Genomic DNA, 57,671 nt, shown 5'->3' with positions numbered 1-57,671 from the left:
CACCGCGAGTTCCGCGTCTACAAGGAGGCCGGCAGCGGCGACCTGTACCGGGCCGACGCCACCTTCTGCCCGACCCGCGGCGCGGGCGGCGGCGTACGGCTGTCCGCGTACAACTTCCCCGAGCAGTATCTGCGCCACTACGACGCCCAGTTGTGGCTCGCCACCCCCGGCGGCAACCACACCTGGGACAACCCCGCCCTGTTCACGGAGGACACCACCTGGACCGTGGAGGCCCCCTGGGCCCCGTGAGCCGAGCTGAGCCGGCCTGAACCTACCTGATCGGAGCTGATGCCGGACCGGTCCCGGCGGGTGCGCTCGACGCCACCCGCCGGGACCGCTCTCGTACCGGCTACGGCTTCTCGCGCGTGTGGAGCGCGCTCACCTCCTCGGCGGTGAGCGCCCGGTCGAAGGCGTGCACCTCGTCGACCGAGCCGTCCCAGAAGTCGGCGTGCGAGCCGTCCCACTGGGCCCGTCCCACCGCCAGCGCACCGGTGCTCGGATAGGCCGGCCCGGCCGTCGCCGTCGCCGCCGGCTCACCGTCGACGTACAACCGGATCTCACCCGTCGAGCCGTCCCGTACCCCGACGAGGTGGTACCAGCGGCCCGTCTCCGGGGTGATCTCCAGCCGGGCGCGTTTCTCACCGGGCGTGCTGAAGGCGAAGGCGCCCTGACCGTACTGGAGGTAGAACGGGCTTGCCTGGCGCCGGGTGTCCTGGCTGACCGCGGTGGCGTAGTTGCCGGGCAGTGAGTCGAGGGTCACCCAGGCGGAGACCGAGTAGCTGCCGGTCGTGTCGAGCACCGGGCCGTCGGTCACGGCGTACTGGCCCCGGCCGTCGAACTTCAGCGCGCTGCCGCTGACCCCCTGGGTCCAGGTGGTGCCGCCGGTCAGCGTCAGCGGCTCGGCGTTCGGACCGTCGTCCCGTGCGGTGGTACCGGTGCCCTCGTCGAGCTTCCAGTGACCGCCGCCCTTCAGCTCTCCCCGCTCGCCCGCCGCCGCACCGGCCGCGATCACCCTGCGGTTGACCTCCCGGACCCGGACCGGGTCCACCTTGATCTCCCGGCGGTCGTACGTGTAGAGGCCGTTGAGTTCGTTCTCCAGGTCGGTGATCTGGGTGTACACCGAACCGGACAGCTCGGCGCCGGCCTGGTCGAGGTAGTACTTCTCGGTGTTCTCGACGTACTTCCGCGTCAGCGCCTCCTTGTCGTCCACCCCGCTGTAGATCACCGTCGGGGCGCCCGGCCACATATGGCCCGGAGTGCGCAGGGTGAAGCCGCCGTGCTCGCCGTCCATGGCCGCCCGGTGGTCGGGGAACGGCGGGTCGTCGTTGCCGTAGTCGTGGTGATCGATGATGTCGCCCTTGCCGGAGTCACCCTTGGAGTTGCAGCAGTTGACCCCGCTGTGTGCGTTCACGACCCGGGACGGATCGGCGGCCTTGACCGATTCCGCGATACGGCCGCTCTCCTCACGGTTCCACTCGCCCCAGCCCTCGTTGAAGACGATCCAGCCGATCACCGAAGGGGAGTCGTGATGCTGCCGCACCATCTCCATGCCCTGGTCGACGAAGGCCTTGCGCCCCGTCTCGCCGCTGAGGTCGCCGGAGACGAAGTCCTGCCAGACCAGCAGGCCCAGCCGGTCCGCGTGGTAGAACCAGCGCGGTGACTCCACCTTGATGTGCTTGCGCACGGCGTTGAAGCCGAGTTCCTTGTGCGCCTTCAGGTCGAAGGCGAGCGCCTCGTCGCTCGGCGCGGTGTACAGACCGTCGGGCCAGAAGCCCTGGTCGAGGGTGGCGAGGGAGAAGACCGGCCTGCCGTTGAGCACCAGCTTCGGGAAGCCGCCGACCTTCTCGACGCCGATCTCCCGCATGCCGAAGTAGCTGCCGACCTTGTCGCGCGACCGGCCGTCGGTGAGCCTGACGTCGAGGTCGTAGAGGTAGGGGTCGTCCGGGCTCCACAGGTGCTGCTTCGCGACCGGCAGGCTCAGCCGCTCGTTGGCCGGTCCGCTGACCCGGCCGACGACCTTGCCCCGGGCGTCGCGTGCGACGGCCTCGACGCGGGCCTTCGCGGAGGCGTCATCGGACTCCACGGTCAGCGCCAGGCTGCCGCTGTCGATGTCGGGCGTGGTGACCAGGTCGTCGACGGAGGTGCCGGCGACCGGCTCCATCCACACCGTCTGCCAGATACCGGACGACTGGGTGTAGAAGATGCCGCTCGGGTTGGTGGACTGCTTGCCCTTCGGCTGGTCGGCGCCGCCGGTGTCGGTGACCGCGACCACGACCTCCTGCGGCCCGGTGCCCTTCAGCGCGTCGGTGATGTCGGCGCTGAAGGCGTTGTAGCCGCCGGTGTGCTCGGCGACCTGCTTCCCGTTGACCCAGACGCGGGCCCGGTAGTCGACGGCACCGAAGTTGAGCTTGAGCCGGTTGCCGTCACCGCCCTTGCCGACCTTCCAGCTCTTCGGCACGTCGACGAGCCTGCGGTAGAACATGTGGTTCTCGTGCCGTTCCAGGCCGGAGAGCTGTGACTCCACCGGGAAGGGCACGATGATCCTCTCGTCCAGGTCCTTGCCGAACACCGGCTGTTCGCCCGCCTCGGCGGCGCTGAACTGCCAGGGCCCGTTCAGGTTCTTCCACCTGGACCGCACCTGCTGCGGGCGCGGGTACTCCGGCAGCGGGTTCTTCTCGTCGAGCCGGTCGCCCCACCGGGTGGTGAGCCGGTGCGCGGAGTCGTTCTGCGCCCAGCGCACGATCCTCGGTACGGTCTCGCCGCCGGCCGTCAGGCCGCCCTCGCCGTCGTAGGCGAGTTTGACCTGCTGGTTCCTCTGGATCGGCGCCGCGAGCGTCACGAGCAGGGACTGCGGGTCGCCGGCGGCGACGGCGACCTTCTCGACCGGCATCGCGGTGGTGTCGGCCTCGATCTTCAGATGGCCGGCGACCGCCTCGGTGACACCGGTGACCGGGCCCTCGAACCGGGCCCGCACCTGCCGCCCGTTCTCGGAGACGGACGGTTCCACCGGATAGACCTCGAAGCCCTCCGGCGGAGTGAACGCCGACTGCGGTACGAGCTGCTTGGGCAGCGTCGGGGTCGACCAGCGCAGGAACATGTTGGCTCCGCCGAAGTCCTGGAACATCTCCAGGCGGAAGTCGTGCTTCTCACCGGCGGTCAGCCGGATCGGCGCACTGGTCTGCTCCTTGTCCCAGTCGGGCTCCCAGTGGTCGATGACCGGTTCGCCGTCGATGAAGAGCCGGAAGCCGTTGTCGCCGATGGCGTGGAACGTGTAGTCACCGGTGGCCGGCGCCTCGATCCGGCCCGTCCAACGGGCGGTGGTGTGCTCCGTTCTCCCGGTCAGCTCCTGGAACGTGCTGGTCAGACCCGAGAAGTTGATCTGCGGGTCGAGTGAGGTGCCGCCGAGGCGGTCGAAGTCGCGGGCGCCGGGCGCCGACATGCTGAAGTACTCGCCCTTGAGGCCGTGCACCTCGACGTCGGCCTGGTCGGAGGCGAACGCGGCGGCGGCGCCAGTGGGTTCGGCGGCGGTTGCGGTGGCCGTCAGACCGGTCGGGGGCAGTACCAGGGCTGCGGCGGTCAGCAGCGCCCACATTCTGGCGCGCGGACGGATGGGCTGTCTCGTCATCGAAGCCTTCCTCGGGCAGAGGACACGTGGCGGGTCCGCTCTTCCAACGTTGGAAATCTTGTGACAGCGGAATGACAGCACGCGCCCCGACGACTGTCCAGACCTCGCGCACGCCCCGGCTGAACCACCGTCACCGTGTGCTGAGCCGGACAGTGGTGGGGGGAAGTCCGAACAACTCTTGCCGTTGAGCAGCCTGTTGAGTTCCGCGCGAGGGCAAGACCGGCGTCACCGGGCGTGGTTCGCCGCCACTACTCCGGCCGGGAGGGGGCACCCGGACACCGACAGAGGAGGTAGCTGCCATGGGTGCTTTGAAACGTTGGCTCGACCGCAGTCTGCTCGCGCAGACCGTCCTGCTCTTTCCGCTGGCGGTGGGCATCGCCGCACTGTTCCGCCGGGATGCGAGCCCGGTGATCTGGGTGATCCAGGGCGCGCTGTACACCGCCATCGGCGTCACCGTCATGGCCGTGCAACGCCGCAAGGCAAGCCGTGAGGTCGGTGTCGACCCGCGCGAGATAGGTGAGCTCAACCGCAGGATCCGGCGTCGTGAGGTGCCGAAGGACCCCGAGGAGCGGGCGATCCTGCGCCGGCTGGTCGACCAGCAGCTGGGGCAGATGGAGCGGGGCGGCCGGTGGCTGCCGTACTGGCTCGGGTTCATGGGTCTGGTCGCCGTCGGCATGCTCGTGCTCGGCGCGCTGTCCGGTTCGCTGCTCTTTCCGGTGCTCTTCGCGATCGGCGTGATCGTGTTCTGTGTCTGGGTGCTCTGGATGCGTCGCCACGCCATGGACCGCGCCCGGTCCATGCGATCGGCGCTGAAGGACCAGGAGCAGCACGACGAGAACCACATGGGCCGCGAGGACCGCACGGGCCGCGCGAGCCACGAGGACTGCGCGAGCCACGAGAACCGCGCGTACCGCGACGAACGGGTGTAGCGCGTTCACCGTCCCCGGCCGGTCACGCCGTGCGTTCCACGCTCCACACCGGCAGGTACGAGAAGAAGGCGACCGCGTCCTCCCGCCACCGCGGTCGCCATGCGGCGGCCAGCGCGGAGGCCTCCTCCGCGTGGCGCCGCATCTCGGCGCGCAGCCCGGCTGCCACCCCGTGGCGTACACCGATCTCCCGTACCGCGGCCACGGTCCCCGCGGTGCAGTCGGCGTCACCGAGGGCCGATTCCACGACGGCGCGGTCCGCGCCGTCGACGCCGGCCAGGAGGGCTCGGACCGTGTAGGTGTGCCGGCCGTCGCGGAGGTCGGTGCCGACCGGCTTTCCGGTGACCTCCGGGTCGCCGAACAGGTCGAGGTAGTCGTCCCGCATCTGCCCGCAGATCCCCACCAGCCTTGCGTAGCGCCGCAGTTCGGGCGCGAAACGGTCCGGCTGCTCACCGGCGGCCAGCAGGCCCAGCTCCATGGGCGCCAGGAGCGAGTAGCGGGCGGACTTGTAGTCCGTCACGTCGTGCAGGACGTCCTCGTCCGGGAGCCCGGTGGTGAAGTCGCGTTCCAGATCGACGATCTGCCCGACGAACGTGTTCGCCGTGGCGCGGGTGTGCGCCTCGACCATGGCCTGACGCACCGCCAGAGGCACGTCCGCTTCGAGGAGCACCCGCAGGGACAGCGCCAGAGCGAGGTCACCCGCCAGTACGGCGAGCCCGAGCGCGGTCCGCGGCCGGTGCGGGAACCGCTCGCGGTAGGCGTAGTAGGTGCTGGGACCGCCGCGCCGGACGGGGCTGTCGTCGATGATGTCGTCGTGGATCAGCCCATGCGTCTGGAGCAGTTCGATGCTCAGCGCGGCGGCGTCCAGTCCGTCGACCGGTTCGCCGGTCACCAGACGAGCGGCCTCGTGCAGGAGCACCACCCGCATCCGCTTGCCGCCGCGCAGCGACAGTTCCCGCAGCAGCCGCAGGCAGTCCGGCGTGAAGCGGCTGAACGCCGGCGCGTCCATGGTGGCGGCCAGCGTGTCGAAGTACTCGGCGAACCGTGCGTTGAACCGGCTCTCGTACCCGGCGGCGCGAGCGCGGGTCCGCCGGATGAGATCGGCGGTGAGGTCGGGGCCGGCGGTGAGGTCGGGGTCGGTGACGGTGGCGGCGGCGGGGTCGGCCATGGCACGTTCCTGTCCGAGCGGTCGAGCGAAGGTCGAGCGGGGTCGAGCGGCGGTTGAGCGGTGGTCGAGCGGTCGTCGTCCGGCGCGGCGACGGCCGGACACACGTCGTAGGAACGTACACCGCGCTCGGACGAACCCATGGGCCGCGTGCGGAGCCAGGGGGCGGGGATGCGGAGTGCCGGACGGCGCGGGCGGGCCTGTAGCGTGGCGATCATGGCCAATTGGGTGATGCGGCCGGCCTCGGCGTCGGACGTCGAGGCGGTGGCCGAGCTGCGTGCGACCGTGCTGCGCGCGGATCTGGAACGGCTCGGACGGTACGACGAGCAGCGGGTGCGGCAACGGCTGCGCGACGGCTTCGCTCCAGCCCACACCTGGGTGATCGAGGTGGCCGGCGCGTTCGCCGGCTGCGTGGCGCTGCGCCCGGCGGAGGACGCCCACTGGCTGGAGCACTTCTATCTGGCCCCGGAGGTCCAGGGCGGCGGCGTGGGGTCGGACGTACTGCGCGAACTGCTGGAACGATGCGACCGCGCCGGGGTCCTCGTCCGCCTGAACGTGCTGCGGGGCAGTGCGGCCCGACGGCTGTACGAGCGGCACGGCTTCACCCTCGAGAGCGAGGACCCGGTGGACGTCTTCATGGTGCGCAAGCCGTCCCTCTGACCCGGCCACGCGGCCGGGGCGGGTACGGTCGGCGGGGCGATCGGAGGGGGAGCGGCGGTGGAGCGGACGAACGGCGGTGCCGGAGCGGCACAGCGGTGGGCGTGGAGGCGGCGGCGGGAGAGTGTCCTGGCCGCGCTCGCGGTGCTGACCGCGGTGCTGCTGGCGTTCCACCGGCTGGTGCCCAACCGGGTGGGACGGCTGGGAAGTCTGCTGGAGTCCTTCCTGCCGTGGCTCGGCCTGCTGGTCGTCGTCCTCCTCGCCCTGGCGGCGCTGTACCGGTCCGCCGTCGCCCTGGTGGCCCTGCTGCTGCCCGTGGCGGCGTGGACGCAGCTCTTCGGCGGCCTCCTCGTGCCCGGCGACGCGAAACCCGGCCCGCGCGACCTGGTCGTCGTACAGCACAACGTCAGCGACGAGAATCCCGAGCCGGTGGCGACGGCCCGCGCCCTGGCCGACGCCGGCCCCGACCTCATCGCACTCCAGGAACTGGTGCCCGAGGCACTGCCCCGCTACGAGAGCGCGCTCGCGCGGCGGTACCCGTACCACGCGGTCCGGGGCACGGTCGGGCTGTGGTCCCGGCATCCGCTCAGCGGTGTCCGGCCGGTCGACATCAAACCGGACGGGATCGTCGAACCCTGGAGCCGTGGGCTGCGGGTCGTGGTCCACACCCCGCACGGCACCCTCGCGGCCTACGTGGCGCACCTGCCCTCGGTCCGAGTCGGCGCGAGCGGCCTCGCGTCCTCCTGGCGCGACGCGAGCGCCCGGCTGCTGGGCCGGGCGGTCGCCGCCGAGGAGCAGGAGGCCGTCGTCCTCCTCGGTGACCTCAACGGCACGGTCGACGACCGCGGGCTGTCGCCGCTGACCTCACGGATGAACGTGCCGGAGCGAGGCTTCGCCTTGAGTTTCCCGGCCGTGTTCCCGGTGGCCCGCATCGACCAGGTGATGACCCGCTCGGCGACCGTCGCCGGCATCCGCACCCTGCCGGCCACCACCAGCGACCATCTCCCGGTGACCGCCCGGATCACCCTCGGCTGAGGCGCCGGACCGGACGGCCACGCGCCGCCGCCCTCGCACCGGTCAGTACGGCCCGCTCTCCGCGCCCGCAGTCTGCGGCAGGGCCAGTCCGAAGAGCGAGCCGGCCGCGGCGGCCAGCCCTGCCGCGCACCGGGCGGCCGTCTCGGCCGGTACGGCCGTACGCCGCAGCGCACCGGACACGGCGTCCTCCAGCAGGGCGAACCGGGCGATGAGCAGCCGTGGTCCCGCCGAGCCGGTCCGGCCGTGGTCGGCCACGGTGGCCAGGACCTCGTGGGCCCGCAGTTGCAGATCCGTCAGGGGCTGCCAGGCGTCGGCCTGTGGCCGCCCGGTCGAGCGCGGATCGGCCAGTGTCTCGCGCAGCCGGGGCCCGAGATCCGTGTGCCAGGCGGTCATCGTGCCGGTCATCTCCGCGTGCAGCCCGTCGAGACACATCCGCAGGACGACCGCGCCCGTCGCGACGCCCACCGGAGCCGGGCGCCGGGCACCGGACGCCCTCGGCGCGGACGGCCGCGCGGAAGCGCCCAGGTAGTTCCGCAGGACGACGGGCATCACCTCGGCCGGAGCCGGCTCCACGGGGTCGGCGGGCACCAGCGCCGAGCGCACGGGGGTGAGACAGTGCGCGGCCTGCTCGGCGGCCGTACGGCAAGCGTGGTCAGTGGGCACGGGACGCACCGCTCCTTTCGCCGGTCTCGCGGACCGGTCGTCGGGTGTTCAGGAACACGGCGGCGAGCGGCGCCCGGTTCACCGCCGGCGCGGGAGGCGCCGCCGACGGGCCGGGCCGGGGGGCGCCGTGCAGTCCCGCACGTTCTCTCGGCCCGACCGTTCTCTCGGTCCTGTCGGTCCTGTCGGTCCTGTCGGTCCTGTCGGTCCTGTCGGTCCTCTCGGTCCTTCGGTCCAGGAGGCTAGGGGCCGTTGCGCCGCGTGTCGGCCGTCCGGCCGGGAGACCGGTGAAAGTACCGATGCCCGGCCCCGGCGCTACGACGGACCGGACCTGTCGCCCCGCACCTCGGCACGTGACCGCGCGGGCACGGCGGTACGGCCCACCGCCGCCGCGAGTTTGCGCAGGCGACGCCAGTCCAGCCGGGGCGGCGGGTCGGGGGTGCCGGGCCGTTGGCGGGGGACGCGGACGCGCAGGACGCGGCGCTCGACGCGGCAGCGGACGGGGGCGGGCAGGGTGACGGCCTCGCCGTCGAGCCCGGCCTCCACCTCGGGTGCGTCGGCCTCGATGACCACGTCGTGAGAGGTGGTGGTGCTCAGTCCGCCCGGGGCCAGCAGCAGCTCCGCGGCGTCGACCGCGCTGTCCACCTTCACGGTGACCACGCCGAGCCGCCCGGAGTCCAGCCGCGCGCGCCGGCCGAAACCGAAGGGGTCGTCCAGGCGGTAGGGGTTGTTGCTGACCAGCACGGCCTGCGGATCGGCGATCGCGGTCCGGCCGAACCTGGCCGTCAGCCGCGGACCGCGCTCCCGGGCCAGCAGCTCGGGCAGCAGCTGCAACGCCGTACCCACCTTGTCGTCGCGGTAGCCGGGGCTCTGCACGACTGCTCCGTACACCCCGAACGAGGCGTTGTTGACGAAGGGACGGTCACCCGCGAAGCACAGGTCCACACGGACCTCGACGCCATCGGTGAGCGCGTCCAGACAGGCCGCGGGGTCGTCCCGGTCCAGCCCCAGGTCCATTGCGAAGTGGTTGCGGGTTCCGGCCGAGATCACCATGAACGGCAGACCGTGCTCCGCCGCCACGGCGGCGACCAGAGCCTGCGTGCCGTCACCGCCGCCGACGCCGAGAAGGTCGGCGCCGTCCGCGACTGCGGCCCGGGCCAGGGCCGTCACGTCGGGCCGCTCCTCCGGGTCGAGCAGCACGACCCGCGCACCGAGTCGCTCCGCCTTCTCCCGCAGGGCGAACCGCTCCACCTTTCCGCCGCCGGAGCGGGGATTGAGCAGCAGGAAGGGCCGCCGTGGGGCCGGGGTGCGGTACTCCTTGACCCGGGTGGACCGCACGCCGGTGCTCCGCAGCGCGTACCGGCCGGTCCACACCGCCGCCGACCACAGCAGGGCGGACAGGACGACGACCCAGAGCAGGTTCGCCCGCGCGAAGAGCGTGACGACCATGACGGGAGTGAGCAGGGCCAGCGTCGCCGCGGCCATCCGTACACCACCCCGGCGCGACAGCGTCCACCACACCGCCGCCACCGTGAGAGCGAGACCCGCGAGGCCCGCCACCAGCAACAGCAGGCCGCGGACACCCCCCTCGGCAAGGGGCAGCAGCAGGGCCGCCGCCGCGGCCAGCAGCGCCGCTCTGGCCGCCCAGGCCTGACGCCGATGCGCCCATTCCCTGACCACCGCTACCACTCGTCCCCTCCACCGCCGCCGGACGGTCCCGGCGGTCGTCGTCATGACCACCACTTCCCCGAAAACACCGGCAGCCACCGAAGCGGCCCTGCCGGTGTGCGGAAGGGGGAGGGGACACGGCCTGTCACCGCGCCGTGGTCGAGGCACTGGCCCGGAGGTGGCCCGGTGTGTGTCTCACGGGGTGCAGGCCTCGGCGATCGACAGGCTGTTCTCGTAGAGGTGGTGCCGGGTGATCCGGCCGTCCTCGACGGTGAGGCGCAGCGCGAACGGGCCCTCGAAGGACTTGCCGGTCGCGCGTACGGTTCCCGAGAGGTGACCCGTCAGGACCGCGTCGGTGCCGTCGACGAGGACGGCGTCGACGCGGGCGTGCGCCGCCTCGGGCACGGTGTGCTCCGCCAGCTCCGCGAACTGCGCGGCGCATTCGGCGGCGGTGGTTCGCGGGCGGATCCACGGGACGGCGGGATTCTCGGCGAGCAGCCAGTCCACCTCGTCGGCGAACAGCTCGACGAGCCGCGCGGTGTCCCCGGCCAGCCGGGCGGCCAGGAACTGCTCCACGACGGCGCGGGTGGCCTCGGCGGGGGACATGGGCGGGTGGACTTCGTGGGACATGGCGCTCTCCTCGCGGCTGTGGCCGGACCCCGGCGGGGTGTGCGGATGTGCTCGATCCTGCCGGGGGAGCGGAGCGCGGTCGATTACCCGCGAGGTCATGCGCCACCCGCTGTGGGAGCGGAAGTAGATGTAGGAGTGGTTGAGGGCGTCGGGGAGCGGTCGCCGGTCGGTGTCGTACGGCGTGCAGGAAGCGCATGCCTCTGGCGTCGGCGGTGTCGCGGCGTACGTCCAGCCCTGCCGCCCGGCACCGTGCGGCCAGCCATGACGACGCGATCCGCAGCTTCGGGTAGCTGCCGGCCCGTCGGTGCCAGGCACCGGCGACCCGGGTGTGGAGCAGGTCGTGGACGATCACCGTGTCCTGGTCTCGGTAGTCGAGCCGGCCGACCAGGCAGCTGTCCGAACGATTGACTGAAACTGCGGTGCGCGTCACGGCGGTTGACGCACGTGATGCGGCGAAGGACCGGCCGCCCCGACCAGATGCGCGGCGGAGGCGACCGGACGCCCGCCGCCGCTTGGCCGCCGCTCAGCCGCCGTTCCGCCGCCTCCCTTGCCGCACTCCGGGACGTCGACCCGCTGGAGACCCAGGCCGTACTCGATCGTGGTCCCGTCCAGGGCGCGGACCGGGAGTGTGCGCCGCATCTGCGTCAGTGACGTCTGGCTGACGATCCTGCCGTCGAGCAGGCCGGCGTAGAAGTGGTTGAGGTCGTCCATGGTCGACACCAGTGCGGCCGACGGGCCCACCCAGGACATGTCGTAGACGCTGTAGTCGCGCGGCGGATCGATCGTGCCCCACAGCGCCTCGTACATCCGCGAGTGCGGTCCCTCGATCCGCGGGCCGGCCGGGAACGCAGTGTGCCGGAGCCCGGCGCGCTCGATGACGTTCCGGGTGATGTACTCCTCGGCCGTGACGCCGGTGACCTTCTCCAGGAGTTGGCCGAGCAGCAGGTAGTTGGTGTTCGAGTACACCCCGGTCGGTCCTCCCGCTTCCCGCGGCGCCAGGCCTGGTCTGCGCGGCAGGTCCTAGCCGTCCGCCGACGGACCGGTGCGGACGACGGCCTGGTCGCCGTGCGGGCCGAACAGGTGCAGGATCTCCACCGCGTCCGGGCCGGCGGGGCCGAACCAGTGGGGCTCGTTGGTGTCGAACTCGGCCACCTCGCCCGGCCGGAGGGTGACCTCGCGTTCGCCCAGGATGAGCCGGAGCTCCCCGGCGAGCACGTACAGCCATTCGTAGCCGGAGTGGGTGACGAGCTTCGGCTCCCGGTGCGCGAGCACCTGCTTGAAGACCTGGACCCGGCCCGGATACTGCGTCAGCGGTACGAGGACACTCCCGCGCCCCCGGCTGCGCGGCTTGAGGTGGACGCGTGGATCGCCGGTGGCCGGAGCCGCCACCAGCTGGTCCAGTGCGACGCGGTGCGCCCGCGCGAGCGGGATGAGCAGGTCGAGGGTCGGGCGCCGCAGCCCCGACTCCAGCCGCGACAGTGTGCTCACCGAGATCCCGGTGTCGTCCGCGAGCGCCTCCAGGGTGAGTCCGCGGTCGTGGCGCAGTTCGCGCAGCCGTGGCCCGATGCCGTCGAGGATCTCCGAGAGTTCCGCATCCATGAGGGCCATTTTGCGGCCTTCGCAAATTCCCTGGGCCGCCGATCCCCTCCGAACCCAGCATGAGCGGGCAGAGCAACCCGGCAGAACCGGAGGAGAACTCGCGTGCGCACCACATCCCCGACCGCCCCGCCACCCGCGCTCGGCGCGCGCCGACGCTGGACCGTCCTCGCGGTCTGCGCGCTCAGCATGTTCCTGGTGGGCGTGGACACCACCATCGTCAACGTGGGCCTGCCCGAGATCGGACGCGGCCTGGACGTGGAGACCCGAGGGCTCGAATGGGTCGTCGACGCCTACACCGTGGTCCTCGCCAGCCTCCTCATCGTGTCCGGCGCGCTCGCGGACCGCTTCGGACGCCGCCGCGTCTTCCAGTCGGGGCTCGTGCTGTTCGGGCTCGCCTCACTGGCCTGCTCCCTGGCGCCGTCGCTCGGAGTGCTCGTCGCGGCGCGGGCCGTCCAGGGCGTCGGCGCCTCGATGCTGAGCCCGGTGGCCCTGGCGATCGTCGTGAACACCATGCCCGATCCACGGGAGCGGGCCCGCGCCATCGGCATCTGGGCGTCGGTCTTCGGGCTCAGCATGGCGGCGGGACCGGTCACCGGCGGGGCGCTGATCGCCGCGTTCGGCTGGCGCTCGGTGTTCTGGATCAACGTCCCGGTCGTCGTCGCCGCCCTCGTCCTGGTCGCCGTGTTCGTACCGGAGTCGCGCGGCGCGCGCGCCCGGCGGCTCGACCCGGCCGGCCAGGCGCTGCTCACCGCGGCCCTGTTCCTCTTCGTCGGCGTCCTCATCGAAGGACCCCGCATCGGCTGGACCTCGCCGACGGCGCTCACCGGCTGCGTCCTGATCGCCGTCACCGCCACCGCGTTCGTCCGGGTCGAACTCCGCCGTCCCGAACCCCTGATGGACCTCGGACTCTTCCGGCGGCCCCCGTTCGCGACCGCGGTCCTGGGCGCGGTGGCGGTGTTCGTCGCCCTCAACGTGAGCCTGCTGCTGACCACCCTCTACCTCCAGCACGGCCGCGGCTGGACCCCGCTCGCCGCCGGCACGGCCACCCTGCCCATGGCGCTCGGCGCCACACTGTGCGCACCCTGGTCCGGCTCCCTGGTGGGGCGCCTCGGACCACGTCGTCCGCTGCTCCTCGCGGGCGCCTTCATCGCCGCGGGCGGGCTGAGCCTGGTGAACCTCGGCCCGCACACCGATGTGCCGCTGCTCCTGTTCGCCTTCCTGCTCATCGGGATCGGGTTCGGCTTCGCCAACGCCCCGCTCACCAACACCGCGGTCGGCGGCCTTCCGCCGTCGCGGGCGGGTGTGGCGGGAGCGATCACCTCGACCGCGCGCCAGGTCGGCTCGGCGGTGGGCATCGCGCTCGCCGGAGCCCTGGTCACCGGCGTCGCCCCCGCGGACCTCGCCCGCGCCTCGCACACGGGCTGGCTGATCGTCACGGCCTGTGGCCTCTTCCTGTTCGCCGTGGCCCGCACGTCCCAGCCGACGACCGCGGCCAAGGCGTAGCGGACATCTCCCGCCCGGTCCGAGGGCACCGGTCGGCCCGTGCGGCGTGGCGGCCGTAGGATCGCCGGAGGCGTGCCGTCCTCGCGCCGGGGGACGGCTGCCCAGGGGGCACGACGGTCGACCCGCGGAGGACTTCGGCACCATGGACGAGCGACAGCCACTCACCGGCGACGCGCTGACCGAGGCCGCGGAGGTGTTCCAGCGGCTGCGGCCACGGCTCTTCGGCATCGCCTACCGCATGCTCGGCAGCGTGGTCGAGGCCGAGGACGTGGTGCAGGACGTGTGGGTGCGCTGGCAGGGCGCCGACCGGGACGCGGTCCAGGACCCGGGCGCCTTCCTGGCGCGGATCACCACCCGCCTGGCCATCAACGTGGCGCAGTCGGCGCGGGTCCGCCGGGAGGCGTACGTGGGCCCGTGGCTGCCGGAGCCCGTGGACACCAGTGTGGATCCGCAGGTGGGCGCGGAGCGCGGCGAGGCGCTGGAGATGGCCGTACTGCTGGTCCTGGAGAAGCTGAACCCCGTCGAGCGGGCGGCCTACGTGCTGCGGGAGGCGTTCGACTACCCGTACGACGAGATCGCGGGCATCCTCCAGCTGAGCCAGGCCAACACCCGGCAGATCGTCAGCCGGGCCCGCAAACGGCTGGCCGCCGAGCGCCGTGAAGCCGTCGGTGCGGCGGAGCACCGGCGGCTGCTGGAAGCCTTCGTCGCCGCCGCGCGCCACGGTGACGTCTCCGCGCTCGAAGACGTGCTGTCGGCGGACGTCGTCGCCTACGCGGACGGCAACGGGATGCGGGGCGTGGCACGGCTGGAGGTCGTCGGAGCCGAGCGCGTCGCCAGGATCAGCGCCTTCGCCCACAAGTTCTTCCCCGGAGCCGACTACCGCGTGGCCGAGGCGAACGGCCGCCCCGGCGTGCTGCTCGTCCAGGACGAGGTCCCGGTCGCCCTGGTGAGCCTCACCGCCGGCCCGGACGGCATCGACGGCCTGTACTGGATCCTGACCCCCGAGAAGCTGAGGGCGTACGAGCACTCGGCGGGGAGGGCCGGCGGGCGGCCGTAGCACCGGCCTCCCCAAGCACCCGCCGCCCCCAGCCCCACAAGCCCCCATGCTCCCCGCCCCGGCCGGAGCGCCCCCACCCCGGCCGGGAACTCCGAGAACCCACCACCTCAGCTCCGCTTGAGCCACTCCTCATAGCGGACGTCGGCGATGTGCGCGCCGGCGTCCCCGGTGAGGACGCCGTCGGGCATGCTGGCGAAAAGGCCCGCCGTCTCGTCGGTGACGACCGTGCGGCCGTCCGGCTTGATCGCGAGGGTGATCTCGCCGAGCCGGTCGAGGCCGTGGATCTCGGGGCCCGCGACGTTCCGCACGCCGTTCGACGGCTCGCCCTGCGCCGCGGCGGCGACGGCGGCGGCGACCTCGGCGGAGGCGATCGGGCGCAGCCGGGTGGACGGCAGCCGTACCTCCGTACCCTGCGTGGACATGGCCATCACCGGAGCGATGAACTCGAAGAACTGGGTGGCGCGCACGATGCTGTAGGGGACACCGCTCTCGCGCACCGCGTCCTCCTGGGCGACCTTCGCCCGGTAGTAGCCGTAGTCGGGTACCTGGTCGACGCCGACGATGGACAGCGTGACGTGGTGGCGGACGCCCGCCTCCCGCTCCGCCGCGAACAGACTCCGTGCCGAGCGGGTGAAGAAGTCCAGCGCCGCCTCCGTCTCGAAGGACGGGGAGTTCGACACGTCCACGACCACGTCCGCGCCCTCGAGCGCCGTCGCCAGGCCCTGGCCGGTGAGGGTGTCGACGCCGGTGGAGGGAGCCGCGGGCACGGCCTCGTGTCCGTTGTCGCGGACCAGGGCGACCACCTGTGAGCCGATGAGACCTGTACCGCCGACGACCACGATCTTCATCGCTGTCTCCGTTCGATCGTTTCCTGCCGACGGGTACCGGCGACGTCCGCCGGACCCGGTGCGCGGAAGGCGCACGTCTACAAGACAGGGCAGCCCGCGGGTCTGTGACAGCCGGTGCCGAGGATGCTTCCGGGCGCCACCGCCATCCAGGTCTAGACCTTGACGTGTCCATGGAGCGTCACTACGTTCCCGAACGTCAACGGGCATTCACATTGACGGCGAATGGTCATATATGTGAACCCAGGTTCGGCAGAGAGGTACTTCCCCCCATGCGCAGCAGAACCTTGAAGTCCGTCCTTCTCGCAGCCGTCGGCGCGCTGCTGGCGGGTGTGCTCGCGGCGCCGGCCACGGCCGGGCCGGACGCCCCCGCCGCGTTCACCCATCCCGGCGTCGGCGTCAGCCGCGCCCAACTGGACACCATGCGGGCCCGGGTCGACGCCGGCACCGCACCGCAGGCCGCCGCCTACAGCCAGATGATGAACTCGCGGTACGCGTCCCTCTCCTACACGCCGCACCCGCGCGCCGTCGTCGAATGCGGCTCGTACTCCAACCCCAACTACGGCTGCACCGACGAGCGTGAGGACGCCATCGCCGCGTACACCCACGCCCTGGCCTGGTACGTCACCCGCGACACCGCCCACGCCACCAAGGCGATCCAGATCATGGACGCCTGGTCGGCCACCGTCCAGGACCACACCAACAGCAACGCGCCGCTCCAGACCGCCTGGGCCGCCTCCACCTGGCCCAAGGCCGCCGAGATCATCAAGCACGTCTACGGCAACTGGCCCAACTCCGGCCGCTTCGCCGGCATGCTCCGCAACGTCTACTACCCGGAGATCCAGAACGGCTCCAATTCCAACGGCAACTGGGAGCTGAGCATGACCCAGGCCATCATCGGCATCGGGGTCTTCCTCGACGACAAGGCGATCTACGACCGTGCCGTCTCGCTCTACCGCAACCGCGTGCCCGCGTTCATCTACCTCACCTCCGACGGTGCCCTGCCGCGCACCAAGCCGGGCGACGGACGCGACACCCGCGACGAGATCATCAGCTACTGGCACGGCCAGACCACCTTCGTGAACGGGCTCGCTCAGGAGACCTGCCGGGACTTCGCCCACACCGGCTACGGCATCGCGGCCATCGCCCAGGTCGCCGAGACCGCCCGCATCCAGGGCCAGGACCTCTACACCGAGTTCGGCGAGCGGATCCGGCACGCCCTCGGCTTCCATGCCACGTACGAACTGAACAGCCCGCCGTCCTGGCTGTGCGGCGGAAGCGTCAACCGCGGACTCGGCCCGGTCACCGAGGTCGGCTACAACGCCATGCACAACCGGCTCGGGTACGCCATGTCCAACACCGAGGCGTACACGCTGGCCCGACGCCCGATGGGGACGAACAACCTCTTCGTCGCCTGGGAGACGCTGACCCAGGGGGACAACCCCGCCTGACCCGAACAGCGGGGCGGTGTCCGTGCCGCCCCGCTGTTCTCTCCGCTGTTCCCCGCACCGGTCCGTTCACCGATCCGTGCACGAGGAAGCCATTTTGACAGGCCATTGACAAATGCACCCGCGGGTCGCCACAGTGCAAGGGAACCGCACAGTCGTGCAATCTCCCGCGCGACCCACGCAATTACCACGCCTGACCGCACCAGAGCACCGCTGACGCACGCGGCAAGCGCGGCCGGCGCGCGCCTTGCCTGACATCCCCCACCGTCAGGAAGGAAAGCTCCGTCATGTCTCAGCGCCCTCACGCAGGGCTCAGATGGCTCACGTCCCTGGCCCTGCTGCTCTCCGGAACGGCTCTGGCCTTACCGTCGTCCGCGGCGGCCGCCCCCGCGGACATCCCGCCCGCCGACTACCAACAAGTACAACTGGCAGCCGGTGCCGCCGAGTTGGGCGAGCCGATGTCGTTGGCCGTGCTGCCCGACCGCTCGGTCCTGCACACCGCGCGGGACGGCACGGTCCGCCACACCGACGCCGCCGGAAACACCAAGGTGGCCGGCAAGCTCGACGTGTACACCCACGACGAGGAAGGCCTCCAGGGCGTCGCCGCCGACCCGGGCTTCACCACCAACCGGTACGTCTACCTGTACTACTCGCCCAGGCTCAGCACCCCCGCGGGCGACGCCCCGGTCACCGGCACCGCCGCCGACTTCGCGGCGTGGAAAGGACATCTGAACCTCTCGCGCTTCACCCTGAAGACCGACAACACCCTGGACCTCGCCAGCGAGAAGGTCGTCCTCGAAGTGCCCAACGACCGCGGCCAGTGCTGTCACGTCGGCGGCGACATCGACTTCGACGCGGCCGGGAACCTCTACCTGACCACCGGCGACGACACCAACCCCTTCGACTCCGCCGGTTACGCCCCGATCGACGAACGCGCCGACCGCAACCCGCAGTTCGACGCCCAGCGCAGCTCCGGCAACACCAATGACCTGCGCGGGAAGCTGCTGCGCGTCAAGCCCACCGCCGCCGGGGGCTACACCGTCCCGGCCGGCAACCTGTTCGCACCCGGTACCGCGAACACCCGGCCGGAGATCTACGCGATGGGCTTCCGCAACCCGTTCCGCATGTCCGTGGACCGCGCCACCGGAACCGTCTACCTCGGCGACTACGGCCCGGACGCCGGCGGCACGGACGCCGGACGCGGCCCCGGCGGCCAGGTCGAGTTCGACCGGATCACCGGCCCCGGCAACTACGGCTGGCCCTACTGCACCGGCACCAACACCACCGCCGAGACGTACAACGAGTACACCTTTCCCAGCGGCCCCTCCGGCGCCAAGTACGACTGCGCGGGCGGCCCGGTCAACAACTCCTTCCGCAACACCGGCCGGCCGCAGCTGCCCCCGGCCAGGGCCAGCTGGATCAAGTACGGCCTGGACGGCTCGCCACCGGAGTTCGGCGGCGGCTCCGAGTCCCCGATGGGCGGCGAGGTCTACCGCTACGACCCGGCCCTCGACTCGTCCGTCAAGTTCCCGCAGTCCCTGGACGGACGCTTCCTCGCGGCCGAGTACGGACGCCAGTGGATCAAGTCGGTCGAGGTGAGGAGCGACGGCTCGTACGGCACCATCGAGGACTTCCCCTGGAACGGCACCCAGGTGATGGACACCGACTTCGGCCCGGACGGCGCGCTGTACGTCCTGGACTACGGCACCGGCGGCAACAACCAGGCGCTGTACCGCGTCGAGTACATCGCCGGCAGCAACCGCAACCCGGTGGCCAAGGCCGCCGCCGACCGGACCTCCGGCGCGCTGCCGCTGACCGTGCAGTTCTCCTCCCAGGGCAGCACCGACCCCGAGGGGCGGCCGCTGACGTACTCCTGGGACTTCGGCGACGGTTCGACCTCCACGCAGGCCAACCCCAGCCACACGTACACCACGAAGGGCACCTACCGCCCCACCCTCACCGTGAAGGATCCCGAGGGCCTGACCGGCACGGCCAGCCTGGTGATCACCGCGGGCAACACCGCGCCGACCGTCACCCTCCAGACGCCCGCCGACGGCCAGTTGTTCTCCTTCGGCGACACCGTGCCCTTCCGCGTCCAGGTCACCGACCCCGAGGACGGCACCGTCGACTGCGCCAAGGTGAAGGTCACGTACCTCCTCGGCCATGACAGCCACACCCACGCCATCACCTCCGCGAACGGCTGCACCGGCACCATCACCGTCCCGCAGGACGGTGAGCACGACAGCGCGGCCAACCTGTACGGCGTCCTCGACGCCGAGTACACCGACGGCGGAGGCCTGACCGGCCACTCCCCGCGCACCCTCCAGCCCAGGCACCGGCAGGCCGAGCACTTCACCGGCCAGTCCGGCATCGAGACCGCCGCGCACGGCCCCGCCGAGGGCGGCAGAACGGTCGGCTTCACCGACAACGGCGACTGGATCTCCTTCAAGCCGTACGCGCTCGCGGGCGCGACCAGGTTCACCGCACGGGTGTCCTCCGCCGGGGCCGGCGGCACCCTCGAAGTCCGGACCGGCTCCCCGACGGGCACCCTTCTCGGCACCGTCACCGTGCCGGTGACCGGCGGCTGGGAGACCTTCACCGACGTCTCCACCGGCCTGTCCGCCGTCCCCTCGGGCACCACCGAGCTGTTCCTCGTCTTCCGGGGGCCCACCGGCCAGGGCAACCTCTACGACGTCGACGCGTTCACCTTCACCACCGGCACCCCGGGCGGGACCACCCGGGAGGCGGAGGCGTTCACCTCCGGCTCCGGTGTCCAGTCCGCCGCGCACGCCCCGGCAAGCGGCGGGCAGACCCTCGGCTACATAGAGAACGGCGACTGGGCCGGCTACACGACCGTCTCCACCGCGGGCGCGACCGCCTTCTCGGCAAAGGTGTCCTCGGCCGGCGCCGGCGGCACCCTCCAGATCCGCTCCGGCTCGGCGACCGGCCCGGTGCTCGGTTCCGTGACCGTGCCCGTGACCGGCGGCTGGGAGACGTTCGCCACCGTCAGCACCGCCCTCACCGGCACCGGTTCGGGACCGCTGTTCCTCACCTTCACCGGCGGCAGCGGATTCCTCTTCGACGTCGACACCTTCACCCTGACCACCGCGGCACGAAAGGGGCGATGACCATGAGCGACCCGAGAGGGCGGACCCGGCGCGGCCCGGCGGCCCTCGCCCTGGCGCTGGCCTGCGCGCTGGCCGCACCCGCCGGAACCGCCCGAGCTGCCCAGGACGACGCGCAGGCCGCCTACGACGTCCTGGTCTTCTCCCGCACGGCCGGATTCCGCCACGACGCCATCCCCGCCGGCATCGACGCCCTGCGCTCCCTCGGCACCCAGGCGGACTTCTCCGTCACGGCCACCGAGGACGCGGCGGCCTTCACCCCGGCGAACCTCGCCACGTACGAAACGGTCGTGTTCCTCAACACCACCGGTGACGTCCTGAACACCACCCAGCAGAGCGCCCTGGAGTCCTACGTCGACGGCGGCGGCGGTTTCCTCGGCGTGCACGCGGCGGCCGACACCGAGTACGACTGGCCCTACTACGGCAAGCTCGTCGGCGCCTGGTTCAAGAGCCACCCGGCCATCCAGCAGGCCACCGTCCGAAACGAGGACCGCACCCATCCGGCGACCGCGCACCTCGGCGCCACCTGGACCCGCACCGACGAGTGGTACAACTACCGCACCAACCCGCGACCCGGCGTGCATGTGCTCCAGACCCTCGACGAGAGCAGCTACGGCGGCGGCGAGATGGGCGCGGACCACCCCATCACCTGGTGCCACCCCCAGGGCAAGGGACGCTCCTTCTACACCGGCCTCGGTCACACGGCCGCGTCCTACGCCGACCCGGCCTTCCGGAACCTGCTGCTCGGCGCCGTGCGCTACACGGCGGGTCAGGCGCCGGCCGACTGCTCGGCCCCGGCCGGCACCGCGCCGGTGGAGGCGGAGTCGTACAGCTCGGGTTCCGGTGTCCAGGCCGCGGCGCACGCCCCGGCCAGCGGCGGGCAGACCCTCGGCCACATCGACAACGGCGACTGGGCCGCGTACTCCTCCGTCTCGACGGCCGGCGCCAGGACCTTCACCGCCAAGGTCTCCTCGGCCGGCGCGGGCGGCACCGTCGAGATCCGTTCCGGCTCGGCCACCGGCACCCTCCTCGGCTCGGTGCGCGTACCGGTGACCGGCGGCTGGGAGACGTTCACGACGGTGTCGACCACGCTCACCGCCACGGCCTCCGGGCCGCTGGTCCTGAGATTCACGGGCGGCGGCGGAGCCCTCTTCGACATCGACACCTTCACCCTGGCCACCCAGCCCGCGGCGACGGCTCCCAACCCGGACGTCCACCTCTTCTACTACCCGTGGTACGGCAGCCCGGCGGTCAACGGCGGCTGGCGGCACTGGCAGCAGGGCGGCCGCACCCCGCCGGACGACATCGGCGCCGACTTCTACCCGACGCTCGGCCCGTACGACTCGGGTGACTTCTCCGGTGTGGTGGCCCAGCACATGAAGTGGGTCGCCCGCTCCGGCGCCGGTGTCGTCGTCACCAGCTGGTGGGGCCGCGGCGGCTACGAGGACCGGCTCGCCCGGGGCATCCTCGACGCCGCGCAGCAGGAGGGCGTGAAGGTGGCCTGGCACCTGGAGCCGTACGCGGGCCGCACGGCGGCGTCCACCGTCGCCGACATCGAGTACGTCAACAGCACCTACGGCGGCCATCCGGCCTTTTACCGCTCCGCCGAGCACGGCGGACGAGGGGCGTTCTACGTCTTCCAGAGCCTGGACATCACCGACTGGTCGGCGCTGGACCAGGTCACGGACACCAGCATCGTGCTGGCGCAGACCACCGACACCACGAAGATCGCCCACTTCTCCGGCATGTACACCTACGACGGCATCGCCGGAGCCACCGCCCCCGGCTGGAAGCAGGCCGGTGATCACGCCCGCGCCCGTGGCCTGATCTGGGCCCCGTCCGTCGCCCCCGGCTACCTGGACGACCGAGCGGTGCCTGGCAACACCACACCCACCGTGGAGCGGGCGAACGGCACGGCCTACGACCGGCAGTGGTCCAACGCCCTCGACCCGGCCGTCGGAGGCGACCCGACCTGGGTGTCGGTGACCTCGTTCAACGAATGGCACGAGGGCAGTTCCATCGAACCGGCCGACTCGACCCCGCCCGCCGGGCACGGCTACCGCACCTACGACGGCGCCTACGGCCTGACCGGCACGGCCGCGGAGACGGCCTACCTGGACCGCACCGCGTACTGGGCGGCCCGCTTCGCCACCGCGACACGGCGCTGACGCGGCACGCGCTCAGGGACGTGCACCGGGACGTCCGGCCCGCACCTGCCGGGCGTCCCCGGATCAGAGTGAGGGTGAGGGTGCGGTGACCGGGCCGGGCGGCAGATGGACCGTCATGATCAGGTGGCAGGTTCCGGTGCCCGCGCTGCGGTAGGTGTGCGGGGCGTCGCCGTCGAACGTGGCGGTCTGTCCGGCGTCGAGGGAGTGCTCGGTGCCGTCGACGACGAGGGTCATCCGGCCGGAGACCACACTGACGGTCTCCACCACGCCGGCCTGGTGCGGGTGGCTGGGGTACTCCTCGTCGGGCTCCAGACGCCAGCGCCACACCTCGACCGGGGCCGGGCCCGAGGTGGTGAGCATCAGCCGGGCCTCTCCACCGTGCTCGCCCGTCCACAGCGGTGCCACCTCGTCGGCGGACACCACTCGGACACGGCCCTCCGCCGGCCCCTGCATCAGGGCGGACACCGAGATGCCGAGGGTGTCGGCGAGCCGGACCAGCGTGGCCAGATTGGGATTGCCCTGGGCCTTCTCCAGGCCCACCAGTGCGCCTTTGCTCACCTGGGCGCGCCGGCCGAGTTCCTCCAGCGACAGGCCCGCGCGGATACGGGCCGCCCGGACGTTGTGCGCGACCGTCCGCAGGGCTGCGGCTGTCTCGGCCACCTGATCTCCATCCTCGCAGCGGGGTCATTGGGCAGGATTATCGGCAGGGTCGGTCGGTTGCACCGCACGGTCGTTTCATTGACAAGGGTCGGTCATTTTGGTGTACGGTGCGGTCGTTCTACTGACAGTGTAAGGGATGTGCCGTGATCGCTCTGCTGCTGGCCCTGGGCAGCTCACTCGCCTACGGATGCGCCGACTTCTTCGGAGGGCTCGGCTCCCGCAAGGCCCATGTACTGCGCACCGTGATGATCGCCGCCCCGGCGAGTCTCGCGGTCGAACTTCTGCTGTGGCCGGTGCTCGGCGCCTCCTTCAGCGCCGGTGCCGTCGGCTGGGGCGCCGTCTCCGGCGTCGCCTCGGCCGCCGCCTTCGCCCTGCTCTACCGCACCCTGGCGATCGGCCCCATGAACGTCCTCTCGCCCGTCACCGCCCTGGTCTCCGCGGCCCTGCCGGTCGGCGTCGGCCTGCTGCAAGGCGAGCACCTGGCCGCCGCCGGGCTGGTCGGGCTGCCGCTCGCGCTGGTCGCGGTGGTGCTGGTCAGCGCCGGCCACGGCGCCGGCTCGGCCCGCCCCTCCCGCACCGCCCTGCTGCTCGCCCTCGGCGCCGGAGCCGCCATCGCCCTCCAGCTGGTCTTCCTGCACCAGGCACCCGCCGACAGCGGTGTCGCCCCGCTGATCGTCGGCCGCGCGGTCTCCTCCGCCGTCACCCTCGCCGCCGCCGGCCTGCTGCGCCGCCGGCTGGGCCCCGAGCGCCCGGCCTACGCGATGTCGGCCGCCGCGGGGGTGCTGGACTCGGTGGCGAACCTGCTGTTCCTGCTCGCCGTCCGCTCCGGCGACCTGACCGTCGTCGCCGTGATCACCGCCCTCTACCCGGCCGGCACCGTCCTGCTCGCCCGCGGTGTACTCGCCGAGCGCATCCACCGCGGCCAGCTCGTCGGCCTGGGCACCGCCGCCGTCGCCGTCAGCCTCCTCGCGCTGACCTGAGCGGCCCACCACCGACCCCGGCCCCCGACCCACCCCGCCCCGACACAGGAAACGGACCCGACCATGACCGCCTTCCGCCTGGCCCCCGCCGTCGCCGACGCGTTCCCCGGCACCCTCATCGCCCTGGTCACCGCCGACGGCCTGCGCGGACACGAGTCCTGGCCGCAGACCACGGCCGCGGTGGCGGAACTGGAGCGGCAGCTCGCCGACGGCACCTGGCACCCCGCCGACGAGACCGACCCGCGCATCGAGGCGTGGCACACCGCCTACCGCTCCTTCGGCACCAATCCCCGCCGTATCCGCCCCAGCGTCGACGCGCTCGGCCGCCGCCTCGCCAAGAAGGGGGAGCTGCCCCGCATCAACCCGGCCGTCGACTCGTACAACGTCGTCTCCGTCCGCCACGGCCTGCCCGCCGGCGCCTTCGACCTGGACCACGTCACCGGTGAGGTGGTCGTCCGGCACGCGGACGGCACCGAGTCCTTCACCCCGCTCGGCGAACCGGACACCGTCGAGCAGCCCAGGCCGGGAGAGATCGTCTACGTGGACGGCACGGGCGTGCTGACACGTCACTGGAACCACCGCGACGCCCACCGCACCCGCGTCACCGAGGACTCCGCGCACGTCGTCTTCCTCCTGGAGACCCTCCACGCCGACCGCGACGGCGACCTCCTCGAGGTCGCGGCGGACGAACTCCAGGGCCTGCTCGCCCCGCACGCCGAGCGGACCGCCGTGCACCACCTCAGCCCGGCCCAACCGCAGGTCACCGCCTGATTCCTGCCCGCGAAGGCGCGGGCCGCGTGATCGACTGGAGCGTCGTACGGCTGCGGCGTACGGTCGAATGGTGGCTGAAACCAGTCATGGACCCTCGCCCTACGGCGTGATGCGATGAGTAATCCCGAGTCCACACCTGAAGCCCAGGTCGGCACCCAGGTGGACGAGCGAGGCGATGGCCGGGGCAGCGGAATGGCGCTGCTGGTCATCGCGTCCTGTCAGCTGATGGTGGTGCTCGACATCACCATCGTGAACATCGCGCTGCCGGACATCCAGCGCTCGCTCGACTTCTCCACCACCAGCCTGTCCTGGGTGGTCAACGCCTACACGCTCACCTTCGGCGGACTGCTGCTGCTCGGTGGCCGGATGGGCGACATCCTCGGCAGACGCCGCGTCTTCGTCTTCGGTGTCCTGCTCTTCGTCCTCGCCTCGTTCCTCGGCGGGCTGTCCCAGAACTCGTGGCAACTCCTCGCCGCCCGTGCCCTCCAGGGCGTCGGCGGCGCCATCGCCTCCCCGACCTCCCTCGCCCTGATCAGCACGACCTTCCGCGAAGGCCCCGAACGCAACCGGGCGTTCGGCGTCTTCGCCGCGGTGTCCGCGGGCGGCGGCGCGATCGGACTGCTGGCCGGCGGCATGCTGGTCGAGTGGCTGAACTGGCGCTGGGTGCTGTTCGTCAACGTCCCCATCGGGCTGCTCATCGTGCTGGCCACCCCGCGCTGGATCCGGGAGTCCCAGCGCCACCCCGGACACTTCGACCTGACGGGAGCACTGACCTCCACCATCGGCATGGTGCTGCTGGTCTACGGGTTCATCCGGGCCGCGCAGGACGGCTGGCGGGACCCGCTCACGCTGGCCGCGTTCGGGGCCGCCGTCGTCTTCCTGCTGCTGTTCATCCAGGTCGAGCGGCGCTCCCCGCAGCCCATCACGCCCCTGCACATGTTCGCCGACCGCAACCGGGCGGGCACCTACGGGATGATGCTCAGCCTCGCCGCCGCGATCTTCGGCATGTTCTTCTTCCTGACGCTCTTCGTCCAGAACGTGCTGGACTTCAGCCCACTCCAGGCCGGGCTGGCCTTCCTGCCGGTGAGCGCGCTCATCGCGGTGGGCGCGGGGCTCGCCTCCCAACTCCTGCCGAAGTACGGGCCCAAACCCTTCATGGTCACCGGTGCGATCCTGGCCGCCGCGGGCCTCGCCTGGCTGACCCTGACCGATGTGCACTCCACCTACGCGGGCAGCGTTCTCGGCCCGATGCTCGTCTTCAGCCTCGGCATGGGCATGGAGTTCGTCTCCCTGACCCTGATGGCACTGTCCAACGTGACACCCCAGGAGACGGGCGCCGCCTCCGGACTGCTCAACGCCACCCAGCAGGTCGGTGGCTCCCTCGGACTGTCCATCCTGGTCACGATGTACGGTACGGCCAGCAGCAACGAGGCCGAGAAGCAGATCCCCGCGTTCCTGGCCCAGGCGACCCCCGCGGAACGGCTGCGCTTCGAGCGCACCGGCCAGCTGCCGCCGCCCTGGGCCGACGAGGTCCTCACCGCCGGGGTCTCCGCTTCGTTCGTCATGGCCGCGATCTTCACCGTGATCGCCGCGGTGATCGCCCTCCTCGTCATCCAGGTCCGCCCTTCCGACCTGGAACGCCTTCAGGGCGGAAAGATGCCGGTGGCGTGAGGCGGGGCCGCCGGATCGGAGGTGCCGGCCTGCCTGTCGGCCCCTCCGATCCGGCGGCCCGCTCGCCGGTCAGGGGCGCTCCCCGCCTCAAGGAAGCGCCCCGGTGTGCGGTCGGTGCCGGTCAGCTGTTCGGGACGGTGTCCTGGAAGGTGGTCCCGGCGGTGCGGTAGGCGTTGATCTTGGCGGTGACCTGCGCCGGGGTCAGGGTCTGGTCCTTGACGTGCAGGACGTAGTCGACCTGCTGGTCGTAGGCGCGGGGAGTGGTGCTGGTCTGGCCCGCCAGGTCGATCAGCCACTGGTTGAAGTTGATCGACATGGGCCGCTCGGGCAGGTAGGCGGCGTCATGGGTGCCGAACAACTGGCCGTCGACGTAGTACTTGATGGTGCTGTTGTCGATCGTCAGGACCAGGTCGTGCCAGCCGGCGTAGCTCACGCGGGCCTCGGTGTGCTGGTTGACCGCCTGCCACGGGTCGGGGTTGTACGTCTCCCAGGAGGTGGCGTACAGGATGTTGGCCGGCTCGCCCCAGCCGCCGTTGGGCAGGTACTCGAAGTCGTACTCCGCGTAGTTGTCGGCCATCGGGGCGGTCAGGTCGTTGATGGTGAAGAACGTCTGCACGAGGCGGTCGCCGTCCGGCCCGGAGACCGGCGCGTCGGAGAACTTCACCCGGGCCGCGTAGGTGCCGTTCTTGAACTTCATGGCCTTGGTGAGGACTTCGGTCTGCTTGGTGCTGGCGGCCGTTCCCGCGGTCTCCGTGCGCAGGTTCATCACGGAGTTCCCGCCGGTGGCGGCGAAGGTGACGTTCTCCGGGGCCCAGGTGGCGCCGGGCACGCCGGGGCCACCGGAGTTGGAGCGCACGCTCCAGCCGTTCGCGGCGATCCTCGGGTCGCCGGACGTCGTGTAGTTGAAGTCGTCGAACAGGGTCTGTCCGCCGGCCGGCGGGTCGGTGGGCGGGTCGGTGGGCGGGTCGGTCGGCTCGTTGCCGGCCGGCGCGGTGCCCCACACCGTGGCGCCGGACAGCTGGGCGGTGACCTTCGCCCAGTCCGCGTAGGCCGTCTGCGAGGGCCCGAAGGAGTAGTCGTCGCTCTGCCGCAGCGCCTGCCAGTCCGAGCGGTGGAAGCGCAGCTGCATGTCGCCGGTGTCGGCGCCGGGCGCGAGGCTGCCCGCCCCGGCCGTGAACCCGACCTCCAGATAGCGGTCCGCCGTGGCCGTGGGGTTGGCCAGGGTGCCGAAGGTGCCGGTGATGTTGCCGCAGCCCTTGACCGCCCAGGAACAGGCGAAGCGGTAGGCCGCCCCGGCGCTGTCCGCCTTGAAGTAGTAGCGGATCTTGACGGTGCTGAGCTGGACGGTGGTGTCGCCGGTGTTCCTGACCTTCAGCCAGGGCTCGGTCTGGTCCGCCGTGGCGCCCGTGGCACTGGTCCGGTACTGCACCGTGACGTCGGCGGCGGCGGCGCCGGCGGCGGTGGGCACCGCGGCGAGCCCCGCGGCACCCAGGGCGACGGCCGTGGCGGCCGCCGAGGCGAGGCGCAGCCGGCTCGGATGGGTTCTGGTCGTCATGCTGATTCCTTTCCGGGACGAGGAGTTCCGTACTGGGTCGGTGGGTCGGTGGGTCGGTGGGTCGGTGGGTCGGTCAGAGGTCCGTGCCGGGCCTTCCGGGGTCCGTGGCCGGCTTTCCGGGGTCCGTGCCGGGCCTTTCGGGGTCCGTGCCGGGCCTTCCGGGGTGGCGTCGGACCTGGAGCGCGTCGAGGCGGGCGGTGTGCCGCTCCAGACGGGCGGAGAAGTCCGCCCAGGTGCTGGGGCCGCTCCACCCGCGGTCGGCCAGCGCGCACAGGCGGGGGTAGGTGAGGTGTTCCAGGCGCTCGGGCGTGGACGCGTACTCGGTCCACACCTGGGCCTGCGTGCCCAGCACCCGCGCGGCGGTGTCCGGGTCCGCTCCCGCGGGCACCGGATCGTGGCCGTGGACGTCCCGCAGGCCCACGACCGCTCCCGGCTGCGCCCGCGGCTCCCGAGGATCCGCGGTCTGCGGATAGTCGAGGTAGGTGGCGCGGTAGTGGGCGTTGATCACGTCGTGGCCGCGGCGGGCGGCGGCCAGGGCGTGCGCGGGGTCGCGCCAGGCCATCACGGTGAAGTCGGCGGGCAGTTCCGTGCCGGTCTCCGCCCAGCCGACCGGCCGGCGCCCGTTCCTGGTGAGGAAGGCGCCGACGCGGCCGAGGAACCAGCCGTGCAGCGCGGCCGGCCCGCTCAGGCCTTCCGCCCGCAGGCGCGCCCGCGCGACGGGACTCCGCTCCCACTCGGTGACGGGGCACTCGTCGCCGCCGATGTGGATGTAGGGGGAGGGGAAGAGGTCCATGACCTCCTCCAGCACGGTGCGGCAGAAGTCGAAGACCTCTTCGTGCACGCCGAGGATCGTGTCGCACACCCCCCACCGGGTCCAGACGTCCAGGGCGCGGCCGGGATCGTTGCCCAGGTGCGGATAGGCGGCGAGGGCGGCCCGGACATGGCCGGGCATCTCGATCTCCGGCACCACCGTCACACCGCGCGCGGCGGCGTGTTCGACCAGGCCCGCGAGTTCGGCGCGGGTGTAGGCGCCGCCGTGCGGGGTGCCGTCGTGGTCGTCACCGGTGGGGCCGGTGGGGGACCGGGTGCGACGGCCGCCGATCTCCGTGAGCTTGGGGTAGGCCGCGACGGGCATGCGCCAGCCCTGGTCGTCGGTCAGGTGCAGATGGAAGACGTTGATCTTGTGCAGGGCGAGGAGGTCGACGTAGCGGCGCAGATAGGACACCGGCTGGTAGTGGCGTGCCACGTCGAGCATGGCGCCCCGCCAGGGGTGGCGGGGGACGTCGGTGATCTCCGCGCAGGGCAGGGTCCATGCCACGCCGGGCTGCGGGGCCCGGGCCAGGGCGGCTTCGGGCAGGAGCTGACGGATCGTCTGCACTCCGCGCAGCAGCCCGTCGAGCCGGGCGGCGCGCAGCAGTACGGAGTGCGGTCCGATGGTCAGCCCGTACCCCTCGGTGCCCAGGCCGGTGAGGGCCGGATCGAGGGCGAGGACGACCGTGCCGTCGTCGGCGGGGCGCAGCGGCAGCCCGGTGGCGGGCGCGAGGAGCGTGCGCAGCAGGCTCGCCGCGGGTTCGGCGCCCGCGCTGACGCGCAGGTGGGTGCCGGGGTGGAAGGTGAATCGTCCTGGCCTGCCGTGGGCCTTGGTGGGCGCGGGCAGGAGTGCGGTGTGCAGAGGATGTGGGGGCACGGCTGTCTCCGGGGGTCACGCGTACGGGAAGGGCCGGACGAGGAGGCGGTGTCAGCCCTTGACGGCGCCGGCGGCGAAGCCGGAGGTGACATGGCGTTGCAGCAGCAGGAACACGGCCAGGGCGGGCAGCGCGAACAAGGTGGAGGCGGCCATGGTGGCGCCCCAGTCGGTGCCGAACACGTTCTGGAAGGAGGAGAGCCAGACCGGCAGGGTGCGGCTGTCCTGGTGCTTGATGATCAGGAAGTTGGCGTAGGTGAACTCGTTCCAGGCGGTGATGTAGCCGAACAGCGAGGTGGCCATCAGGCCGGGGGCCAGCAGCGGGAAGGTGATGTGCCGGAAGGCGGCGGGCCGGGTGCATCCGTCGACCTGGGCCGCTTCCTCCAGTTCGGGTGGGATGGCGGCGATGAAGCCGCGCAGGACCACGACGGTGAACGGGAGCGTCATCATGAAGTAGACGAGGGTGAGTGTCGGCAGTCGGTCGAGCATGCCGGTGTCGCGGGAGATGATGTAGACCGGGATGATCAGCGCTTCCCAGGGCGCCATCTGCGCGATGAACACCATGAGGACGAAGGCGCGTCGGCCGCGCCAGCGCATCCGGGCCACGGCGAAGGCCGCGCCGAGCGCCACCAGCGAGGCCAGCAGGACCGCGCTCAGGGTGACGAGGATGCTGTTGCGCCAGAACAGCCCGAACCCGTCGGCGTCCACGGCGGTGCGGAAGTGGTCCAGGGTCCAGGTCCGCGGCAGCAGCCGGGGGTTGTCGGACTGGATGTCCCGGTTGGGCTTGAACGCGGTGGTGACCATCCAGTAGACGGGGAAGAGGCAGACGGCGATCGTCACCCCGGCGCCGATGTGGAGCGGGAGGCGCCGAAGACGCGGGCGAGCCGGAGTCATGGGCTCTCGCCCTCCTGGCGGAAGAGTTGGCGGAAGTAGAGGACGAGCACGGCGGCCATCATCAGGACGGTGACCATGGAGGCCGCCGAGCCGAGGTCGTAGCGCTGGCTCGACAGGGCGGTCTGGACGGCGTAGACGGGCAGGATCGTGGTCGCGTCACCGGGTCCGCCGTTGGTCATCACCCAGATCTGCACGAACGCCTTGAAGGTCCAGATCACCTCCAGCGAGAACACCAGCATGAAGATCGGCCGGATCATCGGGAAGGTGACGGCGTGGAAGATGCGCCGGGCGGAGGCGCCGTCGATCCGGGCCGACTCGTACAGCTCCGCCGGCACCGTGGTCAGGGCCGAGTAGAGGGTGATGGCCGCGAACGGCACCGACTGCCAGACGATCAGTACGACCAGGATGACGAAGGCGGCCGTGCCGTGGGCGAACCAGGGGTACCGGTCGAAAGAGCCGAACCCGGCCCGGGTCAGAGCCCAGTTGACGATGCCGAACTCGGAGTGGAACAGCCACTGGAAGACCGTCGTGGCCGCGAGGACCGGCATCGCCCAGGCCAGCACGAGTGAGCTGAGCACCGCCGTGCGGCCGGTCCGGCCGAGCCGTTCGATCATCAGGGCGACCAGGGTGGCGATCAGCATGATCAGGACGACGTTGACGGACATGAACAGGAACGTGCGGCGCACGACCTGCCAGAAGTGGCGGTCCGTCAGCAGGGTCTCGTAGTTGCGCAGGCCCACGAAGGCCGCGTCGCCCTGGATCAGCTGGCGCAGCCGGAAGTCCTGGAGGGAGATCAGCACGGCGCGGGCGAGGGGGTACAGGAGCAGGTACAGCATCCCGAGCACGGTCGGCGCGACCAGCAGGTAGGGCCACGCCCGGCCGAGCGGGAGACGCGCCGCGCGTTCACGAGTGACCGGCACGGGGGCGACTCCTTTCGGTGCGCGGCGGCGCGGGCCGGGCCCGGGTGGACGGGGGACCGGCCGCGCCGGTGCGCTGCGCGAGGGGGCCACGGCTCAGGCGCCGGAGTTCATGGCGGTGGTGATCGCCTCGGAGGCCTTGGCCGCCTCGGTCGCGGCGTCGGCGCCGGTGAGCACGGCGGTCATGTAGTCCTTGATGGGGTTCTTCGCCTCGACCGCGGCCCAACCAGGGGTGTTGGGTGTCGCCCGGCCGACCGCGGCGCCCGCCGCCATGGCCGCGGTGCCGGGGTCGGCGGCGACCGCGTCGGCCAGGGTCGTCTTGTTCGGCACATAGCTCATGGCGACGGCGAGCTTGCGCTGCCAGGTGTCACCGGTGAGTTCCTTGACGAAGGTGAAGGCGGCGTCCTGCTTGCCGGACGCGGCGGGTATCACCAGGTCGGAGCCGCCGATGAAGACGGAGCCGGGCTTGTCGGCGGTCTTGCCCGGGATGGGGAAGAACCCGAGCCTGCCCTTCAGTTCGGGGTTGCTCTCGATGACGACGTTGGCCCCGCCGGGCGTGGAGATGATCTGCGCGACCCGGCCCTCGGCCATCACCTGGGCCTGGGGCGGCTCCGCCTCGTCGGAGTCCCTCGGGCCCTTGCCCAGCGCCTGGAGCTTCTTGTAGAACTCCATGCCGCGCAGTGCCTCGGGGGTGTCGAGGGTGCCCTTCCAGGAGTCGCCGGAGCGCGTGGCCAGCTCTCCGCCCTCGTCCCAGATGAACCCGGCCAGCGCGTACCACGTCTGGCCGGGCAGGTAGATGCCCTCAGCGCCGGAGGCGTTGAGCTTCTCGGTCGCGGCGATCCAGTCGTCGCGGGTCTTGATGGCGGTCGCGTCGACACCGGCCTTCTCGAACAGATCGGTGCGGTAGATCACGACGCGGTTGGCGGCGTAGTACGGGATGCCGTACTGCTTGCCCTCGTAGGCGCCGGGTTCGGCCAGTCCGCGCAGCCAGTCGTCGCCGCCGAGTTCGTCGACCTTGTCGCTGAGGTCGAGCAGTCCGCCGCTCTGGGCGAACTGGGCCACCTGGGTGTTGCCGGTCTCGATGACATCGGGGGCGTCGTTGCCGGCCAGCGCGGCGGTGACCTTCTCGCCGATCCCGTCCCACTCCTGGATCTGCACCTTCACGTCGATGTCCGGGTGCGCGGACTCGAAGGCGGCGACGAAGTCCTTCTGGAACCGGGCGGAGACGCTGTCGCGCATGAGCCAGACATCGATGGTCGTCCCGCCGTCGGCGGAGTCGGACGGCTCGGAGCCGCCGCAGGCACTGAGGCCTCCGGCGACCATCAGCGCCAAGGCGCCTGCAAGCTTGCGGAGCTTCACTGTTCACCTCGGGGAGGAGAGCGCCAGATGACCTAACCAGTTCGCAACTGGATAGGTGACCTCTTGTTGGTCGATGAAGGTGGCATAGACCAATAGAGGCGTCAACCCCTCGCGCCGACACGGGTTTTGGGGCTTTCGCCGGACAGAAGATCCTGAACTTTGCCTCTCCTGCGGCTACACTGCACCTGACCAGCAGCCTCCAGTGGTCAACCCCCGGGGCGGCTGGTCACGTGACATCGCAGAGGGGCGGGGCGGGAGCGGCACATGAGCGCTGACAGGTCAGGGGCGGTCCTCAAGCGGGAACGCGTCCGCGACTACATCCTCCATCTCATCGAATCGCTGGCTCCCGGCGACGCCATCGCCTCCGAACGCACCCTGTGCGCCGACCTGAACGTCTCCCGGCCGACCCTGCGGGCGGCCGTCGACGAGCTCGTCGCGGCCGGCCTCCTCGTCCGCGAACACGGCCGCGGAATGTTCGTGGCCCCCGCGAAGATCACCCAGGAACTCGTCTCCGACCAGCAGGCCATGGTCCTGCCGCGGGCCTCCGGCACCTGGTCGAGCCGCCTGCTGGAGTTCACCACCATCGCCGCCGGCGCCCGGGTCGGCCGCAAGCTGCACATCTCACCGGCCGCCGAGATCGTCTACGTGGCCAGGCTCCGGCTCGTCGACGGCGCGCCCATGGCCATCGAGCACCTGCACATCCGCGCCGACCTCGTGCCCGCCCTCACCGCACGGGAACTGGAGACCGGCGACCTCTACGACCACCTCCGCGACCGGCACGGGATCCAGGTGAGCGAAGCGGTACAGACCATCGAGCCGACCGTGGTCAGCCAGGCCGAGGCCAAGCTCCTCGGCGTGCCCCACCTGTCACCCGCGCTGCTCTTCGAACGCCTCACCAGCGACACCGGCCACCAGCCCGTCGAGTACGTCCACTCCCTCTACCGGGGCGACCGCTACCGCATCGTCTCCCGGCTAGCCCTCGGGCCCACCGCCGGCCAGGAGCCCACGCCACCGGCGGGACACCTGCCGGGCATCCCGCCGGGCGCCTTCGCCCAGCCGGAGTCCGTCGCCCTCACCACCCAGGGCGACGTCCAGCCCGCCCGGTGACCGCCGCGCGGGCCGCCGTTCGGCTCAGGCCGGCAGGAACCTCCCGGCCAGCAGCCGGGCGCCCTCGTGCACACCGCGCACCGCCGTGCCCTTCGTGGCGGGGAGCTCTCCGAGGAAGCGGGTGGTGAGACAGGTGTTCTCGGGACGGGACGCGTAGCGGGTGCCCGCGCGGGCCGTCGGGACCACCAGCTCGGGCCGCGCGCCCAGCGCCTCGGCGATCACCGACGCCCACGCGGCCCGGCTCACCCGGTCCGGACCGCCCAGATGAAGCACCGGCGGAAGCGGCCCCCGGGCGCCCAGCACGGCCGCCGTCACCTCCGCCACGTCGTCGACCAGCACCGGAGTGGTCCACTGGTCCGCCGGTGCCGTGACCGGCTCACCGCGCAGCAGCCGATGGGCGCAGGCGGAGAAGAAGTTGAGCCACTTCCCGGCGTCGGCGGGCTCATGGCCGTAGACGAGACTGACCCGTAGGACGACGCCGTCCCCAGCCGTCCCCAGCAGTGCCCGCTCGGCGGCGGCCTTGGCGCGGCCGTAGGCGTTCGCGGGCCGGACCGGGGCGTCCTCGGCGTTGCCGGGCCGGGTGCCGTCGAAGACGTTGTCGGTGGAGATGAGGACGACACGCGCACCGCCGGCCTGCGCGGCGACGTTCTCGGCCACCGCGGTGTGCGCCGCCGCCGCGAGCTCCGGATGCTCCTCGCACCAGGTGACGTCCGAGGGGCCGTGCACCAGCACCACCCGGTCCGGGCGCAGCCGGGCCAGCAGCCGGCCGCACGCCTCACGATCGGTGGCGTCCAGCGCCGTCCAGTCCGCCCCCGGGCCGGGTGGTGACACCGGGGTGCGTGAGGCCAGGGTGACCGCCTCACCGGCCACGGCGAGACGGTGCGCTATGCCGGTGCCGACGAAGCCGCTGCCGACGACGAGGGTGCGGGGCGTGGTCATCGGCTCTCCTGCCCGGTGAGGGAGGCGGTCCGGTCCGCCAGCAGCCGGCCGGCACCGATCAGCCCGTGGTCGTCGTCGGCCCGGCCCAGTGACACGGCGGCGTCCACCGCGTCGGCGTCCAGCCCGAAGCAGCCCTGGCGCACCAGCTCCGCCACCAGCAGTTCGCGGTAGCGCTCCCCGACCGCCAGGGCGAAACCGCCCATGATGACGTACCGGCAGATCCCGATGGAGGTGAACACCGCCCCGATCGCCTGCGCCAGGTGGACGAGCGTGCCGCGCAGCACAGCCGTCGCGAACGGATCACCCTCCCGGACCGCCCGGGCGATCGCCGGATTGTCCACCGCGTCGGCACGGCCCCCGCACAGCTCGGCGAATCGGGACCGCGCGAAGCCCGCCGGGTCGGCGGCCACCGCGCGGCGCGCCGCCGCCAGCACGCCGCGGCCCGAGGCGATCCCGCCCAGATGCCCGCGGCCCCCGCAGTCGCAGAGCGGCGCGTCCGGCGACGGGTCGCACACCCAGTGGCCGAGCTCGCCACCGTGACCGTCGGCGTCGAGCAGCACCTCACCGCCCCGGAACACCTTGTTGCCGATCCCGGAGCTGACGGTCAGCAGACAGAACGGTTCCGTCTCGGTCGCCGCGTAACGCCAGGCCGCCGCCGTCAGGTCGTTGACCACCACGACCGGGGCGCCGACCCGCCGCGCCAGCAACTGCCCGAGCGGCAGCGGCGCACCGCGCCGCCCCCACACCGTGGGCGCCGCCAGCACCAGCCCGCTCGCCGAGATCGGCCCCGCGAAGGCCACCCCGACGGCCCGTGTCCCGGCGCCGTCCGTGTGCCGGGCGATCTCGTCGACGATCTGCTCCACGACCCGCTCCTGCAACACGGCCACCGGATCGTCCGGGTGCCGGGCGATGCCCTCCACCGGCACCCGGCGCACCCGCGACAGCGTCGCCGTCACCGGGTCGTACGTCCCCGTGCGCAGCGTGGTGCCGCCGACGTCCAGCACGGTGAACGTCCCTTCGGCGGCCCGGCCGGCGAGGGCCGGGGCGTCCGCCGCCCCGGACGGCACCAGCCGGTCAGACCCCGGAACGGTCATGGAGTTCCTCCTCGAAGACCAGCAGCCACAGCTCGTCGGCGGAATCGTTGACCAGCCCGTGCTCACCGTGCGGGCGGTTCACCACCACGTCCCCGGAACCCACCCGGAACTCCACGCCGTCCCGGTACATCAGCCCGTTCCCCCTGAGCACGACGTACGTCTCGCGGTCCGCGCCGTGCCGGTGCCGCCCGATCGACGTGCCCGGCGGCAGCACGGCCAGGTCGATGAACTCCGCGCCCGCACCGCCCTCGCCCCGCGCGAACACCCGGTGGGCCAGGATCGTGCCGAGCCCGCCGTGATCGTGCTCCTTGCCGCTGAACAGCTCGCCGAGGTTGGTCACGTCGCCCGGGGCGCCGCCGGGCGGCAGGTCATGAGAGACCGTCACTTCGCTCCCTCCTCGGCCGCGAGCGCCCGCAGCGCCTCTCGCAGCACCTCGGCGGGCAGGTCCGCCAGCTCCTCGACGAACGCCGCCTTGCCGACACCCGTCGGCACCACGAGGTGCAGTTTGCGGCCGCGGCGCTGCCAGGACGCCTGCAACGCCTGCGTCATCAGCTCCTCGGTGCAGGTGGCCGCGTCGAACACCGGGAGCCCGATCCGCCGCAGCAGGGCCACGACCCGCTCGCAGGTCTCCGTGTCGGCGAGCCCCAGCAGCCGGGCGATGTGCGCCGACAGGGCCATGTCGACGGCGACCGCCTCACCGTGCCGCAGCCGGTGCCCGCCGGCCGTCTCGATCACCGGGCTGAAGGTGTGGCCGAAGTCGACCAGCCGGGCCAGTTCGAGCTCGCGCAGGTTCGGGCACAGCTCCTCCATCATCAGCCGCATCGAGGTGCGCACGATGTACGTCTCCACCTCGCCGTCGGCCGCGGCGAGGAAGGCGTCCGGGTGCCGCTCCAGCGTCTCGAAGAGGCCGCTGTCGAGGATCACCGCCATCTTCACGATCTCCGCGAGCCCGCAGCGGATCTCCCGCGCCGGCAGCGTGGCCAGCAGCGCCGGGTCGTTGATCGAGGCGTGCGCCGGATGGTAGGCGCCGAACATGTTCTTCGAGTGCAGGGCGTTGACCCCGGTCTTCACCCCGACGCCCACGTCGACCTGCCCCACCAGGGTGGTGTTCACCTTGATGTAGCGGATACCGCGCGCGTACATGGAGGCCGCGAAACCCACGACGTCCGCGACGATCCCGCCGCCCACCGCGAGCATCACCCCATGGCGGTCGAGACCGGCCGCCTTGGCGATGGCGCACACCCGCTCCACGGACGCGAGCGTCTTGTTCCGCTCACCCGTCTCGATCACATGCACGCTCCAACTGCCCGGCGTCAGACGGGCGTCGAGATAGGCGCGCAGCCGCTCACCGTGGAGCCGGTGCACCGTGGGCCCGACGAAGGCCACCACACGCCGCCCCGCGACATAGCCGGCGAGGAGGGGATTGCCGGGGTCGAACACCGCGTCGGTGACGTCCACGCGGTAGCGCGTGCCCTCCGGCGCCAGCAGGTCGAAGCCTCCGGCGTCCTCGACCACCCCGTCGACCCGGACAAGGGCCTGGCTTGACATCTCTCACTCCTCAAAGGTCGTTTTCCTGCGATGCGTTGCCGGTGAACACCCGCGCGACGGCGCGGACACCGGGATGCCCGGGCAACTCGTCGAGCGGCACCGGCCGGCCGTCCCCGTCCGCCACGGGCAGCCGCCAGTTGGGATGCACCGTCGCCGTGCCCGGCAGGTTCTGCGGCCGCCGGTCTCCCGTCGCGTCCGGCAGCCACACCCCGAGCAGCCGGGACGGCGTGCGGGTCAGGAAGCGGTGCAGCGCCACCACCTCGCCGTCCGGGTCCGGGAGCAGACCCTCCCGGTCCAGCTCCGCGAGCCAGCCGTCCCGCTCGGCGGCGGCCTCCTCCTTCTCCTCCGCCTCCGGCCGCGTCAGCAGCCCCAGCCGGGAGCGCAGTTCGACGTGTTCGCCGCTCAGCCAGGCCGCGGTCGTCGGCAGATCGTGCGTGGTGAGCGTGGCCAGACAGTCCGTCCGCCAGCGCTCCGCCGGAAGCGGGCCGTGCCGGCCCTCGGAGCCGCCCAGGTACTCGAAGCGCTGCACCGAGGTGCCGAGCACCCCGCGCGCCGCCAGCTCCTCGCGCACCCCGGCCTCGACCGTGCCGAGGTCCTCGCCGATCACATGGACCCCGGCCCGGTGCGCCTCCATGAGCAGCACGCCGAGCATCGCCCGCGCGTCGTAGCGGACGTACGTCCCCTCCGACGGCGGCCGGCCCTCGGGCACCCACCACAGCCGGAACAGACCCATGATGTGATCGACCCGCAGGGCGCCCGAGTGCCGCATCCCGGCGCGCAGCAGCGCGGCCAGCGGCCGGTATCCCTCGGCCGCCAGCGCGTCCGGCCGCCAGGGCGGCTGGCCCCAGTCCTGGCCCCGCGGATTGAAGTCGTCGGGCGGCGCGCCCACGCTCATCCCGCCCGCCAGACAGTGCTGCAACGCCCAGGCGTCGGCACCTTCCGGGGCCACGCCGACCGCCAGGTCATGGACCAGGCCGATGCTCATGCCCGCCTCCCTCGCGGTCCGCTGCGCCGCCGCCAGCTGCTCGTCGGTGATCCACGCCAGCCAGCGGTGGAACCCCACCGCCTCCGCCAGCTCCTCGCGCGCCGCGGCCACCGCCGCCGACCGCGGGTCGCGCAGCGGAGCGGGCCAGGAACGCCAGGCGCCGCCGTGCACCTCGGCCAGCGCGCACCAGGTGGCGAAGTCGGTCAGGTCCTGCCCCTCGCGCACGACGAACGCCTCGAACGCCGCCCGGCGGTCCGGCGCGAGCGGTACCGCGTGCACCAGGCGCAGCGCCTGGTGCTTCAGCGCGCGCACCGTCTCCCGGTCGATGAGCGCCGCACCGCGCAGCACCCGGTCGTTGAGCTCCCGAGCCCGGCCGACGAGGGCGTCCGCCGCCTCCCGTGCCGCACCGCTCAGCTCCCGGTACTCCGGTACGGCCGTCACCCGTACGTGCATCGGGTCCGCTAACCGCCGGGAACTCGGCCGGTACGGCGAGGGGTCCGGCAGACTGCCCGGCTCCATCGCGTGCAGCGGGCCGAGCTGCACGAACCCGGCGCCCAGGGCGCGGGCGGACCAGGCGGCGAGGTCGGCCAGGTCGACGAGGTCGCCCATGCCCCAGGAGCCGCGCGAGAGAACGGAATAGAGCTGGATCAGGAAGCCCCAGTCGCGCCGCCGCGGCACCGGGATGCGATCGGGCACCACCAGCAGGGGCACCGACTCCTCCCGCCGGGCCGTGCGCACCCGCAGCTCATGACGGCCCGGCGGCAGCGCGTCGGACAACCCGGCCCGGCCGCCGCCCTCGAGAGCGACGTACCCCTGCGCGTCCGCCGGCAGCGGTATGCCGGCGGGAGCTCCGGCGCGGACCACCGCACAGGGCGGCAGCGACAGCCGGTCGTCCGCGCGGCGCCGGTCGGCGAGGGCCGTCCGCGCCGCGCGCTCGGTGGCGGCGTCGACCCCGCACGCGGCCAGTACGGCGACCAGGGTGTCCGACGGCACGGTGACCCGCTGTCCCCGGTCCGTCGTGTACTCGGTGGCGACGCCGTGCCCGCGGGCCAGCTCCCGCAGCGCGCTGTCCGGTGCGCCCGATGACGTCATGAGCCGTCCTCCGGCGTCGAGAAGAGGCGTTCGAGGACCGCGGCGACGCCGTCCTCGTCGTTGCCGGGCGCGATCTCGTCGGCCATCGCCCGCAGGTCGGGATGACCGCCGGCCATGGCCACCCCGTGGCCGGCCCAGGCCAGCAGCGGGATGTCGTTCGGCATGTCCCCGAAGGCGATGGTGTCCGCGCCGGTGAAGCCGAGCATCCGCGCGGCATGGGCGACACCGGTGCCCTTGTCGGTACCGGCCGGCAGGATCTCCACCATGCCCTTGACCGAGTGCACCACGGTGACCGCGTCCCCCATCAGCTCCCTCGCGGTCGCCGCCAGCCTGTCCTCGTCCACCTCGGGGTGATGCAGGATCAGCTTGTCGATCGGCTCGGACCACAGCATCGCCGGGTCGGTCGTCAGGTCCCAGCCGTGCCGGACGCGCTCCCCGAACCCTTGCGTGACCTTGAACCGGCTCTCCGGCGGCGAGGTGACGATCCCCAGCTCCAGCCGGCCGAGCACGCCCTCGACCCGGGCGACGACCTCACGGGCGAGGTCCAGATCGAGAGGGAGCGACGACAGCAGCCGGTCGGCTCCGGCGTCGTAGAGCTGCGCGCCCTGCCCGCACACGGCGAGACCGCGGTAGCCGATGGCGTCGAGCAGCTGCTTGCAGGCGACGGCGGGCCGCCCGGTGACGACGAGATGGTGCGCGCCGGACGCGCTGACGAGCGCCAGGGCGCGCCGGGTGCGCTCGGAGACCGTCAGGTCCCCGCGCAGCAGCGTCCCGTCCAGGTCGGTGGCGACCACCCGGAAGGGCGGCGCGGCGACGGGGACGGCGTCCCAGGTGACCCGGCCCGAGCGCAGGGTGACCTGGGCGACGAGATGCCACCCGAGGGGCGGGCCGTCCAGGACGCCGGTGAAGTGCCCGTCCCCGTCGGATTCGAGGGCCACCAGTACGGCCCCGCCGCCCGCCGGCGTCGGCTCGTCGGAGGCCAGCGCCTCGGCGGCGGACTCCCCGACCGGACCGGACCCGCCCGGCACAGCCGAACCGGACGGGCCGGTGCCGTGCTGCTCGGCCCCCGCCACCGGCGTCGCCGACTCCACGACGACCTCGACATGTTCGGCCTCGGGATGGACGTACCGCACACGCCAGCCGCCGTCCGGCCCCCGCGTCAGCCGGCACCGTTCCGCGAGCCGCGCCGACAGCTCCGGGCGCCCGGACAACCGGGCGATCTCGGCCGAGCGGGCGAAGTCGGCCCGCCGGTGGGCCGCCTCGAAGAGCCCTTCCAGCGCGGCCGCGTCCAGCTCGGTGACCTCCACGCCCCGCGCCCGGGCGAACGCCGTGGCGTCACCGCGCTCCAGCGCCACCCGCTCGATCACCTCCCGGTGCTCCGTCCAGGCGGACGCGGGAAGCCGCTCCAGCCAGCCGAGCGCCAGCAGCTCCTCGACCGGCAGCGGGCGCGGCTCGCCGCGCACCATCCGGTCGTAGGCGGCCAGCCGGGTCTCGGCGCTGCGCGCCCAGGTGAACGACCGGCCGGTGCGCCGGGCGTTCGCCGACAGCCGGGCGTAGGTGTCGGGTGCCGTGCGGAAGACCGCCGCGGCCTCGCGTATTCGCTCCGCGAGCGCCACCGCCAGCCCGGCGTCGTCGTCGCGGAACGAGCCGCGCACCGCGAAGCCCGTCGCCTGCGGGTCGGCCGGCGGCCGGTCGTGGCCGAAGTGGCCGGTCACCCGCTGTGCGGTACCGATCGGCACGGCACCGCACGCCATCGCCTCGGCCTGCGCGATCAGGAACCCGTCCAGTTCGAACTTGGACGGGAAGACGCAGAAGTCGGCGCAGGCGGCCTCCGCGAACAGGGTGTCCTCGTCGGCCAGCCGCCAGTCCAGGCGCACCTGCCCCGGATACCGGTCGGCGATCGCCTGGAACGCGGCGTTCGCCACGGCCGCCGAACCGTCCGCACCGCCGCCGCCCGTCGAGCAGCGGATGAGGAAGCTGACGTCCGGATCGGTCGCCAGGACCGCCTCCACGGCCCGCATCAGCTCCAACTGCCCCTTGTGGTGCACCGCGTAGCGCGCCGCGTGGTAGAAGACGGGCCGCGACGGATCGAGGCCCAGCCCGCGCAGCACCGCTTCACGGTCCACCGCCGCCGGGTCGCGCTCCAGCCAGCTGTCGGCGACGGCGCAGCCGCCCGCCACCAGCTTGTGCGACTGCTCCCGCAGCAGCCGCGCCACCGGCAGCGGCGCGAACAGCGCCTCCATGGGCGTGCCCTCGAAGGTGCTGTAGTGCCGCAGCTGGCCCGGCGAGACGAAGTCCACGAGGTCCGCGTGCGCGGCCACCAGCGGGAACAGACCCACGTGGTCCGGCCCGTACTCGACGTGCATCCGGGTGCCGGCCAGGGCCCGCGCCACCGTCGCCTCCGGGGAGTCCTCCGCGGCCGGCGGCCCGTCCAGGGCGTCCAGGTCCACCGCGTCCGCGCCCAGCAGTTCCAGCAGGCGCTCCACCTGCGGCCGGTACACCTTCTGCGTGACCGGCGCGTTGGCGGCGACGGTGCTCACCGTCCGGAACCGCGGATCGCCCGCCACCGCCGCGGGCAGCAGGTAGTGGTAGTACGGCTCGAAGCCGTGCACCACCGCCGGCCCGTCGCCCAGCCGCCGCCTGATGAACCGCAATCCGTCGACCTGGAACACCAGCGGCTTGAAGTGGGACAGGTCCCGGCCCTCCGTGCCCGGCGGCGGATAGAGCCGGTCCGGCAGCAGGTCCAGGTACTCGTTGGAGAGGAAGTGGACGTCCACGCCGTCCAGCCGCAGTCGGTGGGCACGCGTGGTCAGCCGCAGTTCGGCCGTCGGCGGCCGCTCCGGCCACACCTTCGGATCCAGCACCAGCGGCACCGTGTCGGTGGCCCGGTAGTCCAGCTCCTCCAGCCGCTCCGGCCCGAAACGCTCGCGGAGCGCGTCGAGATGGCCGTGCGCCGGAGTCACCACGGACACCCGGTGGCCCCGCGCCGCGTACGCGCGGCACAGGTTCCACACGAGCGGGGAGAGACCACCGCGCATCAGCCGGTTGTCGAAACCGCCGCACTCGAAGGAGAAGGCGATGATGTGCATCAAAGGGCCCTCTCACCCGGCCGGGACGGCGCGGGCGACCGCCGCGCGCAGTCCCGGCAGATCGATGAACTCGGTGTGGGTGCCGGCGCTCGCGCACGCGAACGCGCCCGAGACGGAACCGGCCCGCACACAGTCCTCCAGCGGCTGACCCTCCATCAGGGCGTGCAGGAAGGCCGTGACGAACGCGTCGCCCGCGCCGTTGCTGTCGACCACCGGCCGCTCCGGGCGCACCGCCGGGAAGTGCCGCGACTTCTCCTCGCCCCGCACCAGCAGATGACAGCCCGCCGCACCGGCGGTCGCCACCACGAACCGGGCCCGGCCCTCGTCGACGATCCGGTGCAGGACCTCCTCCAGCCGGCCGCCCAGGGCCGCCGCGCTGAGGAACACGTAGTCGGAGGCGAGCGCGTAGGTCAGATGGTGCGGGTTGCTCCCGTCCCAGTCGTGCAGATCCGTGGAGCTGGTGACGCCCAGCCGGTGGATGTCCTCGTACATGTCCCGGTTGACACCGGTGATCGACAGATGCACATGCCGCGCCCGCTCCAGGTGCGGCAGGTAGAACTCGCGGGGCAGCCGCAGGTCCACCGGGTGCCGGGAGTCGTAGAAGGAGAACCGGCGGCCCTCGGCGTCGACCAGGTTGATGCCGCGCGGGGTGCCGTGCGGGGACACCAGATGGCTGAAGTCCAGACCCCGCTCGGCGTACGCGGCGAGCACCGCGTGCCCCTGCGGGTCGTCCCCGAGGAAGTCGATGAACTTGGTGGCGAGCCCGAGCGCGTGACAGCCGAGCGCCACCCCGTTCCCGGTGTGCGCCACGTAGTCGTACACGGGCGGCACGTGCAGCGAGTCGCCGGGCGGCACCTCCAGCTTCTCGACGCGTACGACGGTGTCCACGCCGGCACCACCGACCACCAGGACGTCGTAAGGGGGCAAGCTCATGTGCGCGTTCCTTCCGTTCGCGGTGCGGTGTCCGGCACCTGCTGTACCTGTCCGTTCTCCAGGACCACCGCCGAGTCGATGTCGCTTCCCGGGGGGACCGTGACGCCCGGCAGCAGCACGCTGCGCCGGACCCGCGCGCCCGCCCCGACGCGTACGCCGGGGAACAGCACGCTCTGTTCCACCAGGCCGTCGTTGACGAGGTCCGCAGGGACCAACGACGAGGTCACCCCGTGGGCATCGGACACCCACCGGCGTCCCACCTCCGGGCGGACCGTCCAGGGCATCCGCTCCACCGGCAGACCGGAGCGCGGACCGTCCGCCGCCAGCCGCAGATGCGCCCGGTGGTAGCGCTCGACGGTGCCGATGTCCTCCCAGTGCCCGGCCACCTCGTAGCCGCGGATCTCCTCGCCGGCCGCGAGCATCGCCGGGATGACGTCCCGGCTGATGTCGTGCTGCCAGTCCGTGCCGTCGAGCTTCTCCAGGTAGCGGCGGAGCACGGCGGCGTCGAAGACGCAGAACGCGGCGAACACCAGATCGCTCGTCGGCTCCGCGGGCTTCTCCGTGAACTCGGTGAGCCGCCCCGCCCCGTCGAAGCGGACCATTCCGAACAGATGGACCCAGCGCCGCTCGATCCGTTGGTAGGAGACGGTCAGCGCGGCGCCCGAGGCCCGGTGGGCGGCGATCAGCGGCCGGTGGTCGAAGCGGTACACGTGATCGGCGTGCAGCACCAGGATCTGCTCGGGGTCACCGCCGAAGACGTACTCGGCCTTGCGGATCAGCGCGTCCGCGGTGCCCCGCTCGGCCGGCCAGGTGCGCTCCGGCAGCTCCCGCGGCAGCGCCCGGCCCGCGGCTCGGTACGCCCGGTCGTACGGCCCGAAGCGCACCCGGAAGTCCGCGCCGCCGTTCCACACCCGGTGCAGGTCGTCCATGAGCCGGCGCTCCTCGTACTGCGACAGCAGCAGCACCTCGCCCAGGCCCGAGGCGCGCGCGTTGGCCAGACTGAAGTCGATGAGCCGGCAGGCCCCGCCGTACGGCACCAGCGGCTTCAGCCGGCCGGTGCCCAGCGGGCCCATGCGCCGGCCCTCGCCACCCGCCAGCAGCACCGCGCGTACCGCGTCCCGCTCAGCCATGCCGTACCTCGTCCCAGGTGACGCGACCGGTGCCCAGCGTCAGCAGCAGCCGGGCCCCGGGCTCGGGCACCGGTCCCTCGAAGACACCCGGCGCGGTCCGGCGCAGCCGCCGCACCTCGGGCAGGGCACGGGCGGAGCCGTCCGGCTCGGCCGGGGTGACCAGCTCCACCCGGTCCGCGTGCGGCAGCCGGTAGGTGAGGACACCGTCGCCCACCTGATGGCGCTCGCGCAGCAACCGCCGCAGGGCGTTTGGCACCGCCTCCGGGAAACGCTCCAGGACCCGCTCGCAGCAGGCGAAGTCCGCCCGCTCCCAGGCGGCGTCGTAGAACCGCCGGGCGACCGCCGTGTCCACCGGCGCCAGACGTTCGTACGCCGTGAGGTCGCCGTGGCGCAGCAGCGCCTCCTCGGTGAGGTCGCCGTCCGCCAGCAGTTCGAACCAGCCGTGGCGCAGCGCCCGCTCCACCGGCAGGACGGCCGGTTCGCCCTGCCAGAGCCGGCGGAACGCGGCGAGATGCAGATCCGCGCAGTGCTCCCAGGTGAACCGCCGGGCGAGCGCGGTGGCGCGCCCGGCGAGCTCGCGGTACCGGTCCGGCTCCTCGGTCCACAGGGTCACCGCCTCGTGGATCCGGGCGACCAGGGCGTCGGTGAGCAGCGTGTCGTCCTCGGCGAACGAGCGGTTCACCGCGAACCCGGTGGCGTCCGGCCCGGTCCTGGCGTGCCCGAAGTGGGCCATGCCCTGCTGGGCGGTGGCGATCGGCACGGCCCCGCAGACCATCGCCTCGCCCTGGGCGATGAGGAAGGTGTCCATCTCGAACTTGGACGGGAACAGGCAGAAGTCGCTCGCCGCCGCGTACTCGAACACGCGCCGCTCGTCGACCCGCTCCCACTCCAGATGCAGCCGCCCCTTGTGCCGCTCGGCCACCTCGCGGAAGTACGGGTCGTCGAGCGGGGCGCCGGAGATGCAGCGCAGCACGAAGTTCGCGGCGAGACCGTCGCCGAGGACCCGGTCGACGGCGCGCACCAGCTCCAGCTGGCCCTTGTGGTGCAGGGCGTAGCGCGCGTTGTGGAAGAAGGTCGGCAGCGCCGGGTCGAGGCCGAGGCCGGAGAGCACCCCTGCGCGGTCCACGTCCGCCGGGTCCCAGGCCAGCCACTGGTCGGATATCGCGCAGCCGCCGACGAACATCTTGTGCGCGTTGTCCCGCACGTCACGGGAGACGGGCAGTTCCCGGAACAGCGACTCGAACGGCGTGTCGGCGAACGAGGCGTAGAAGTCCAGCTGTCCGGGGGAGAGGAAGTCGACCAGGTCGGCGTGGTCCAGGATCAGCCGGTACAGGGCCACGTGGTCGGGCGGGTAGTCGTAGTGCAGATGGGTCAGCTGCTGGTACTGGCGGATCGCGTCAGGCCGCTCGTCGGCGGGCGGCGGGTCCGGCGGCAGCGGCACCTCGGCACCCAGCAGCTCCAGCAGCCTGCGCACCTTAGGGCCGTACACCTTCTTGGTGATCGGCATGTTGCTCTGCACCGTGCTCACCACCGGCTTGAGCGGATCGTCGCGCAGCGCCGCCGGCAGCAGGTAGTGGTAGTACGGCTCGTGCGCGTGCACCAGCGTCTTCTCGCCACCGAACCAGTGGCGCAGGAAGCGCACGCTGTCGACCTGGAAGGCGAGCGGCTTGAAGAAGACCAGGTCCCGCCCCTTCGCCGAGTACGGCGGGTAGAAGGTGTCCGGGAGCCGGTCCAGGTAGTCGTTGGACAGGAAGTACAGGTCGACCCCGTCGAGCCGGATGCGGTGCGCGGTGGTGGTGAGCGGCACCTCCACCTCGGCGGGGAAGTCCCGCCAGACCTCCGGGTCGAGGACCAGCGGCAGGGTGTAGCTGTCGGAGTAGTCCAGGTCCTCGACCTCGTACCGGCCGCGCAGATCGTCGAGCCGGCCGTGCGCCGGGGTGACGATGGACACCCGGTGGCCGCGGGCGGCGAAGGCCCGGGAGAGGTTCCACAGGTACACCGAGGTGCCGCCCTGCAGGAAGGTGTGGTCGAAGCCGCAGCATTCGAAGTACGTCTCGACGATGTGCATGCGGGGTTCGGGCACGGTCACGTTCACGTCCTCGCTGAGGTGGTGGTCGGGGCCGGGAAGAGAGCGCCGCGCGCCGGCGCGTGCCGCAGGTCGATCGCGGCGTGGTACGGGCGGGCGTGGTCGCAGTTGTAGGCGAGTTCGTGCAGCAGCCGCGCCAGGTACAGCAGCCGGCGCAGCGGGTCCAGGGCGACCGGGCCGAGCAGCAGCCGCAGCACCCGCGCCCGCCACACGTCGGCCGCGTGGAAGACGAGGCGCAGCGCGGCGCGCCGGTCCGCCGGCCAGTCGGCGGCGCCGTCCAGGGCGCCCGTCATGGCCTCCAGCGAGTCGACGCCGAGCCGACCGGCGCTCTCGAAGGCCGCCTCGTCCGCGGCGAAGTACTCCAGGGCCCGCTCGATCGCGACCAGGTCCTGCACGGGTGACTGCGCGGCCCATTCCGGCTCGTCCGGGCCGAGCGCCGGTGTCGACATGTCGATCACCTGCAAGGACCAGCCGCCGTCGCCGCGCGGCCGGCACAGCAGATGGGACAGATGCAGATCGCCGTGGGCGGGAGCGGAGAGGAAGGCGGCGGGGCGGCCCTCGAACGTGGTGCGCAGCGCCGCGCTCTCGGCCCGCAGCGCTTCGAAGGCGGCGGTCCGCGCATCATGCGGAAGCGCGATGTCCGCCGACTCCAGCGCGGTCAGCCGGGCCTCGGTCCGGGCCAGCACCTCGAGCACCGGGTACGGGCGCGGTGCGCCGCCGAGCCGGGCGGCCAGATCGCGGTGGAACCCGGCCAGGAACCGTCCGGCCTCGCGCAGATGGCCGGCCAGCGGCCGCAGGTGCTCCCGCACCGTCCGGTCGACGTCGCTCCCGGCGGTCACCTTCGCCCACAGCGAGCGCATGTTCTCCCGCAGCGGCAGGTCGACGCCGTCGCCCGGGGCGTAGCGGTAGAACACGCCGAGCGGGTGCCGGGTGCCGTCGGCGGGGTCGACGTAGTCGTAGTCACCGGCCCACTCGGGGGTGCGGCCGGTGCCGCGCATCAGCCGCAGCAGCTCCGGTTCGCGCACCGGCTCGTCCAGCCGCCGGTAGGTCTTGTGCACATAGGCGGCACCGCCGGCCTCGACCAGCGACAGCGCGTTGGAGGACCAGCCGCGCTCGAACGGCAGCCGGCGCAGCGGCCCCGCCGCCCCGTCCGCGCCGCGGAAGCGGATCCGGCCACCGCGCACGGTCGTCAGCTCCGCCCCGGCCCCGGCGGCCCGCCAGGCCAGGCCGTCGAACTCCGGCCCGCCATGGGCCTCCTCGACGCCGCCCGGGCCCGGCGGCACGCGCACCGGCACGAAGTACCGCTGCCCGGACGCGCGCCCGCCGAGCGCGGTCACCACCAGCAGGTGGGTCCGTTCGTCCAGCGCGACCTCGTCGGTCCGCTCGAAGCGGCCGGCCCGCCGGCCGTCCTCGTCCATCCACGGTGCCGCGCGCAGCAGGGCATCGAGTGCGTCGTCGTCCAGCACGGCCGGATCAGCTCCCGGTCATCTCGTAGGTGTCGACACCGCGCCGCCACACCGTCAGGGCGAGCGCCAGGGCTCCGGCGGTCACCACCGGCAGCCAGCCGAGCAGTCGGGTGTCGCCGTGCAGCAGGTAGGTGCTCGGCACATAGGCGGTGAAGGCGAACGGCAGGACCCAGGTCAGCAGTCCGCGCAGGGTCGGGTGGTAGATGTCGAGCGGGTAGGCGGCGAACTCCGAGACCTGGCTCGCCGCGTACATCGACGGCAGGCTCGTCACGGTCCAGAAGGACAGCGAGGCGAAGAACAGCTTCACGGCGGTGTGGATGAGCGCCCCGCACAGCACCAGCAGCGGGGCCAGCAGCCACTGCGCCGGGGTCGGCGACAGTCCCAGCTCGGAGCCGGCGTAGCCCACCAGCACGGCGCCGACGATCAGTTCGCCGAGCCCGTCCGGATGGAAGAACCGCTCCGACAGCAGGGAGAACAGCGGGTTCACCGGGCGGACGAGGTAGCGGTAGAACTCGCCGCGCTGGACGAGCTTGCGGCCCAGCTCCCACAACTGGTCGGTGAAGAGATGGTCCAGGCCCCGCGGCAGCAGCGAGAAGCCGAGCAGGAACAGCACCTCGTGGTAGGACCAGCCGCCGACCGCGGGGACCTGGCGGAAGACCAGGCCGACGACCGCCGTCTGGATGCCGACCCGGACCAGGAAGGCGCCGGCGCCCAGCAGGAAGTCCATCCGGTAGGCGGTGAGCCGGTGCAGTCCGACCCCACCGAGGAACCACGACAGGCGGGCGTAGCGCATTAGCGTGCGGGCGGCCGTCCTCGGCCCGGTCCGCTTCGCGAGGCTCATCCGCCCAGCACCTCCAGCCGCCCCAGGCAGGACCGCCACAGCACGGCGCACAGCAGGATCAGCCCGGCCACCCAGGCCAGCTGCGCGCCGAGCACCCCGGCGGCGGACGTCCAGCCGTCGTACCGGCCCAGCAGCAGGGTCAGCGGCCCGTCCACCATCCCGCTGAACGGCAGGGCCCGCGCGAGCGTCGCCAGCGGGTCGGGCATCAGCGCGATGGGCACCATCTGGCCGGCGAAGAAGGCGGTCACGCTCTGCTTGACCATCCGCACGCCCCAGGTGTTGGTGGTGATGAACCCGGTCATGCCGGTCAGCAGGTTCACACAGAACGCCAGCAGCACCGACAGCGCCGTGGACAGCGCGAACAGCAGCAGATCCAGCGGCCGGGGCACGGTGAGCGGCAGCACCAGCGCGAACAGGCCGAGCACCGGCACCCCGACCAGGAGCGCGTTCGCCCCCACCACGGGCAGGCAGGCGAAGAACCGCATCACCGGGTAGCTGACGGGCCGCACCAGCATCACCGCCACGTCACCGCGGTAGACCTCGGCGGCGACCTCGTCGTCCACCCGGTTGGTGTGCAGCACCTGGAGCAGCTGGGCCACCAGGAGATAGGTGGTGATGCTGCGCTGGTCGAAGCCGCCGGGGCCGCTGCCCGGATCGCCGGCGTACACGGCACGCCACAGGAAGACGGTGACGGCCGCGCCCGCCGCCGCGGTGATCGCGGTCATGGCGAACAGCGAGCGGTACTGGAGCAGCGACTGGAGTCCGCTGGTCGCGAAGGGGAGGTAGGCGCGCAGCCGGCCGGTCATGCGGCGCCGTTCCGTGCCGCGTCGGCGGACGTCGACGGGGCACCGGGCGTCGAAGGTCCACCGGCCGTCGAAGGTCCACCGGCCGTCGAAGGGGTGCCGGCGGCTGACGGTTCGCCCGACGCCGACGGGTTGCAGGTCGCTGACGGTTCGCCCGGCGCCGACGGGTTGCAGGTCGCTGACGGTTCGCCCGGCGCCGACGGGTTGCAGGTCGCTGACGGTTCGCCCGGCGCCGACGAGTTGCCGGTCACTGGCGGTTCGCCCGACGCCGACGGCGCCGACGTGTCACCCGACGCCGACGGTTCGCCCGCCGTGGGCTCCTGCCGCCGGGGACGGCCGTAGATCTGCCGCAGCACGTCCTCCAGGTCCGGCTCCGGGGCGTACCAGTCGGCGAGGTCGAAACGGTCCAGCAGGAAGGCCAGCACCTGCCGGGAGGTGTACTCGCCCGTCGGGTACGCGACCCGGATGCGGCCGTCGTCGCCGGTGACGGCGCGTACCCCGGGCAGCCCCGCCTCGATGGTGCGCAGCGCCTCGGTCGCGGAGGTGCCGTCGCGGTGGTCGAAGACGACCGACCGGTGACCGGCGGTGCGTAACAGGTCGTGCAGCGAGCCCTGGTGCACCACCCGGCCGTGGTCGACGACCAGGGCGCTGTCGCAGATCGCGGCGATGTCGGCGATGTCGTGGCTGGTGAGCACCACGGTGGTGCCCAGCTCCCGGTGGGCGCGGTTGACCAGTTCGCGCACCGCGTCCTTGAGGACCATGTCCAGGCCGATGGTCGGCTCGTCCCAGAACAGCACCTCGGGATCGTGCAGCAGGCTGGCCGCGATCTCCGCCCGCATCCGCTGGCCGAGGCTCAGCTGCCGCACCGGGGTCGTACCGAGCGCGTCGATGTCGAGGAGTTCCCGGAACAGCGCGAGGTTGCGCCGGTGGACCGGCTCCGGGATGTCGTAGACGCGTTGCAGAATGCGGAAGGAGTCCGGCACCGACAGGTCCCACCACAGCTGGCTGCGCTGGCCGAACACCACACCGATGCGGCGGGCGTTGAGCTGCCGGTTGCGGTAGGGCTCGATCCCGGCGACCAGGCAGCGGCCCGAGGTGGGGGTCATGATGCCGGTGAGCATCTTGATGGTGGTGGACTTGCCGGCCCCGTTGGCGCCGATGTACGCGGTCTTGGTGCCGGCCGGTATCTCGAAGGAGATGTCGTCGACGGCGCGCACGATCCGGTGCCGGCGGGTGAACAGGGTGGAGACGCTGCCGAGCAGGCCCGGCTTGCGCTCGGCCAGCCGGAACTCCTTGACGAGGTGTTCGGCGATGATCACGCCGCCACCACCCGTTCGATCGCCTTGCCCAGCAGGGCCACGCCCTCCTCGACCAGGGCCTCGTCGACGGTGAACGGCGGCGCGAGACGCAGGATGTGCCCGCCGAGCGCGACCCGCAGCCCGAGATCGAGAGCGGTGGTGTAGACGGCGCGGGCGATGTCCGGGGCCGGGGTGCGGCTCGCCCGGTCGGTCACGAACTCCAGCCCCCACAGCAGGCCGAGGCCGCGCACCTGGCCGAGGTTGTCGAACCGGTCGTGCAGCGCGGTGAGCCGGTCCTCCAGCAGCGCGCCGAGGGTCCCGACCCGCTCGATCAGCCGGTCCCGTTCGATCACCTCCAGCGTGGCGCGGGCGGCGGCGATCCCGAGCGGATTGCTCGCGAAGGTCGAGGCGTACGCCCCCGCGGTGGCCGCCTCCGGTCTGCGCAACAGGTCGGAACGGCCGGCCAGCACGGCGAACGGGAACCCGTTGGCGGTGCCCTTGGCCAGCATCGCCAGATCCGGTTCCACGCCGAGCGGTTCACTGGCGAGGAAGGCACCGGTACGGCCGCCGCCGGTCAGCACCTCGTCCGCCACCAGCAGCACCCCGCCCTCGCGGCAGGCCTCGCCGACCCGCTCCCAGTAGCCGGGCGGCGGCACGATCACCCCGGCCGCGCCCAGGACCGGCTCGAAGACCAGCGCGGAGACGTTCGGCTTGGCGGCGATGTGCCTGGACACCAGCGAAGCGCAGCGCAACCCGCAGGACGGATACTCGAGCTCCAGCGGACAGCGGTAGCAGTACGGCGCGTAGCCGAGCACGCTGTTGCCGCTGAACGACTGGTGCCCGACGTCCCAGTGCACCAGCATCCTGGCGCCCATGGTCTTGCCGTGGAAACCGTGCCGCAGCGCGCCGATCCGGTTGCGGCCCGGTTCGGCCGTGGCCTGGACCACCCGCAGCGCCGCCTCCACGACCTCCGCGCCGGTGGAGAAGAAGGCGTAGGTGTCGAGGTGCTCGGGCAGCAGCCGGGCGAGCAGTTCCAGCAGGTCGGCACGGTCCGGGGTGGCGCTGTCGTGCACGTTCCACAGCCGCTGGGCCTGGGCCGTGAGGGCCGCGACGACCTCCGGGTGGCCGTGCCCCAGGGACTGGGTCAGGGTGCCGGCCGCGAAGTCCAGGTACTGGTTGCCGTCGAGGTCGGTCAGGACCGGGCCCCGGCCCTCGGTGAACACCCGGCGCCCGTGCTCGGCCTCCTCGGACGCGCCGGGCGCCAGATGCCGGGCCTCTCTCTCCAGCTGCCGGGCTTGCCGGATGCCTGTCACTACGGCCCCCACGGATCGGACGGATGCCTTGCGGACGACCGGAGTGCCTTGCGATGGCTGAAATGCCTTGCCGCGCACGGTCGTTGGCGTTGCGAGAAGTGAGTCAAACACCCAGGCGAAGGGGTTAGCAAGCAATTGCTGAAAGTTTCAGGGAACTCTTGCGTGGGCTTGCCGCCCTCTGCTTGAGTCGACATGGCCTTCCGGCCGCACCACGCCTCTTGCCCGAGGAGAGATCCGTGAGACCACAACATCCCCAGAGGCCCCCGTTAACCCGGAGGCCCAGGTGAAGGCACTGGTGCTGGCGGGGGGCACCGGCAGCCGGCTCAGACCGTTCACGTACTCCGGCGCCAAGCAGCTGCTGCCGATCGCCAACAAGCCCGTGCTGTTCTACGCCCTGGAGTCCCTGGCGGCGGCCGGAGTCCGCGACGTCGGCATCGTCGTCGGCGCCCACGGCCCCGCCATCCGCGAACTGGCCGGCGACGGCGCCGGCTTCGGCCTGCGGATCACCTACCTGGCACAGCCGCGGCCACTCGGTCTCGCCCACGCGGTCCTCATCGCCCGCGACTTCCTCCAGGACGACGACTTCCTGCTCTACCTCGGCGACAACTACCTGCCCGAAGGCGTCACCGAACTGACCCGCGGCACCGCCGGTCCCGCCGCGGCCCGGCTGCTGCTGACCCCCGTCGCCGACCCCACCCGTTTCGGCGTCGCCGAGGTGGACCCCGAAGGCCGTGTACTGCGCCTGGAGGAGAAGCCCGACACACCCCGCAGCGACCTCGCCCTCATCGGCGTCTACGCGTTCAGCGCGGCCGTGCACGAGGCGGTCCGCGCCATCCGGCCCTCCCCGCGCGGCGAACTGGAGATCACCCACGCCATCCAGTGGCTGATCGACCACGGCCACCCGGTGCGCGCCACCGTCACCACCCGGCCGTGGCGGGACACCGGCAGCGTCGAGGACATGCTGGAGGTCAACCGTGAGGTCCTGGACGGGCTGGAGGGCCGGGTCGAGGGCAAGGTCGACCCGGCCAGCACCCTGATCGGCCGGGTCCGCGTCGCCGAGGGCGCCGTCGTGCGCGGCTCACGGGTGGTGGGCCCGGTGGTCATCGGCGCGGGCGCCGTTGTCAGCAACTCCAGCGTGGGGCCGTACACCTCCATCGGGGAGGACTGCCGCATCGAGGACAGCGCCATCGAGTACTCCGTCCTGCTGCGCGGCGCCCAGGTCGAGGGGGCCGGCCGGATCGAGGCGTCCCTCATCGGCCGCGGCGCCGTCGTCGGACAGGCCCCGCGCCCCCCGCAAGCCCACCGTCTCGTGATCGGCGACCACAGCAAGGTGCACCTCACCTCATGAGCCCCCGTATCCTCGTCACCGGCGGAGCCGGCTTCATCGGATCCGCCTACGTCCGCCGGCTCCTCGGCCCCGACGGGCCCGCCGGCGCCTCCGTGACCGTTCTGGACAAGCTCACCTACGCGGGCAGCCTGGCCCGCCTCGACCCGGTGCTCGCGCATCCTCGACTCACCTTCGTGCAGGGCGATGTGTGCGACGCGCCGCTGGTGGCGACGCTGGCCGCCGAACACGACCAGATCGTGCACTTCGCCGCCGAGTCCCATGTCGACCGCTCCATCGCGTCCGGCGGTGACTTCGCCCGGACCAATGTGCTCGGCACCCAGATCCTGCTGGACGCCGCCCTGCGCGAGGGCGTGCGCACCTTCCTCCACGTCTCGACCGACGAGGTGTACGGCTCGGTGCCGTTCGGCGCGGCGAAGGAGACCGACCGGCTGCTGCCGTCGTCGCCCTACGCCGCCTCCAAGGCCGCCGCCGACCTCATCGCCCTCGCCCACCACCACACCCACGGACTCGACGTCCGGGTGACCCGCTGCTCCAACAACTTCGGGCCCTACCAGCACCCGGAGAAGCTCGTCCCGCGGTTCCTCACCGCACTGCTGGAGGGCGACACCGTCCCGCTCTACGGCGACGGCCTGCACGTACGCGACTGGCTGCACGTCGACGACCACGTCAGAGCACTCGAACTGGTCCGGCTCGCGGGCCGGCCGGGGGAGACCTACAACATCGGCGGCGGCACCTCGCTGACCAACCTGGACCTCACCCATCGTCTGCTCGCGCTGTGCGGAGCGGGCGCCGAGCGGATCGTCACCGTCGCCGACCGCAAGGGCCACGACCGCAGGTACGCGGTCGACCACACCAAGATCACCGAGGAGCTGGGCTACCGCCCGCACAGTTCGTTCGACACCGCGCTGGCCGCGACCGTGGAGTGGTACAAGCGGCACACCGACTGGTGGCGACCGCTGCTCTCGGCGCTCTGAGCGGGTGTGCGGTGCGCGGTGTGCGGTGGCGGTGCGCGGTGCGCGGTCTGCGGTGTGCTCAGGCCGGCCGTTCGCGCGGAGCGGACGCCGTCGAACCGCGCACCACCAGCTCGGGCATGATGACGAACTCGGTGTGCGGGGCCGGATCGCCGCTCATCTCCTCCAGCAGCGCCTCGACGGCGACCTGCCCCATCGCCCGCACCGGCTGCCGGACCGTCGTCAGGGGCGGGTCGGTGAAGGCGATGAGCGGGGAGTCGTCGAACCCGATGACGGAGACGTCCTCGGGAACCGCCAGACCCCGCTGCCGTGCGCAGCGGACGGCCCCGAGCGCCATCATGTCGCTGGCGCACACCAAGGCCGTGCACCCCCGGTCGAGCAGCGACGCCGCCGCGGCCTGACCGCCCTCCAGGGTGAACAGGGAGTGCCGGATCAGCTCCGCCGACTCCTCGGCCGACAGCCCCAGCCGCTCCCGTACGGCGGTGCGGAACCCCTCGATCTTGCGCTGCACCGGAACGAATCGCCCGGGTCCCACCGCCAGTCCGATGCGGGTGTGCCCGAGCGCCGTCAGATGGGTCACGGCCAGGGCCATGGCGGAGCGGTCGTCGGGCGAGACGAACGGCGCCCGGATTGTGGGGGAGAAGCCGTTGATGAGGACGAAGGGCACGTGCTGCTCGTGCAGCCTGCTGTAGCGCTCGTGGTCGGCGGTGGTGTCGGCGTGCAGTCCGGACACGAAGATGATCCCGGCCACTCCCCGGGCCACCAGCATCTCGGTGAGCTCGTCCTCCGTCGACCCTCCCGGGCTCTGGGTCGCCAGCACCGGCACGCACCCGAGGCGCGTCAGCGCCTGCCCGATGACCTGCGCCATCGCGGGGAAGATGGGGTTGTCCAGCTCGGGTGTGATGAGCCCGATCAGATTCGTGGCGCGTTGGCGCAGCCGCACCGGCCGTTCGTAACCGAGGGCGTCGAGCGCGGCGAGAACGGAGTCCCGGGTCTCCGACGCGACTCCACGCGCGCCGTTGATCACCCGGCTGACCGTGGCTTTGCTGACTCCCGCCTCGGCTGCGATGTCGGCAAGTCGCGCGGTCATGGCAGTGGACTGTACCTGTTGGCCGCCGCCTTGCCCACAGCGCGAGCCGCGCTGCCGGCGACCGCGTCAGGTCGGTGCGGCCCGCTGGACGTCAACTCGACCGGCGCACAAGGACATTGACTGAAAAGCATTGCTGAAAGTTTCCGCAAGTTCTTACCCGTGCCCGCTTGTTCCTGTTACGTTCCTGGCTACCCGAGGCCGCCCGACCGCGGCCGACGGGCAGCGTCTGGCCCCCTCTCGCAGGAAGGGAAGACATGACCCAGTACCTGACCGAACCCGACACCGACATCGACACCGGCGGCGGTGCCGGCACCGGCACCCACATCGGCACCGAGGCCGAGGCCGACACGGCCGGCACCGGCCCGGCCGGGAAGTCGCAGTGGTGGCGCGAGGCCGTCATCTACCAGGTGTATCCGCGCAGTTTCGCCGACAGCGACGGCGACGGCGAGGGAGACCTGGAGGGTGTGCGGTCCCGGCTGCCGTATCTGAAGGAACTCGGCGTCGACGCCGTCTGGCTGAGCCCCTTCTACGTCTCGCCCCAGGCCGACGGCGGCTACGACGTGGCCGATCACCGTGCCGTCGACCCGATGTTCGGCACCCTGCTCGACGCCGACGCCCTGATCCGCGACGCCCACCGACTGGGCCTGCGCGTCATCATCGACCTGGTGCCCAACCACTGCTCCGACCAGCACGACTGGTTCCGCCGGGCCCTGCGCGACGGCCCCGGCTCGCCGCTGCGGGACCGGTTCCACTTCCGGCCCGGCCGCGGCGCCGACGGCGCTGAGCCGCCCAACGACTGGGAGTCCGTCTTCGGCGGACCCGCCTGGACCCGGACCACCGACCCGGACGGCACACCGGGCGAGTGGTACCTCCACCTGTTCGCCCCCGAGCAGCCCGACTTCAACTGGGACAGCGCCGCCGTACGCGACGAGTTCCGTTCCGTCCTGCGGTTCTGGCTGGACATGGGCGTCGACGGCTTCCGTGTCGACGTCGCCCACGGGCTGGTCAAGGCCGCGGGCCTGCCCGACATCGGCCACCGTGAACAACTGCGCCTGCTCGGCAACCGGGCCCTGCCCTTCTTCGACCAGGACGGTGTGCACGAGATATACCGCTCCTGGCGCGCCGTCCTCGACGAGTACCCGGGCGAGCGCGTCGGCGTGGCCGAGGCCTGGACCCCGAGCCCCGAGCGCACCGCGCGCTACGTCCGCGCCGACGAGCTGCACCAGGCCTTCAACTTCCCCTACCTGGGCACCGAGTGGAACGCGGACGCGCTGCGCCGCACCATCGACGAGTCGCTCGACGTCATGCGCCCCATCGGTGCACCGAGCACCTGGGTGCTCTCCAACCACGACGTCGTACGGCACACCACCCGGCTCGCCGACGGCGACCCCGGACGCGGACTGCGCCGGGCCCGCGCGGCGACCCTGCTGATGTTGGCGCTGCCCGGCTCGGCCTACCTCTACCAGGGCGAGGAACTGGGCCTGCCGGAGGTGACCGACCTGCCCGACGTGGTCCGCCAGGACCCGTCGTTCCGCCGCGGCAACGGGCAGGACGGGCTGCGCGACGGCTGCCGGGTCCCCTTCCCGTGGTCGGGTGACGAACCGCCGTACGGCTTCGGGCCCGAGGCCGGCGGACCGAGCTGGCTGCCCCAGCCGGCCGGCTGGGCCGAGCTCTCGGTGGCGGCGCAGTCCGGTGCTCCCGACTCCACCCTGGAGCTGTACCGCGGCGCGCTCGCCCTGCGGCGGGACCATGCCGCGCTCGGCGCCGGCGATCAGGTGCGGTGGCTGGACACGCCCGAGGGGGTCCTCGCCTTCCGCCGGTCCTCACGCCGCCCTGGTGCCGCACGCGCGCGTAGAAGGCCGGAAGGAAGGCACGCGCGCGTAGGGGCCGCTTTTCCCGTCGTACGACACTAGGGGCGTGATCCGTTACGACGCTC

General features: G+C 72.3%; 45 protein-coding genes (1 of these 45 running past the window's edge). 16 read left to right on the top strand and 29 right to left on the bottom strand.

Translation table 11 applies throughout. The features are described from left to right. Positions 1-249: the final stretch of an AbfB domain-containing protein gene (locus ABT232_RS31770; RefSeq protein ID WP_351846374.1), read on the top strand. 2,115 nt of this gene lie to the left of the window's left edge; only the last 249 of its 2,364 coding nucleotides appear in the window; the start codon falls outside the window, past its left edge; the stop codon is at positions 247-249. A gap of 100 nt (positions 250-349) precedes the next feature. On the opposite strand, the gene ABT232_RS31765 is transcribed toward ABT232_RS31770, so the two are convergent. Continuing rightward, positions 350-3,625 carry a LamG-like jellyroll fold domain-containing protein gene (locus tag ABT232_RS31765; protein WP_351846371.1) on the bottom strand — a complete coding sequence of 1,092 codons (3,276 nt, stop codon included), beginning with the start codon at positions 3,623-3,625 and terminating at the stop codon, positions 350-352. Between the two features lie 299 nt (positions 3,626-3,924). Between ABT232_RS31765 and ABT232_RS31760 the strand changes: the two genes are divergently transcribed. Then, entirely contained in the window at positions 3,925-4,554 is a 630-nt protein-coding gene (locus ABT232_RS31760) for a hypothetical protein (RefSeq protein ID WP_351846368.1), read from the top strand. 22 nt (positions 4,555-4,576) lie between these two features. Here ABT232_RS31760 and ABT232_RS31755 read toward each other — a convergent pair whose 3' ends face one another. Then, entirely contained in the window at positions 4,577-5,719 is a 1,143-nt protein-coding gene (locus ABT232_RS31755) for a polyprenyl synthetase family protein (protein WP_351846365.1), read from the bottom strand. Between the two features lie 213 nt (positions 5,720-5,932). Between ABT232_RS31755 and ABT232_RS31750 the strand changes: the two genes are divergently transcribed. Then, the gene (locus tag ABT232_RS31750) at positions 5,933-6,376 is read left to right on the top strand and encodes a GNAT family N-acetyltransferase (RefSeq protein ID WP_351846361.1); all 444 of its coding nucleotides are present in this window, start codon (positions 5,933-5,935) and stop codon (positions 6,374-6,376) included. A 57-nt stretch (positions 6,377-6,433) separates the two neighbouring features. Then, the gene (locus ABT232_RS31745) at positions 6,434-7,408 is read left to right on the top strand and encodes an endonuclease/exonuclease/phosphatase family protein (protein ID WP_351846359.1); all 975 of its coding nucleotides are present in this window, start codon (positions 6,434-6,436) and stop codon (positions 7,406-7,408) included. 42 nt (positions 7,409-7,450) lie between these two features. On the opposite strand, the gene ABT232_RS31740 is transcribed toward ABT232_RS31745, so the two are convergent. From ABT232_RS31740 to ABT232_RS31720, 5 genes are all read right to left on the bottom strand, one after another. Continuing rightward, entirely contained in the window at positions 7,451-8,071 is a 621-nt protein-coding gene (locus ABT232_RS31740; protein ID WP_351846356.1) for a hypothetical protein, read from the bottom strand. Positions 8,072-8,383: 312 nt separating this feature from the next. Then, positions 8,384-9,802 carry a diacylglycerol/lipid kinase family protein gene (locus ABT232_RS31735; protein WP_351846353.1) on the bottom strand — a complete coding sequence of 473 codons (1,419 nt, stop codon included), beginning with the start codon at positions 9,800-9,802 and terminating at the stop codon, positions 8,384-8,386. 129 nt (positions 9,803-9,931) lie between these two features. Next, a complete protein-coding gene (locus ABT232_RS31730; protein WP_351846351.1) occupies positions 9,932-10,366 on the bottom strand; it encodes a nuclear transport factor 2 family protein in 435 nt (144 codons plus the stop codon). A gap of 426 nt (positions 10,367-10,792) precedes the next feature. Beyond that, positions 10,793-11,365, bottom strand: coding sequence for a serine hydrolase domain-containing protein (locus tag ABT232_RS31725; protein ID WP_502975512.1), 573 nt, complete (start codon positions 11,363-11,365; stop codon positions 10,793-10,795). A gap of 21 nt (positions 11,366-11,386) precedes the next feature. Further along, positions 11,387-11,965 (bottom strand): helix-turn-helix domain-containing protein, encoded by a 579-nt coding sequence (locus tag ABT232_RS31720; protein WP_351846348.1) that lies wholly within the window; start codon positions 11,963-11,965, stop codon positions 11,387-11,389. A gap of 102 nt (positions 11,966-12,067) precedes the next feature. Between ABT232_RS31720 and ABT232_RS31715 the strand changes: the two genes are divergently transcribed. Beyond that, positions 12,068-13,468: an MFS transporter gene (locus ABT232_RS31715; RefSeq protein WP_351846345.1), complete on the top strand. Its 1,401-nt coding sequence runs from the start codon at positions 12,068-12,070 to the stop codon at positions 13,466-13,468. Positions 13,469-13,610: 142 nt separating this feature from the next. Next, on the top strand, positions 13,611-14,525 hold the full coding sequence (locus tag ABT232_RS31710; protein WP_351846342.1) for an RNA polymerase sigma-70 factor: 915 nt from the start codon (positions 13,611-13,613) through the stop codon (positions 14,523-14,525). 107 nt (positions 14,526-14,632) lie between these two features. Here the strand turns inward: ABT232_RS31710 and ABT232_RS31705 are convergent, their stop codons facing one another. Continuing rightward, positions 14,633-15,373, bottom strand: a complete 741-nt coding sequence (locus ABT232_RS31705; RefSeq protein WP_351846339.1) for an SDR family oxidoreductase — start codon at positions 15,371-15,373, stop codon at positions 14,633-14,635. Between the two features lie 269 nt (positions 15,374-15,642). Here ABT232_RS31705 and ABT232_RS31700 point away from each other — a divergent pair, with 269 nt between their 5' ends. The 3 genes from ABT232_RS31700 to ABT232_RS31690 all read left to right on the top strand — a co-directional run bounded on the left by ABT232_RS31700 (position 15,643) and on the right by ABT232_RS31690 (position 22,111). Continuing rightward, entirely contained in the window at positions 15,643-16,821 is a 1,179-nt protein-coding gene (locus ABT232_RS31700) for an alginate lyase family protein (RefSeq protein ID WP_351846337.1), read from the top strand. A gap of 284 nt (positions 16,822-17,105) precedes the next feature. Then, complete coding sequence (locus ABT232_RS31695) at positions 17,106-19,946, top strand: carbohydrate-binding protein (RefSeq protein ID WP_351846334.1); 2,841 nt, start codon at positions 17,106-17,108, stop codon at positions 19,944-19,946. A gap of 2 nt (positions 19,947-19,948) precedes the next feature. Further along, positions 19,949-22,111 carry a glycoside hydrolase family 99 protein gene (locus ABT232_RS31690; RefSeq protein WP_351846331.1) on the top strand — a complete coding sequence of 721 codons (2,163 nt, stop codon included), beginning with the start codon at positions 19,949-19,951 and terminating at the stop codon, positions 22,109-22,111. Positions 22,112-22,174: 63 nt separating this feature from the next. Here ABT232_RS31690 and ABT232_RS31685 read toward each other — a convergent pair whose 3' ends face one another. Then, positions 22,175-22,771 (bottom strand): helix-turn-helix domain-containing protein, encoded by a 597-nt coding sequence (locus ABT232_RS31685; RefSeq protein ID WP_351846329.1) that lies wholly within the window; start codon positions 22,769-22,771, stop codon positions 22,175-22,177. 143 nt (positions 22,772-22,914) lie between these two features. Between ABT232_RS31685 and ABT232_RS31680 the strand changes: the two genes are divergently transcribed. The 3 genes from ABT232_RS31680 (at position 22,915) to ABT232_RS31670 (ending at position 26,193) form a co-directional block, all read left to right on the top strand. Then, positions 22,915-23,751, top strand: a complete 837-nt coding sequence (locus tag ABT232_RS31680; RefSeq protein WP_351846327.1) for an EamA family transporter — start codon at positions 22,915-22,917, stop codon at positions 23,749-23,751. 63 nt (positions 23,752-23,814) lie between these two features. Next, positions 23,815-24,522: a B3/B4 domain-containing protein gene (locus ABT232_RS31675; RefSeq protein ID WP_351846324.1), complete on the top strand. Its 708-nt coding sequence runs from the start codon at positions 23,815-23,817 to the stop codon at positions 24,520-24,522. A 192-nt stretch (positions 24,523-24,714) separates the two neighbouring features. Further along, positions 24,715-26,193, top strand: coding sequence for an MFS transporter (locus ABT232_RS31670; RefSeq protein WP_351846391.1), 1,479 nt, complete (start codon positions 24,715-24,717; stop codon positions 26,191-26,193). A gap of 121 nt (positions 26,194-26,314) precedes the next feature. Here ABT232_RS31670 and ABT232_RS31665 read toward each other — a convergent pair whose 3' ends face one another. The 5 genes from ABT232_RS31665 to ABT232_RS31645 all read right to left on the bottom strand — a co-directional run bounded on the left by ABT232_RS31665 (position 26,315) and on the right by ABT232_RS31645 (position 32,602). Next, positions 26,315-27,748 carry a cellulose binding domain-containing protein gene (locus ABT232_RS31665; RefSeq protein WP_351846321.1) on the bottom strand — a complete coding sequence of 478 codons (1,434 nt, stop codon included), beginning with the start codon at positions 27,746-27,748 and terminating at the stop codon, positions 26,315-26,317. Between the two features lie 73 nt (positions 27,749-27,821). Further along, on the bottom strand, positions 27,822-29,435 hold the full coding sequence (locus ABT232_RS31660) for a beta-N-acetylhexosaminidase (RefSeq protein WP_351846319.1): 1,614 nt from the start codon (positions 29,433-29,435) through the stop codon (positions 27,822-27,824). 51 nt (positions 29,436-29,486) lie between these two features. Next, positions 29,487-30,326 (bottom strand): carbohydrate ABC transporter permease, encoded by an 840-nt coding sequence (locus tag ABT232_RS31655; RefSeq protein WP_351846316.1) that lies wholly within the window; start codon positions 30,324-30,326, stop codon positions 29,487-29,489. After that, positions 30,323-31,336 carry a carbohydrate ABC transporter permease gene (locus ABT232_RS31650; protein WP_450871602.1) on the bottom strand — a complete coding sequence of 338 codons (1,014 nt, stop codon included), beginning with the start codon at positions 31,334-31,336 and terminating at the stop codon, positions 30,323-30,325. The genes ABT232_RS31655 and ABT232_RS31650 overlap by 4 nt, the downstream gene beginning before the upstream one ends. Positions 31,337-31,339: 3 nt before the next feature. Then, positions 31,340-32,602, bottom strand: coding sequence for an extracellular solute-binding protein (locus ABT232_RS31645; RefSeq protein WP_351846311.1), 1,263 nt, complete (start codon positions 32,600-32,602; stop codon positions 31,340-31,342). 264 nt (positions 32,603-32,866) lie between these two features. Here ABT232_RS31645 and ABT232_RS31640 point away from each other — a divergent pair, with 264 nt between their 5' ends. Further along, positions 32,867-33,709: a GntR family transcriptional regulator gene (locus ABT232_RS31640; protein ID WP_351846308.1), complete on the top strand. Its 843-nt coding sequence runs from the start codon at positions 32,867-32,869 to the stop codon at positions 33,707-33,709. Between the two features lie 24 nt (positions 33,710-33,733). Here the strand turns inward: ABT232_RS31640 and ABT232_RS31635 are convergent, their stop codons facing one another. Genes ABT232_RS31635 through ABT232_RS31570 form a run of 14 tightly spaced genes read right to left on the bottom strand, consistent with a single transcriptional unit; the run spans position 33,734 to position 52,326 of the window. Then, positions 33,734-34,648 (bottom strand): SDR family oxidoreductase, encoded by a 915-nt coding sequence (locus ABT232_RS31635; protein WP_351846305.1) that lies wholly within the window; start codon positions 34,646-34,648, stop codon positions 33,734-33,736. Next, positions 34,645-35,742, bottom strand: a complete 1,098-nt coding sequence (locus ABT232_RS31630; RefSeq protein ID WP_351846302.1) for an ROK family protein — start codon at positions 35,740-35,742, stop codon at positions 34,645-34,647. Before ABT232_RS31630 ends, ABT232_RS31635 begins: the two co-directional genes overlap by 4 nt. Next, on the bottom strand, positions 35,723-36,127 hold the full coding sequence (locus ABT232_RS31625) for a cupin domain-containing protein (RefSeq protein ID WP_351846299.1): 405 nt from the start codon (positions 36,125-36,127) through the stop codon (positions 35,723-35,725). The genes ABT232_RS31630 and ABT232_RS31625 overlap by 20 nt, the downstream gene beginning before the upstream one ends. After that, the gene (locus ABT232_RS31620; RefSeq protein ID WP_351846296.1) at positions 36,124-37,290 is read right to left on the bottom strand and encodes a sedoheptulose 7-phosphate cyclase; all 1,167 of its coding nucleotides are present in this window, start codon (positions 37,288-37,290) and stop codon (positions 36,124-36,126) included. Before ABT232_RS31620 ends, ABT232_RS31625 begins: the two co-directional genes overlap by 4 nt. Positions 37,291-37,300: 10 nt before the next feature. Beyond that, positions 37,301-39,367 carry a 4-alpha-glucanotransferase gene (gene malQ / locus ABT232_RS31615; RefSeq protein WP_351846293.1) on the bottom strand — a complete coding sequence of 689 codons (2,067 nt, stop codon included), beginning with the start codon at positions 39,365-39,367 and terminating at the stop codon, positions 37,301-37,303. Next, entirely contained in the window at positions 39,364-42,456 is a 3,093-nt protein-coding gene (locus ABT232_RS31610) for a Cof-type HAD-IIB family hydrolase (RefSeq protein ID WP_351846290.1), read from the bottom strand. The genes malQ and ABT232_RS31610 overlap by 4 nt, the downstream gene beginning before the upstream one ends. Before the next feature lie 12 nt (positions 42,457-42,468). Then, on the bottom strand, positions 42,469-43,389 hold the full coding sequence (locus tag ABT232_RS31605) for a carbohydrate kinase family protein (RefSeq protein ID WP_351846288.1): 921 nt from the start codon (positions 43,387-43,389) through the stop codon (positions 42,469-42,471). Beyond that, positions 43,386-44,519 carry a sugar phosphate nucleotidyltransferase gene (locus tag ABT232_RS31600; protein WP_351846285.1) on the bottom strand — a complete coding sequence of 378 codons (1,134 nt, stop codon included), beginning with the start codon at positions 44,517-44,519 and terminating at the stop codon, positions 43,386-43,388. The genes ABT232_RS31605 and ABT232_RS31600 overlap by 4 nt, the downstream gene beginning before the upstream one ends. Next, positions 44,512-46,608, bottom strand: a complete 2,097-nt coding sequence (locus ABT232_RS31595; protein WP_351846282.1) for a glycogen/starch synthase — start codon at positions 46,606-46,608, stop codon at positions 44,512-44,514. The genes ABT232_RS31600 and ABT232_RS31595 overlap by 8 nt, the downstream gene beginning before the upstream one ends. Positions 46,609-46,610: 2 nt before the next feature. Beyond that, on the bottom strand, positions 46,611-48,071 hold the full coding sequence (locus tag ABT232_RS31590) for a hypothetical protein (protein ID WP_351846279.1): 1,461 nt from the start codon (positions 48,069-48,071) through the stop codon (positions 46,611-46,613). A gap of 7 nt (positions 48,072-48,078) precedes the next feature. Then, positions 48,079-48,864, bottom strand: a complete 786-nt coding sequence (locus ABT232_RS31585; protein ID WP_351846277.1) for an ABC transporter permease — start codon at positions 48,862-48,864, stop codon at positions 48,079-48,081. A gap of 44 nt (positions 48,865-48,908) precedes the next feature. Beyond that, a complete protein-coding gene (locus ABT232_RS31580; protein ID WP_351846274.1) occupies positions 48,909-49,718 on the bottom strand; it encodes an ABC transporter permease in 810 nt (269 codons plus the stop codon). Beyond that, positions 49,715-51,034, bottom strand: a complete 1,320-nt coding sequence (locus ABT232_RS31575; RefSeq protein ID WP_351846271.1) for an ABC transporter ATP-binding protein — start codon at positions 51,032-51,034, stop codon at positions 49,715-49,717. Before ABT232_RS31575 ends, ABT232_RS31580 begins: the two co-directional genes overlap by 4 nt. Beyond that, positions 51,031-52,326: an aspartate aminotransferase family protein gene (locus ABT232_RS31570; RefSeq protein ID WP_351846268.1), complete on the bottom strand. Its 1,296-nt coding sequence runs from the start codon at positions 52,324-52,326 to the stop codon at positions 51,031-51,033. Before ABT232_RS31570 ends, ABT232_RS31575 begins: the two co-directional genes overlap by 4 nt. A 283-nt stretch (positions 52,327-52,609) precedes the next feature. Between ABT232_RS31570 and ABT232_RS31565 the strand changes: the two genes are divergently transcribed. Both ABT232_RS31565 and rfbB read left to right on the top strand, forming a co-directional pair. Next, a complete protein-coding gene (locus tag ABT232_RS31565) occupies positions 52,610-53,674 on the top strand; it encodes a glucose-1-phosphate thymidylyltransferase (protein ID WP_351846265.1) in 1,065 nt (354 codons plus the stop codon). Further along, positions 53,671-54,648 carry a dTDP-glucose 4,6-dehydratase gene (gene rfbB, locus ABT232_RS31560; protein ID WP_351846262.1) on the top strand — a complete coding sequence of 326 codons (978 nt, stop codon included), beginning with the start codon at positions 53,671-53,673 and terminating at the stop codon, positions 54,646-54,648. The genes ABT232_RS31565 and rfbB overlap by 4 nt, the downstream gene beginning before the upstream one ends. A gap of 58 nt (positions 54,649-54,706) precedes the next feature. On the opposite strand, the gene ABT232_RS31555 is transcribed toward rfbB, so the two are convergent. Beyond that, entirely contained in the window at positions 54,707-55,735 is a 1,029-nt protein-coding gene (locus ABT232_RS31555) for a LacI family DNA-binding transcriptional regulator (RefSeq protein WP_351846259.1), read from the bottom strand. Between the two features lie 254 nt (positions 55,736-55,989). On the opposite strand from ABT232_RS31555, the gene ABT232_RS31550 reads away from it, so the two are divergent. Next, positions 55,990-57,648, top strand: a complete 1,659-nt coding sequence (locus tag ABT232_RS31550; protein ID WP_351846257.1) for a glycoside hydrolase family 13 protein — start codon at positions 55,990-55,992, stop codon at positions 57,646-57,648. Positions 57,649-57,671 lie beyond the last annotated feature (23 nt).

Origin of the sequence: Streptomyces sp. NPDC001532, assembly GCF_040298625.1 — a bacterium.
Taxonomy (GTDB): domain Bacteria; phylum Actinomycetota; class Actinomycetes; order Streptomycetales; family Streptomycetaceae; genus Streptomyces.
The sequence above is the reverse complement of the archived record's forward strand: the minus strand, read 5'-3'. Positions and strand labels throughout refer to the sequence as shown.

Coding starts and splice junctions, on each gene's coding strand:
- ABT232_RS31555 (WP_351846259.1), bottom strand. CDS start 55,735: ATGACCGCGCGACTTGCCGACATCGCAGCCGAGGCGGGAGTCAGCAAA.
- ABT232_RS31695 (WP_351846334.1), top strand. CDS start 17,106: ATGTCTCAGCGCCCTCACGCAGGGCTCAGATGGCTCACGTCCCTGGCC.
- ABT232_RS31640 (WP_351846308.1), top strand. CDS start 32,867: ATGAGCGCTGACAGGTCAGGGGCGGTCCTCAAGCGGGAACGCGTCCGC.
- ABT232_RS31620 (WP_351846296.1), bottom strand. CDS start 37,290: ATGTCAAGCCAGGCCCTTGTCCGGGTCGACGGGGTGGTCGAGGACGCC.
- ABT232_RS31665 (WP_351846321.1), bottom strand. CDS start 27,748: ATGACGACCAGAACCCATCCGAGCCGGCTGCGCCTCGCCTCGGCGGCC.
- ABT232_RS31735 (WP_351846353.1), bottom strand. CDS start 9,802: ATGACGACGACCGCCGGGACCGTCCGGCGGCGGTGGAGGGGACGAGTG.
- ABT232_RS31750 (WP_351846361.1), top strand. CDS start 5,933: ATGGCCAATTGGGTGATGCGGCCGGCCTCGGCGTCGGACGTCGAGGCG.
- ABT232_RS31610 (WP_351846290.1), bottom strand. CDS start 42,456: ATGCACATCATCGCCTTCTCCTTCGAGTGCGGCGGTTTCGACAACCGG.
- ABT232_RS31705 (WP_351846339.1), bottom strand. CDS start 15,373: ATGAAGATCGTGGTCGTCGGCGGTACAGGTCTCATCGGCTCACAGGTG.
- ABT232_RS31600 (WP_351846285.1), bottom strand. CDS start 44,519: ATGGCTGAGCGGGACGCGGTACGCGCGGTGCTGCTGGCGGGTGGCGAG.
- ABT232_RS31720 (WP_351846348.1), bottom strand. CDS start 11,965: ATGGATGCGGAACTCTCGGAGATCCTCGACGGCATCGGGCCACGGCTG.
- ABT232_RS31675 (WP_351846324.1), top strand. CDS start 23,815: ATGACCGCCTTCCGCCTGGCCCCCGCCGTCGCCGACGCGTTCCCCGGC.
- malQ (WP_351846293.1), bottom strand. CDS start 39,367: ATGACGTCATCGGGCGCACCGGACAGCGCGCTGCGGGAGCTGGCCCGC.
- ABT232_RS31550 (WP_351846257.1), top strand. CDS start 55,990: ATGACCCAGTACCTGACCGAACCCGACACCGACATCGACACCGGCGGC.
- ABT232_RS31580 (WP_351846274.1), bottom strand. CDS start 49,718: ATGACCGGCCGGCTGCGCGCCTACCTCCCCTTCGCGACCAGCGGACTC.
- ABT232_RS31670 (WP_351846391.1), top strand. CDS start 24,715: ATGGCGCTGCTGGTCATCGCGTCCTGTCAGCTGATGGTGGTGCTCGAC.
- ABT232_RS31710 (WP_351846342.1), top strand. CDS start 13,611: ATGGACGAGCGACAGCCACTCACCGGCGACGCGCTGACCGAGGCCGCG.
- ABT232_RS31655 (WP_351846316.1), bottom strand. CDS start 30,326: ATGACTCCGGCTCGCCCGCGTCTTCGGCGCCTCCCGCTCCACATCGGC.
- ABT232_RS31700 (WP_351846337.1), top strand. CDS start 15,643: ATGCGCAGCAGAACCTTGAAGTCCGTCCTTCTCGCAGCCGTCGGCGCG.
- ABT232_RS31585 (WP_351846277.1), bottom strand. CDS start 48,864: ATGCGCTACGCCCGCCTGTCGTGGTTCCTCGGTGGGGTCGGACTGCAC.
- ABT232_RS31635 (WP_351846305.1), bottom strand. CDS start 34,648: ATGACCACGCCCCGCACCCTCGTCGTCGGCAGCGGCTTCGTCGGCACC.
- ABT232_RS31765 (WP_351846371.1), bottom strand. CDS start 3,625: ATGACGAGACAGCCCATCCGTCCGCGCGCCAGAATGTGGGCGCTGCTG.
- rfbB (WP_351846262.1), top strand. CDS start 53,671: ATGAGCCCCCGTATCCTCGTCACCGGCGGAGCCGGCTTCATCGGATCC.
- ABT232_RS31730 (WP_351846351.1), bottom strand. CDS start 10,366: ATGTCCCACGAAGTCCACCCGCCCATGTCCCCCGCCGAGGCCACCCGC.
- ABT232_RS31755 (WP_351846365.1), bottom strand. CDS start 5,719: ATGGCCGACCCCGCCGCCGCCACCGTCACCGACCCCGACCTCACCGCC.
- ABT232_RS31690 (WP_351846331.1), top strand. CDS start 19,949: ATGAGCGACCCGAGAGGGCGGACCCGGCGCGGCCCGGCGGCCCTCGCC.
- ABT232_RS31760 (WP_351846368.1), top strand. CDS start 3,925: ATGGGTGCTTTGAAACGTTGGCTCGACCGCAGTCTGCTCGCGCAGACC.
- ABT232_RS31630 (WP_351846302.1), bottom strand. CDS start 35,742: ATGACCGTTCCGGGGTCTGACCGGCTGGTGCCGTCCGGGGCGGCGGAC.
- ABT232_RS31605 (WP_351846288.1), bottom strand. CDS start 43,389: ATGAGCTTGCCCCCTTACGACGTCCTGGTGGTCGGTGGTGCCGGCGTG.